Below are 57347 nucleotides of genomic sequence, written 5' to 3' on the forward strand. Positions count from 1 at the left end.
GCATTTTCCCGGCGTTGATCCCGGTGTAATACGCCGCCGTGGCGTTGCCGCCTGCGGTGTAGAGTGCGCGCCCTGTCCGGCTGTAGCGCAGGAAGTAACCCACCACAAACAGCGCGGCGATGGCGCACCAGCTCAGTAACGGCAACCCGAGCAGCGACGAGCGCGGCAGACCGAGGAAATCGGCGCTCATCTGGTGGGAGTTAATCCAGCCGCCGTCAGAGAGCAAAAAGATGATGCCGCGATAGATGCTCATTGTGCCGAGCGTTACCACAATCGCCGGAATCCCCATCTTCCAGACCAGCAGGCCGTTGATGATGCCCATCACCAGACCGAGCGCGGTGGCCAGAATTAGCAGCGCCCAGACCGGAATATCCGGATGGTGGAAGTTGAGCAGCGCGACGATCATCCCGGTCAGCGCGAGGTTGGCTGCCATTGACAAATCAATGCCTTTGGTCAGCAGAACCATCATCTGCCCAAGCGCAAGGATGATAAGAATGGAGGTGTCGTTAAACATCTCCACCAGGTTGCCGGGGCCGATAAACGACGGCACGCGGCTGCCGATGGCGAGCACCATCAGCACGATAACCCCGCCCAGCAGGGCCTCGCGGTGTTTCAGGAGTTGTTGCCACATTATGCTGCCTCCTTACCGGCGCCGCTGGCAGCGCTGACGATGGTTTCCGCCGTGGCTTCCCCGGCCTGATATTCAGCGACCATGAGCCCTTCGTGCATCACGATGATTCGGTCGGCCATGCCCATCACTTCCGGCAGTTCCGAGGAGACCATAATCACCGCCAGCCCGTGGGAGACCAGTTCGGACATAAACTGGTGCACCGCCGCTTTCGAGCCGATGTCGATGCCTTTGGTCGGTTCGTCGAGGATGATCACGTCCGGGTGGGTGGCGAGCCATTTGCCGATCACCACCTTCTGTTGGTTACCGCCAGAGAGGGTTTCGACCGCCTGTTTCCAGCTAAAGGCTTTCACCTGCAGTCGTTTGGCGTATTCGTCCGCCAGCGCCCACTCTTTGGCGTCGTTGAGCACGCCATTGGGGTTGAGTTTGCCAAGCTGCGGCAGGCTGATGTTCTGGGCGATAGGCAATTCAATAATCGCCCCCTGCTTTTGCCGCTCTTCCGGCACACAGACAATCCCGGCCTGAATGGCATCGGCGGGCTGCTTGAAATGGACCGCTTTGCCGTTCAGGACTATCTCGCCCGAAGACGGGCGCGAGACGCCGGAAAGCGCCTGCATCAGTTCGGTACGACCGGCGCCCACCAGACCGTAGAAGCCGAGGATCTCCCCTTTACGCAAAGAGAAATCAATATGGGCAAATTCGGTCGGGTGGCAGAGGTCTTTGACTTCCAGCACCGTTTCGCCCATCTCGCAGGACACTTTCGGGTAGGTCTGGGTAATGGAACGCCCTACCATCATCGCCACCATCCGTTCTTCGGTGATCTCCTGCATGGCGCCGGAGCCGATCCATACGCCGTCGCGCAGAATGGTGTAGTGATCCGCCAGTTCGAAGATTTCATCAAACTTGTGCGAGATAAACAGAATGGCTTTGCCCTCTTGTTTTAAGCGCTCAACGATTTGATAAAACTCCAGAATCTCGTGCTGTGAGAGGGCGGCGGTCGGTTCGTCGAGGATGACCACCTGCGCTTCAAACGACAGCGCACGGGCAATCGCCACCATATGGCGCTGGGCGATACTCAGCGTCTTGAGCGTGGCGCGCGGATCAATCTGCACTTCCAGGCGGGTCAGAATATCCCGCGCTTTCTGGTGCATGGCAGGCCAGTCGAGTTTTTTCAGCAGGCCTTTATAGATGTACTGACCAACGAAAATATTCTCCGTGACGGACAGTTCGTCGAACAGCACGGTTTCCTGGTGTATGGCGGTAATCCCCACCTTATGCGCTGATTCCGGGGTCGGAAGCTGGATGGGAATAGCTTTGTAGAGAATTTCGCCCTCTTCAGGCTGGTAAATACCGGTCATGACTTTGACCAGCGTGGACTTGCCCGCGCCATTTTCACCGATAAGCGCGGTGACTTTGCCGGGCCAGAGGTCGAGCTGTACGTTCTCAAGGGCACGCACACCAGGGAAAACCTTGGTGATGCCTTTGAGCGACAGCAGGGGTGTGGATGCCGTCATGATGTTCTCCATAAAATTCCCCCTCACCCTAACCCTCTCCCCAAAGGGGCGAGGGGACAAACACCCCCTCTCCCTTCCAGGGAGAAGGCCGGGGTGAGGGTATTGGGATTAGAAAATTTTCGAGAACTTATCAATGTTGCTGGCGTCGTAGACGAACGGCTCTGCCATTGCGCCGTTGCCGTCAGCATCCAGCTTCACTTTGCCGAGCTTGCCCATATTGGCCTCGGTTTTCGTCGCTGTCCCTTTCACCAGATCGTCTGCCAGATAAGTTGCGGCATAGCCCAGATCGATCGGGTTCCAGATAGCGAAGCTTTTCGTTGCCCCGGATTTGACTGCACCCGCCATTTCAGACGGCAGGCCCAGACCCGTTACGTACACTTTGCCGATTTTGCCCTGGTCTTTCACCGCCTGCGCGGCGGCCACGATGCCCACCGATGACGGGGAGACAATCACTTTCAGATCCGGATACGATTTCAGCAGACCTACCGCTTCGCGGTAGCTCTTATCAGACAGATCGTCGCCATAGGCAACGGTTACCAGATTGACGGACGGGTACTTCGGCAGCACCTTTTTCATCTCTTCAATCCAGATATTCTGGTTGGTAGAGGTCGGGGTGGCGCTCAGAATAGCCACATCCCCTTTCTCCACATTTAGCGCTTTTAACGCATCAACGGCCAGTTTGACGTTGGTTTCACCAATCAGGGCGTTATTGGACGGGTTCAGGTGGATCTGACGACCCGCTTTTGCCACGCCGGAATCCCAGGAGACTACTTTGATGCCACGCTGCATGGCTTTTTTCAGTACCGGCACCACGGCATCGGGATCGTTGGCGGAAATCGCGATCGCATCCACGCCCTGAGCGATCAGGCCGTTAAGCACTTCGATCTGTGCTTCTGCGGTGGTGGTGGTTGGGCCGGTATAGATGACTTTTACATCGCCTAACTCTTTGGCGGCTTCCTGCGCGCCTGTGTTTGCTGCTTCAAAAAAACCATTTCCCAATGATTTCGCCACGAGAGCGATTTTGACTTCTGCTAATGCGGAACCGGACAACGCCAGGGCGGCAACGGTGAGGATCAAGCTTGCTTTAATTTTCATTGCTTTTACTCCACTGAGTTAGATTCCCGTCGTCTTTCACATTGCAGGTGCGTTGGCGTTCTCACGAACCCCAGCCACTTACTCTTGTAAGCTCCTGGGGATTCGCTGCGACGCCGCCTTCCTGCACTGCGAAATCCATAGGGAATAGATTGTTTGCAGGTAACAGAGTTTCCCCTTCGGATCGTTGCCCGAAGGGGTTATAGGACGTTCTTATTGGTACAGCTCTAACGCACTGGCCAGCGGGGTGACGCCAAAGCGTTTACCCAGCGCGATCAACTCTTCCCGGGTGATGGTCTGTTTCATGCCCCCCATGGAATAGACTTTTACCAGCACTTCTGCGGATTTCTCCGCGGTATCGATGAGACCAAAGGTTTCATCAAGATTGGGGCCGCTGCCGAAGACGCCGTGGAACGGCCACAGCACCAGCGAATGCTTGCTCATCTCTTTTGCGGTAGCCTGGCCGATTTCATCAGTACCCGGCACCATCCACGGCAGAATGCCGACGCCATCCGGGAAGACCACCAGACACTCGGTACTGCCTTCCCACAGCTTGCGGGTAATAAGATCGGTTGTGTTTTCCAGTACATAGGTCAGCGCGATCAGGTTCGTGGCATGGCAATGCATGATGACACGATCTTTGCCGTTGGTAGCTTTGATGCGTTCACAGTGTGACAGGAAGTGCGCCGGCAGCTCAGAGGTTGGCACCGCGTCGTTCGTCAGCCCCCACAGGATGTGGTAGCCCGCGCCGTCGCTGTCCACTTTGACCACGCCGAGGTTAGCGGCCGGGTCGAGCTGGACGTTACGGAAGAATTTGCCGGAACCGGTGACGATAAACGCGGTGTTCGCCAGTAACGGCATTGGCTGACTGAGCGCGATATAGCGCGGTTCGGCGTGGAAATCGGCTTCGTACGGGGCAATATCAGCCGCGTCCAGACGCAGCGTCAGGTTGCCGCCGTTGCGTTCGTCCCAGCCTTTCAGCCAGGCATCGCTGGTGGCTTTGATCATGCCCTGAGTGAACCAGGCGTTAATAATGTTCTGCATAGTCTTATGGTTCCTTTAATTCGGTGCGGGGTTCTCCCCTCACCCTAACCCTCTCCCCAAAGGGGCGAGGGAACTGTTTGGTTTTCTCCCTCTCTGCCCAAAGGGGTGAGGGAACTGTTCGGTTTTCTCCCTCTCCCTTTTAGGGAGAGGGTCGGGGTGAGGGTTTACCCGCGTAGACTCAATACATCTTTCTCATACGCCCGCACGCTCTCCAGCCACTGGCTACCGGCCGGGGTGTCGTGACGCTGACAATACATTTCCCACACGGCCTGCCACGGTAAGCATTTCTGCTCTTCCAGCAGCGCCAGACGGGCGGTGTAATCGCCATCGGCTTCCAGTTGACGCAACTGTTCGGTTGGCTCCAGCAGGGCGCGCAGCAGGGCTTTTTTCATGTTGCGGGTGCCAATTACCCATGCGGCGATACGGTTGATAGAAGCGTCGAAGAAATCCAGGCCGATGTGCACGCGGTCAAACAGGTTGTGGCGAATGATCTCGCTGGCGATGGCCTGCGTTTCATCATCCAGCAGCACCACATGGTCGCTGTCCCAGCGCACCGGGCGGCTGACGTGCAGCAGTAGACGTGGCACATACAGCATGGCGGCGGAAATCTTGTCGGAAATGACTTCGGTCGGGTGGAAGTGCCCCGCATCCAGACACAGAGCAGTCTGGCGGCTGGTGGCGTAACCCATATAGAACTCGTTTGAGCCCACGGTGTAGCTTTCAGCGCCGATGCCGAACAGTTTGCTTTCAACGGCGTCGATGTGATGCGCCAGATCGAACTTCTCGCTCAGCGCTTCATCCAGCGCGTCCATCAGACGTTTGCGCGGCGCCAGGCGATCAACGGTGACATCTTTCATGCCGTCCGGTACCCAGATATTCATTACCGATGGCGTGCCCAGTTGCTCGCCAAAGTACGCCGAGATGCGGCGGCTGGCTTTCACGTGGTCAATCCAGAACTGACGAATGTCATCGTTCGCGTGAGAGAGGGTGAAACCGTCTGCGCTCATCGGGTGTGAAAAACAGGACGGGTTGAAATCCAGCCCCAGTTTGTTGGCTTTTGCCCACTCGACCCAGTTTTTGAAGTGCTCAGGCTTGATCGCGTCGCGACTGACCGATGGACCCGCTTCGTGGTACATCGCGTGCAAGTTAAGGCGCTTCGGACCGGGGATCAGGCTCAGGGCCTGCTCCAGATCGGCACGCAACTCCTGAGGGTTGCGTGCTTTGCCCGGATAGTTGCCGGTCGCCTGGATACCGCCGGTGAGCGCGCCTTCCGGGTTTTCAAAACCGGCGACATCGTCGCCCTGCCAGCAGTGCATGGAAACCGGCAGCCTGTCGAGCTGGCGCAGGGCCTCTTCGACATCAATGCCTACAGCGGCAAAGCGCTGTTTAGCGAGTTCCCAGGCGTGTTCAAGTTGAGTGGTCATGCGCAAAGCTCCTTTGTCTGTCGTTTCTGCTGAAACCGCACGACGTTGCGGGCAATTTCATTGTCAGGATTGGGTGTAAAGGTGGTCAGCGCGTAACTCGCGGCAACCACGTCACGGAAAGTGTCGACACTGCTCAGTTCGTTCAGCGTCATGAGTTGTACGCCGATATTGCCCAGCGTGGAGGCTTCAATCGGGCCTGCGATGACGGGCAGGCCGCAGGCATCGGCACAGAGCTGGTTTAAGAGCTGGTTCTGGCAGCCGCCGCCAACGATATGCAACTGGGTAAAGGGCTGACCACGCAGGTCCGCCAGTTCACCGAGAATGTCTGCATACAGCAGCGCCAGGCTGTCGAAAATGCAGCGGGCCAGTTCGGCGTCGCTCTGCGGTACCGGCTGGTTGCTTTCCCGACAGGCGGCCTGGATCTCTTCGCACATGTTCTGCGGATTGATAAAACGCGCGTCGTTTGGGTTAATCACGAAACGACAGGAGGGCAGCGCGCGAGCGCCGGCGATCAGGGCGGGCAAATCGGTAATGTCGCGCTCTTTCAGAACGCGTTGCAGCAGCCACAGCCCCATGATGTTTTTCAGCACGCGATAGCGCCCTTCCGCCCCGCCTTCGTTGGTGATATTGGCGGCCAGTGCCTCGTCGCTGGTGTAGGGCGTGGTACTTTCAAAGCCCATCAGCGACCAGGTGCCGGAAGAGAGATAGGCGGCACTGGCATTTTTCAGCGGTGAAGCGATGACCGCGCTGGCGGTATCGTGGCTGGCGACTGCAACCACCGGAATATTGGTACCCTGCGGGCTTTGCCAGTGGCCAATCACATTGCCCGGGTGGGTCGGTGTACCGAACCAGCAGGCGGGCACGCCCGCCCAGTTGAGCAGCGTGGTATCCCAGTTATCGCTGTCGATGTTCACCAGTTGCGTGGTGGTGGCGTTGGTGTATTCCCAGTTCAGATTGCCGGTCAGACGAAAACTGAAATAGTCGGGTATCAGCAGCGCATGGTCGGCAGCGGCCACGATTTCCGGCTGTTGCTGGGCCAGCGCGCGCAACTGATAAAGCGTGTTAAAGGGTAAAAACTGAATGCCGCTGCGACGGTAAATATCGGCTTTGCCAGGCTGCTCAAAGGCAGTGGCCATGATGCCATCCGTGCGAAGGTCGCGGTAAGAGACCGGTAAGCCAACACGCTTACCCTGTTTGTCGATCAAAACATAATCCACACCCCAGGTGTCGATACCGATACTGTCGATGGTGACACCCTGCGCACAGGCTTTTTCCAGACCCAGGCGAATTTCATCTTCCAGGGTATCGATATCCCAGCAGTCGAAACCGTTATTTTTTTCCAGGTAGTTGGCGAAGCGATGAACTTCACGCAGCGTGAGCGTTCGCTGTTCTGTCGCGTAGCAGGCCAGCATTACACGCCCGCTGGAGGCGCCTAAATCAACGGCGACACAATGGCGAAATGTCATGATGGGGTCCTTGTGAGAGTTATTGCCCCCAGTCTAAAAAAAGGACCTCGCGGTAACCTTCTTGTTAATGACATCCCCAGGAAGTGGCTGGCAAGAAAGCAAAGATGAAAGTGAGGCAGTTCACAGTTTCTGATAAACCCGTGTGGTTTGCGGGGTGTGACCAGGGCGACAATTCCTGAACTTTCCGACCCTTTCTTGAAAATCTGACAGGCTTTACCTGTTTTACGGTCAAAAATTCAAGGTGCGAATTGCCGTGCTTAATTACTATTTTGAGAACACTTCTCATTGGTATGTGAGGCAATCATGACCGTATTACACAGCGTGGATTTCTTTCCTTCTGGCACAACGCCTGTCGCTATTGAGCCGCGTCTGCCGCAGGCTGCGTTTCCGGAACATCATCATGATTTTCACGAAATTGTGATTGTTGAACACGGTACCGGCATCCATGTTTTTAATGGGCAGTCCTATACCATCAGTGGGGGAACCGTCTGCTTTGTCCGCGACCACGACAGACACCTATATGAACATACTGACAATCTGTGCCTGACCAATGTGCTCTATCGTTCGCCGGATGCGTTTACGTTTCTGGCGGGGTTGAACGCGCTGCTGCCGCAGGAGCAAGACGGTCACTATCCGTCGCACTGGCGCGTCAATCAGTGCGTACTGCAACAGGTACGTGAGATCATCGGCCAGATGGAAGCAGTGGGTGAGGAGATGGACATGGCGACCACAGCCAACCGTGAAATCCTGTTTATGCAGTTGCTGGTTCTGCTGCGTAAAAGCAGCCTGGCGGAAGGGGCGATGAGTAATGATGCACGCCTCAACCAACTGATCTCCTGGCTTGAAGATCACTTTGCCGAAGAGGTCTGCTGGGAGTCGCTGGCGGATCAGTTCACCCTGTCGCTGCGCACATTGCACCGTCAACTAAAGCAATATACCGGCCTGACGCCGCAGCGTTATCTCAACCGGCTGCGTCTGATTAAGGCGCGCCATATGCTGCGCCACAGCGATGATAGCGTTACAGATATCGCCTTTCGCTGCGGTTTCGGCGACAGTAACCACTTTTCTACCCTGTTTCGCCGGGAATTCGACTGGTCCCCGCGCGATATTCGCCAGGGGCGCGATGTGCAACTGCAATAGCGGTAACGAGAAGGCTATCACCGATTTTTCGCCGAAAATTAGCTAATAGTTATCGGTTGTCTTCGGCCGAGGTGATGTTGTGGGAAGCCAGTTAATTCTTCGTAAAGCGGATTTTTTTCCCCGGGCGGGGCAGGCGGTGGCGGTAGCGGACCGCTATCCGCAAAATGTATTTGCCGAACATACTCACGAGTTTTGCGAACTGGTGCTGGTCTGGCGCGGCAACGGTTTGCATATCCTCAATGACCGTCCCTACCGCATTACCCGTGGCGATCTGTTTTATATCCGCGCGGAAGACAAACACTCCTACGCCTCCGTCAACGATTTGGTGCTGCAAAATATCATCTACTGTCCGGACCGTCTGACCCTTAATCTCGACTGGGCGGGACATATTCCGGGGCTGAGCGGCGAAGAGTGGACGCCGCACTGGCGTCTGGGGAGCACCGGCATGGCCCAGGCAAGACAGGTCATTACCCAACTGGAGCAAGAGAGTAGCAAAGCCGATGCGCTGGCAAACAATATGGCCGAGGTGCTCTTCGCTCAACTGGTGATGACGCTCACACGTCATCGTTTTGCGGTCGACAACCTGGCCGCCACCCATAGCGAAGCCCTGCTCGATAAGTTGATTACCGCGCTTACGGGCAGCCTTAATCGCACTTTCATGCTGGAGCGCTTCTGCGATCAGGAGCAGTGCAGTGAGCGTGCCCTGCGCCAACAATTTCGCGCGCAAACCGGGATGACCATCAATAATTACCTGCGTCAGTTGCGTATTTGCCATGCACAGTATCTATTGCAGCACACGGAATTGCTGATTGGTGAAGTGTCTACGCGCTGTGGCTTTGAAGACAGTAACTATTTCTCGGTCGTTTTTACCCGCGAAACCGGCATGACGCCCAGCCAGTGGCGACAGCGTCATAACGAAGCGGCTTAGGAAGGGCCTGTTCTGCGATAACACAGGACGTTCTCATGATTGTTGCTCAGCTTACTGATATTCACGCCGCGCCGGATAACGACAATCTGGCCCGGCTTGCCCGCGTGCTGGAATGGCTGGAATTTATTCAACCTGACGCGCTGGTGGTCACGGGCGATCTTGTTGATGATGACTGGTTTGCCGGATATGCCGCCATCGCCTCGTTGCTAAAAGGCCAGCCCTGGTCGGTATTTCTGCTGCCGGGGAATGCCGATAACCCTGCCATGATGCGGGCCTGCTGGGAAAGTGACGTCTGGACGCCGGAAGCCCTGCATTTTTCCGTCGGAGTGAAAGGGTTACGCCTTATCGGCATTGATACCACCCTGAAAGGGCAGGCAGAGGGCAGCGTGGTGGAACATCTGCCGTGGCTCGAACGCCAACTGGCGGGTGACGAGGCGATGCCGGCTCTGCTTTTTCTCCATCACCACCTGTTTCTGAGCGGTATTCCCACCATGGATCAGATTATGTGCCGTGGTTCGCACGAATTGGCCACGTTGCTCACCCGCTATCCTGGCCGCACGCTGGCCATTGCGACAGGGCACGTACATCGGCCTATCGGCAGCCAACTGGCGGGCGTACCCGCTTACATTTGCGGTTCCATCTGCCCGGCGAATCCTGCGTGGTTTGGCGGAGAAACGGTGCCGCCGGTGAATGATCCCCCCGCTTTGATGCTCCACCGTTTTTATGATGGCCAGTTAACCAGCCACTTCATTTGTGTGTAGCGTTGGGCGATCTTTTTTCGTCAGTCGCTGCGCTATGCCTCTTGTCGCCACGGGTTCATAACAGAATGTTATAACCATATTAAAACTACGGCATTGATAAACATTTTCAATATCATTTAACTAACTATAATGAACCAACTGATTACGCGGCGTTAACATACCTGCCGCCCGACAATAATGGAGATTAGTATGAGCTATACACTGCCATCCCTGCCTTACGCGTACGATGCACTTGAACCTCATTTCGACAAGCAGACGATGGAAATCCATCACACTAAACACCACCAGACTTATGTAAACAATGCGAACGCAGCGCTGGAAAGCCTGCCAGAATTCGCCAGTCTGTCTGCTGAAGAGCTGATCACCAAACTGGACCAACTGCCGGCTGACAAAAAAACCGTACTGCGTAACAACGCGGGCGGCCATGCTAACCACAGCTTCTTCTGGAAAGGCCTGAAAAAAGGCACCACCCTGCAGGGCGACCTGAAAGCGGCTATCGAACGTGACTTCGGTTCCGTTGACAACTTCAAAGCTGAATTCGAAAAAGCAGCGGCTACCCGCTTTGGTTCTGGTTGGGCGTGGCTGGTGCTGAAAGGCGACAAACTGGCTGTGGTGTCTACTGCTAACCAGGACTCCCCGCTGATGGGTGAAGCGATTTCCGGCGCATCCGGCTTCCCGATCGTGGGCCTGGACGTGTGGGAACACGCTTACTACCTGAAATTCCAGAACCGCCGCCCGGACTACATCAAAGAGTTCTGGAACGTGGTGAACTGGGATGAAGCGGCGGCACGTTTCGCTGCGAAGGAATAATTTTATTTAGCCCGTTCTTACGGGCAAACCAGGCCCCTGCTGGCATCGTCAGCGGGGGTTTTTTTATGCCTGCTGGTCAGGTTTTGAAATAAAAAGAAACATATATCCAATAAAAATGAAATATTGTTTTGATTTTGTATGGGGGATCACTTTTCTGAGTGTGACGACGCTCTAACATTTTGCCATCAGCGCTGGAAACGCCCGATCAGAGGGGGTGATGGCGCACAAAACTCACTGTTTTTACAGGTGGCGATATGCAAATCAAACGTGCAATAGAAAAAATCCCGGGTGGGATGATGCTGGTTCCTCTGTTCCTTGGGGCGCTGTGCCATACGTTTTCACCGGGGGCCGGGAAGTACTTTGGCTCCTTCACGAATGGCATGATCACCGGTACTGTACCGATTCTGGCGGTGTGGTTTTTCTGCATGGGCGCGTCGATTAAGCTCAGCGCGACCGGGACGGTGCTGCGTAAGTCGGGCACACTGGTGGTGACCAAAATCGCGGTGGCCTGGGTGGTTGCGGCGGTAACCTCGCATTTGATTCCTGCTCACGGTGTAGAAGCGGGCTTCTTTGCCGGGTTGTCGACGCTGGCGCTGGTGGCCTCGATGGATATGACCAATGGCGGTCTGTACGCCTCCATCATGCAACAGTACGGCACCAAGGAAGAGGCCGGGGCGTTTGTGTTGATGTCCCTTGAGTCTGGCCCGCTGATGACGATGGTGATTCTGGGAACGGCGGGTATCGCTTCTTTTGAACCGCACGTATTTGTCGGCGCGGTGCTGCCCTTCCTGATTGGCTTCGGGCTGGGTAACCTCGACCCCGAATTACGGGAATTTTTTACCCGCGCGGTGCAGACGCTGATCCCCTTCTTTGCCTTTGCGCTTGGCAACACCATTGATTTAAGCGTTATCGCCCAGACCGGCCTGCTCGGTATTCTGCTTGGGCTGGCGGTGATTGTGATTACCGGCATCCCGTTGATTATTGCCGATAAAGTTCTGGGTGGTGGGGACGGTACCGCTGGGCTTGCTGCCTCCAGCTCCGCCGGTGCGGCGGTGGCCACACCGGTATTGATTGCCGAGATGGTGCCCGATTTTAAAGCAATGGCGCCTGCCGCGACCGCGCTGGTGGCGACATCGGTAATTGTGACCTCTATTCTGGTGCCGATTCTGACTTCTCTCTGGTCACGAAAAGTAAAAGGGCATGCTGCGGTAGCGGATTTGCGCGGTGCGGTAAAATAGCGCTGCGGTTTAAAAGAGAAACCGGCCTTTTCAGGCCGGTTTTTTAATGGCCGATACCGAAAACCTCATCAACCTTCGCACACTGCGCTGGCGTGAGTTCGCCGCCAAAATTGCGGGACGTTGCGCCGCAATAGCCAAATTTCCGTGCCACTACGGTTTTGATAGTGGTAACGAAATCCTCGCCAATCGTGTAAATCGACATGAATTTGCCTGTCTCGCGCTGGGCTTCATGTAGCGTAGCCAAATCGTTTTGCTTCCACGCATCCCGAGCCCTGACAAACAGTTCCGGCATTACGTTATTGAGGCCAGAGATAACCCCCGCGCCGCCTGCGAGAAGATTGGGGATGAAGTATTCGTCATACCCCGACAGCACGGCGAAATCATCACGGATTTTCTCGGTTGCCAGAATGATGTTGCGCGTATGCGACTGGCAATCGACCGTGTCTTTTATGCCAGCGAAGTGTGGGAATTCCGCTGCCAGGGTGGCGACGATTTCCGGCGTCAGATCGCAGCCGGTCCTGGCCGGGAAATTATAGGCAAACCATTTGCCGCTCAGCCGTTGCCCCAGGTGGCGGAAGTAGCTCAGCAGTTGTGCAGACGTTTGTCCATAGTAATAAGGGGGCAGCACCATAACGGCATCGTAGCCCGTGCGGAAGGCTTCATCCGCCATCCACTCCACATCATTCAGGCACGTTGAGGAAACGTTAGCGACCAGGGTGCCGGGAGTCATACCGCGTACTTCGCGGATAAGCATGAGCCGTTCATCAAGGGTGAAAGAGGCAAATTCGCCGATACTGCCCATCAGCAACACCACGTCAATTCTGGCGTCGGTCAGGCGTGAAATATGCTGTTCCAATCCGTTCAGGTCGATTTTACCGGCAGGTGTCATGGGCGTAATGGACGGGCACCAGACGCCATAAAATTCATTTTTCTTCTTCACGTCACTGTCTCCTTGAATATGAAATTGCGTTTCACTTCTCTTAATTCATAGCACGTTCATATAAAACGCAGGCGTATCGGTGTCGCATTTCTGCACGATTTATTGCTAAAAAGTGTGGTCTAATACGCCGATGATGGGTGAGCCCGGGAGAGAGGAAATGCAGCATCCGGTGAATGTTTTTACAGGAAAAATAAAGGATTATAAGAACAGCAGACCCAGTGCAATTGCCAAGTTGCAGGTGGAAGGCGAGATGATCTTAACGGAGCTGGGGTTAGTCGGTGATGAGCAGGCGGAGACGTCCTACCACGGCGGCCCGGACCGGGCGCTTTGTCATTATCCCCGCGAACACTACGCTCACTGGAAGACGATGTTTCCCGAACAGGCGGCGCTTTTCTTCGCCCCGGCGTTTGGCGAGAACCTCTCGACCGAAGGGCTGACGGAAAGAAATGTCTTTATTGGTGATATTTTTCGTTGGGGAAATGCGCTCATTCAGGTGACGCAGCCGCGCTCGCCCTGTTTCAAACTTAACTTTCACTTCTCCATTAGCGACATGTCTTCGCAGATGCAGGCGAGTGGGCGTGTAGGCTGGCTTTATCGGGTCATTACTGGCGGTAAAGTGAGCGCCGATGCGCCGCTGGAACTGGTATCACGTAACAGCGATGTGAGCGTCCTCGATGCCGCCGCAATCGCCTGGCATATGCCGTTTGATGATGAGCAATATCGGCGGTTGATGTCTGCCGCCGGGCTTTCGGCCAGTTGGACAAGAACGATGCAAAATCGGCGAAGTAGCGGGAAAATCGAAGACAACGCCCGGCGTTTGCGGGGTAAGTAGCCGTTTCCCCCCGCCCGGTAGGGCGAGGGGAAATGCTCAGGCACGTTTATACAGCGGGATCCATAACGTCAGGCGTAAACCGCCGAGTGGGCTGTCGTCGGCTTTCACCCAACCGCGATGCTGCTGCATAGCGGTTTCAACAATTGCCAGCCCTAAACCTGTCCCGCCGGACGCGCGATCGCGCGCTTCATCGGTACGGTAGAACGGGCGGAAGATTTGCTCGCGGTCTTCCGGGCTGACGCCCGGGCCGTCATCGTCCACGTTAATGGTGATGCCGTCTTTATCGACCGAGAAATTCACTTCAATTTTGGTGTGCGAATAACGCAGGGCGTTACGGACGATATTTTCCAGCGCGCTTTCCAGTGCGTTCGGGTTGCCGTACAGCGGCCACGGGCCAGGCGGGAAATTCACCGTCAGGGATTTACCCATCTGTTCCGCTTCGAATGCGGCGTTATCGAGCACCTCATTCCACAACTGATTGGCTTTGACCGTTTCGCTGACCAGCGCGTTTTTCTGCTGATTACGCGACATGACTAACAGGTCGTTGATCATACTGTCCAGCCGCTGTGCTTCCGTTTCGATACGTTCCAGCTCTTTGCTCTCGCCGCTGCGACGACGCAACAGCGCGGTGCCGAGCTGTAGCCGCGTTAACGGTGTCCGTAGTTCGTGGGAAATATCGGACAGGAGCCGTTGCTGGGCGGTCATCATGCGCTCCAGCGCCATGACCATCTGGTTAAAACTGGTGCCCGCAGCGAGGAATTCTTGCGGCCCGGCTTCCAGCTCAGGATGCTGTCGCAAATTGCCCTGTGCCACTTCATCTGCCGCGTTTTTCAGCTTACGCGCGGGTTTTGCCAGGCTCCACGCCAGCCACAGCAGCAGCGGCGAGCTGATAAGCATTGTGACAATCAGCAACAGAAGAGGGCGGTCAAACAACAGGTTGATAAAGTCAGACTGAGAACTACTGGCAGGTCGAATAAGATAGAGCTGGTAATTGTCCTCACCGTCGCGAACGGAAAAAGGCCCTACCAGCTCTACCCGACCATATTTTTTCTTTTGCGGGTGATCTGAATTATCCGCCTGACCAATAAAGTTGCGGATAATTTGCATTTCATTGCGTTCGGCGCCAATCACGCGCCCTTCGCTGGTCACCAGCAACAAACGTTGCCCCGGAGGGGCCCATTTGTCGATTGCGCGAAACAACCTGCGCCACCACATCAAATCGTTGGGTGGATCATTGGCCAGTTCCGCTTCAACGTGCTGTTCAATCATCACGCCCTGACGTTGTTCGCTATCAAGCAACTCCGTCATCTGGCGGGAATCAAGCTTTGGAACCATCAGGACCAGCATCAGCACCAGTGCCAGCGTTAACCAGAAAATGGCGAAGATGCGGGCGGTCAAACTTCCTATCATGAAGCGGATACCATCAAGTAGCCCCGGCCTCGTAAGGTTTTAAACCACGGATGACCATCTTTGCGGTCCGGTAACTTACGGCGCAGGTTAGAGATGTGCATATCAATCGCGCGGTCAAACGGCGTTAAGCGTTTACCCAGCACTTCCTGGCTTAAATGTTCACGGGAAACCACCTGGCCCAAATGCTGTGCCAGCAGATAGAGCAGGGTGAATTCGGTACCGGTCAGCTCCAGCGATTGACCATCGAAACTGGCTTCCTGACGACCTGGGTTGAGGCTCAGGCCGTCGACTTCCAGCGTCGGCGAACCGTTGTCCGTATTCTGCTGCTGTTCGCTCCAGTGGGAACGGCGCAAAATCGCACGGATACGCGCGACCAGTTCGCGGTCGTTAAACGGTTTTGGCAGATAGTCGTCCGCGCCCAGCTCAAGGCCGAGTACGCGATCCAGTTCGCTGCCGCGTGCAGTCAACATAATGACGGGAGTCTGGTGTGTCTGGCGTAGCTCTTTAAGGGTATCAATACCGTTTTTCTTCGGCATCATGACGTCGAGCAAAAGCAAATCGATGCTGTCATCAAGGAGGTTGAGCGCCTGTTCCCCGTCGTGGGCAACCAGCACATTAAAACCTTCCATGTCGAGCAGCTCTTTTAACAGGGATGTAAGCTCTCGGTCATCATCTACTAAAAGAATTTTATTCATTGTTTAAATACCTCCGAGGCAGAAATTACGTCATCAAGGCTCGCTAATCCATGACTTTACGTTGTTTTACACCCCCTGACGCATGTTTGCAGCCTGAATCGTAGACTCATTATCGTTGATTCGCGACATAGAAAGTTCTTGGGAGCAAATGATGCGCAAAGTTACCGCTGCCGTCATGGCCTCAACACTGGCGCTAAGTGCTTTTAGCCAGGCTGCTGAAGTCGTAACAGGCGATAACTGGCACCCGACTGAGGGATTCGCGCAGCGTTCCAGTCAGAGCCATATGTTCGACGGCATACATTTAACCGAACATCAGCGTCAACAGATGCGAGATCTGATGCAGCAGGCAAGGCACGACAAGCCCCCTGTTAATGTTAGCGAAATGGAGACAATGCATCGCCTTGTCACCGCAGAAAATTTTGATGAAAACGCTGTGCGCGTTCAGGCCGAGAAAATGGCGCAGGAGCAGATAAGTCGTCAGGTTGAAATGGCGAAAGTCCGCAACCAGATGTATCACCTGCTCACTCCTGATCAGCAAGCGGTTTTGAACCAGAAACATCAGCAACGGATGATTCAACTGCGTGAAATGACGCAGATGCAGCAAAGTTCACCGTTGAGAGTATTGAGTAGTAGCACCCAGCGTTCCCAGTAGTCAGTAGTAATGAACCCTGTTTTCCTTGCCATAGACACCATCCCTGTCTTCCCCCTCATGATGAGGGGGTTTTTTTTGCTCCGAATTCAGCCACCTGATTTTCCTCCGATTAAGTTGCCTTTCGTTATACTACGCACAGAACAGCGTGGGAGCATTTATGATTGAATCTTATGGGCGCCTGGTCAGTCGCGCAGCTATCGCTGCGACGATCATGGCGTCGTCATTATTGGTCATTAAAATTTTTGCATGGTGGTACACCGGGTCGGTTAGTATCCTGGCCGCACTGGTGGACTCGCTGGTGGATATTGCCGCATCGCTGACTAATTTGCTGGTGGTGCGCTACTCACTGCAACCTGCGGACGACGAGCATACTTTTGGACACGGGAAAGCGGAATCGCTGGCGGCGCTGGCACAAAGCATGTTTATTTCAGGTTCAGCATTATTCCTGTTTTTAACCGGCATTCAGCATCTGGCGAACCCTGAACCGATGCGTGCGCCCGGTATTGGGGTTGTGGTGACGGTGATCGCGTTGGTCTGTACTGTGATACTCGTCACTTTTCAGCGTTGGGTTGTGCGAAAAACTCAAAGCCAGGCGGTGCGGGCAGATATGCTTCATTATCAGTCTGATGTTATGATGAACGGTGCAATTCTCATCGCCCTGGGGCTGTCATGGTACGGCTGGCATCGGGCGGATGCCCTCTTCGCACTGGGGATTGGTGGATATATTTTGTACAGCGCGCTGCATATGGGTTATGACGCGGTTCAGTCTTTACTGGATCGGGCATTACCCGATGCCGAACGGCAGGAAATTTTCGATATTGTCACTTCCTGGCCAGGCGTAAGCGGCGCGCACGATCTTCGCACGCGGCAGTCAGGGCCGACCCGCTTTATTCAAATACATTTGGAAATGGACGATAACCTTCCACTGGTTCAGGCGCATATTGTGGCTGAACATGTAGAGCAGGCCATTCTCCAGCGTTTTCCGGGATCGGATGTGATTATTCACCAGGATCCCTGCTCAGTAGTACCTCAAGGACGATAAGCGGATTAAGGCTGTCGTATTTCGTTGTAAAAGAAGTGAGTCAGACCCGATTTTTGTGTATAAATTACCGCCATATGGTCTGACCTGAATCAATTCAGCAAGCGGCAGTTGATATAATATTGCAGCATAGATGTTTACTCCCTCGCGGAGTTTTTTGGCCAACAGAACATTATTTTTGCATTCCTAAGTTCAGAGGTAGTCATGATTAAGAAAATCGGTGTGTTGACAAGTGGCGGTGATGCGCCGGGCATGAACGCAGCAATTCGTGGCGTGGTCCGTGCAGCATTGACTGAAGGTCTGGAAGTAGCGGGTATTTACGATGGTTATCTCGGCCTGTACGAAGACCGCATGATTCAACTCGACCGCTATAGCGTGTCTGACATGATTAACCGTGGCGGTACATTCCTTGGTTCTGCCCGTTTCCCGGAGTTCCGTGAAGAACATGTCCGCGCCGTGGCTATTGAGAACATGAAAAAGCGCGGCATTGATGCGCTGGTCGTTATCGGCGGTGACGGTTCCTATATGGGGGCGAAACGTCTGACAGAAATGGGCTTTCCATGCATCGGCCTGCCAGGCACTATCGACAACGATGTTGCCGGTACTGACTACACCATCGGTTACTTCACCGCGCTGCATACCGTGGTAGAAGCTATCGACCGTCTGCGTGACACCTCTTCTTCTCACCAGCGTATTTCCATCGTTGAAGTGATGGGCCGCTACTGTGGCGACCTGACGCTGGCGGCGGCTATTGCTGGTGGTTGCGAATTTATCGTTCTGCCGGAAGTTGAATTCAGCCGTGAAGATCTGGTCGCTGAAATCAAAGCGGGCATCGCGAAAGGTAAAAAACACGCGATCGTGGCTATCACCGAGCACATCTGTGATATCGATGAACTGGCAAAATATATCGAAGCCGAAACGCAGCGCGAAACCCGTGCGACCGTTCTGGGTCATATTCAACGCGGCGGTTCCCCGGTTCCTTACGACCGTATTCTCGCTTCCCGCATGGGCGCTTACGCAATTGAACTGCTGCTGCAGGGCCACGGTGGCCGTTGTGTCGGTATCCAGAACGAGAAGATGGTTCATCATGACATCATCGACGCTATCGAGAATATGAAGCGTCCGTTCAAAGGCGACTGGCTGGACTGCGCTAAGAAACTGTACTGATTACCTTAAACGCCCTCCCGTGAGAGGGCGTTTCTTTGCCTTCTGTTATTTCCTAAAGTTATAGCCAATCTTTTTTTATTCTTTAATCATTGGTCTGCTTTCTGGCAGGCTGAGCACATCAAAATAGATAACCTGAGAGAGTGGGCGATGAATAAATGGGGCGTGGGGTTAACTTTGCTGCTGGCATCCGGCAGCGTTCTGGCAAAGGATATTCAGTTATTAAACGTTTCGTATGATCCAACGCGTGAATTGTACGAGCAATACAACAAAGCGTTCAGCGCCCACTGGAAACAGGAAACGGGCGATAACGTCACGATTCGTCAGTCACACGGCGGCTCAGGCAAACAGGCAACCTCGGTTATCAACGGTCTTGATGCCGATGTCGTGACCCTGGCGCTGGCGTATGATGTCGATGCGATTGCCGAGCGTGGCAGCATCGACAAAAACTGGATCAAACGCCTGCCGGATAACTCCGCACCTTACACCTCCACCATCGTTTTCCTGGTGCGTAAAGGCAACCCAAAACAGATTCATGACTGGAATGATTTAATCAAACCGGGCGTGTCGGTCATTACCCCGAACCCGAAAAGCTCTGGCGGCGCACGCTGGAACTATCTGGCTGCGTGGGGTTATGCCCTGCATCAGAACGGTGGCGATCAGGCTAAAGCGCAGGAGTTCGTGAAAGCGCTGTATAAAAACGTCGAAGTGCTGGACTCCGGTGCGCGCGGCGCGACCAATACCTTCGTAGAACGTGGTATCGGCGATGTGCTGATTGCCTGGGAAAACGAAGCGCTGCTGGCAACGAACGAGCTGGGTAAAGACAAGTTTGAAATCGTGACGCCAAGTGAATCCATTCTTGCAGAGCCAACCGTGTCTGTTGTCGATAAAGTTGTCGAGAAGAAAGGCACGCAGAAAGTGGCAGAAGCTTACCTGAAATATCTCTACTCCCCGGAAGGGCAGGAGATAGCGGCGAAGAACTTCTACCGTCCTCGTGACAAAGACGTGGCGGCAAAATACGCAAACGAATTCCCGAAACTGAAATTGTTCACCATTGACGATGTCTTTGGCGGCTGGACGAAAGCGCAGAAAGAGCACTTCTCCAACGGCGGCAAGTTCGACGAAATCAGCAAACGCTAACCTTAATCCTCCAGCGGCCCTTAACAGGGCCGTTTTCGTTTTATCCCAACCGATCTCTGCGCTATGCTTCCTGTTCCTCCCTGTAAGGAGAGATCGATGAAAACAGTGCGCCTGTTTGGCATAGCGTTGTTGATTGCGGTGGTTGCGGCCTTGGTGGGTGGCGAATACTGGTGGAACAGCAGTAAACGGGACGTATTGCGCCATATCGTGCTTGAGCAATGTGTGCCGAATCAGCGGAACAACCATCTACCCGCGCCCTGTGCGCAGGTCAATCTCGACAGTGGTTATGTGTTGCTTAAAGACCGCAACGGGCCATTACAGTATCTGCTGATGCCAACGTACCGTATCAACGGTATTGAAAGCCCGCTGTTATTAAAATCCCACACACCCAATTTTCTCTGGCAGGCCTGGCAATCACGCGGCGTGCTCGGTAAAACGCGGGGAACCCCACTCCCGGATAATGCCCTGTCGCTGACAATTAACTCTCGCGTCGGCCGTACCCAGAACCATTTCCATATCCATATTTCTTGCCTGCGCGAAGACGTGCGTGTGAAGCTTGATCAGCAAGCCTCGCGTATCAGTAGTCAGTGGCTGGCCTTTCCGGGCGGCATTCTTGGGCATCCTTATCTGGCGCGCCGCGTAACGGAAGCTGAACTGGTACAGCGAAGCCCGTTTTTAATGCTGGCGGAAGAGGTGCCGACAGCGCGTGAACATATGGGGCGCTACGGCATGGCGATGATACAGCAGGCTGATGGCTCCTTTGTGCTGCTGGCGACGGAGCGTAATCTGCTCGCCTTTAACCGTGGTTCCGCCGAGGAAATTCAGGATCATCAATGTAATATCCTGAAATAGCCCCACCAGTTTTGGCGTTTACCAGGCAAGCCTGTCGCCGTAGACTTGCCGATAAATTCTACAGGAGACAGGTATGTCGCTCTGGTTTACTCACCCTCTGTTTCTGCCTTCCATTATTATTGGTCTCACTATCGTGCTGTGGGCTACCTCGCTGCTACCGGAATTCATCACGGCGCTGCTGTTTTTTGCCGCTGCGATGGTGGCGAAGATTGCGCCGCCGGATGTCATTTTCGGCGGTTTTGCCTCCTCCGCTTTCTGGCTGGTATTTAGCGGTTTTGTCCTGGGGGTCGCCATTCGGAAAACGGGGCTGGCCGACCGGGCCGCGCGGGCGCTATCGGCCAGGCTAACCGATTCGTGGTTGCAAATGGTCGCAAGCGTTGTATTGCTGAGCTATGCGCTGGCGTTTGTTATGCCGTCGAACATGGGACGTATTGCTCTACTGATGCCGATTGTGGCGGCGATGGCGGCGCGTGCGGGCATCAACGAAGGAACGCGCTCCTGGTATGGCCTTGCGCTGGCGGTGGGGTTTGGCACCTTCCAGTTGTCGGCGACGATTTTACCCGCCAATGTGCCCAATCTGGTGATGAGCGGGGCGGCGGAAGGATCCTACGGTATTCATCTCAATTATCTGCCGTATCTGCTGCTGCATACGCCGGTGCTGGGCATTCTGAAAGGCCTCATCCTGATTGGTCTTATCTGCTGGCTTTTCCCCGGGCAGCCGCATGCGCCAAAAGACCTTACGCCGTCGGAACCCATGAGCCGGGAGGAGAAGCGCCTTGCCTGGCTGCTGGCGGTGGTCTTAACGATGTGGGTCACGGAGAGCTGGCACGGCATTGGCCCGGCCTGGACGGGGCTGGCTGCCGCCTGTATTACTCTGCTGCCGCGCGTTGGGTTTATTAATGGTGATGAGTTTTCCAGTGGGGTAAATATCCGCACTTGTATTTATGTCGCCGGGATCCTTGGGCTGGCCATTACGGTCACGCAAACAGGGATTGGGGCGGCGGTAGGGAATGCGCTGCTGCACATCATGCCGCTGGATCCGGCGCATCCTTTTACCAGCTTCCTGGCGCTCACCGGCACCACGACCGCGCTCAACTTCATTATGACGGCGAATGGTGTACCTGCGCTTTTCACCACGCTGGCGCAGAGTTTTTCCGATGCAACGGGCTTCCCGCTACTGTCGGTGATTATGATTCAGGTGCTGGGCTATTCCACTCCACTGCTGCCGTATCAGGCGTCACCGATCGTAGTGGCCATGGCATTAGGCAAAGTGCCGGCGCGGGCAGGGATGTTGTTGTGTATTGCCCTGGCGGTGGCAACGTATCTGGTGCTGCTGCCGCTGGATTATGCGTGGTTTAGTGTGCTGGGGAAATTGTAGTTCTGGCGCGATCTGCCCCTCACACTGGCCTTTGTGGGGGCAATCAAGTCAGTACAAAGACGAGGTGAATTACGGCAGTGCGTTTATGACCTTGTGTAATACCGTTCTTAGCCAGTTCAGCGGCATATCGTTATCACAGCATTTATGCCACAGCAGCGAGAGGGCAATTTCCGGCGTCTCAACCGGAACGGGGCTACAGCGTAAACCGTAATGGGAAATCCAGTCGGCAGCCAGCCCGGAAGGGACGGTCGCTAAAGCGGGTATGCGTTTCAGCAGCGGCGGCAGAGAAGAAAAATGCGGCGTAACGTAACGCACCCTTCGTGATTTCCCCTGCAATGCTAACTGTTCGTCGACGGCGCTCCATGCCGCACCGCGATAGGAAACCAGTACGTGGTCATGCTCCACGTAATCACTTACCGTCAGCGGTGCTTCCAGCGAAAGCTGATCGGGGTGCCAGAACGTACAAAAGTTGAGTGAACGGAGATGTTCACGCCTCAACGTGGCGGCGGTGCTCTGACCAACCGAAATCGCCAGGTCTATCTCCCTTTGGATCACTTGCTCACCATCCCGGAACGGATCGCTGGCCGTCACCTGCAAGGTGATTCCCGGCGCTTCGCGTGTCATGTATGCCTGTAATTCCGGCATCAGCCAGCGCTCCACCCAGTCGCTCATCCCCAGACGAAACACATGGCTTGCCTTCGCCGGGGTAAATGACGGTGGTTGAAAAAGAACATACTGCATCTGTTCCATCAGGGGGCCGAGTGAGGCAATAAGCGCTTCGGCACGCGGCGTCGGTACCATGCCTCCTGCGGTACGCACAAACAGGGGATCGTCGAACATGTCACGCAACCTGGCCAGCGCATTACTGACCGCCGGTTGCCCCAGATGCAGTTTTTCAGCGGTACGTGACACGCTGCCTTCCCGCTGCAGGACTAACAGTACCGTCAACAAATTCAGATCGATACGATGAAAATCATTTTCTCTGATAGTGAACATTATATTAATCAATTTGAGTGATACTGGGTTGCTGAGGATACTGCTGAGCACGGTTAAATGACACTGTGATGAGGCAATTTTATGAAAATGATACTGGCGCTGGTGGCGACACTTCTCTTTTCCAGCCAGCTTCTGGCTGCCGGGCAGACGAGTGCGCTGGATGAACAGGCTCCCGGTTACTATCGCATGAAACTGGGCAAGCTGCGGGTTACCGCCGTATCCGACGGCACGGTGACGGTCCCCCTGAATAAACTGCTGACGAACATCTCACCGGAAAAATTACGCCAGGCGATGGCTGGCGAAGCAATGACGCCGCAGGCAGAAACCTCGATTAACGCCTATGTCATCGACGATGGCAAAAAACGTATTTTAGTGGATACCGGCGCCGGTGAGCTATTCGGTAGTCAGGGCGGGCATCTGCTGGAAAACCTTGCCGCAGCAGGGTATCCGGCTGAATCCATTGATGATGTATTGCTGACCCATATTCATGCCGATCACTCTGGCGGTGTGTCACGTGCCGGCAAACCTGCCTTTGCGAATGCTGACGTGTATGTGGACAAACGCGATGTCGACTTCTGGCTTAACCCGTCAAACGTCAATAAGGTGGAGCCAGGTGAAGCACACACTTTTGCTGAAAGTGAAAAGACGCTTCGTCCGGTCATCAATGCCGGGCGGCTAAAAACATTCCAGGCGCCTGCAGCTCTCATGGAGGGGATCCGTGCGGAATCTACCGCGGGTCATACGCCGGGCAGCGTACTGTATCGTGTGGAAAGTGAAGGTCAGACACTGGTTTTATGGGGCGATATTATCCACGCCAAGGCGGTACAAATGCCCGATCCGCACGTGGCCATACACTTTGACGTCAATCGCCAGCAGGCCATTAAAACGCGGGAGCGTGTGCTCAAACAGGCTGCGGAGCAGGGGTATTGGGTCGCCGCCGCACATATTTCTTTTCCGGGGTTTGGCCATGTAAAGCGTGAGGGGAACGGGTATCGCTGGGTGGAAAGTAATTATACGACCCAGTTAGGACAATAACCTGCATAGATTCTGGATGCCCGCATCGATAAAGCCGGGGCGGTAACCAAATTAAGAGTGTATCTCTCCCCCTGAGGGGAGAGATAACGTGAACACTCCCCGCCTTAACAGGAAGTGAGTGCTCACAGGGGCAAGCGAATTACGCTTTTGCTGCTTCTGCCGCTTTAACGATCACCGCGAAAGCGTCAGCTTTCAGGGATGCACCGCCAACCAGCGCGCCGTCGATATCCGGCTGGGTGAACAGCTCAGCAGCGTTAGCCGCGTTAACGGAACCGCCGTACTGGATGATAACCTGCTCAGCCACTTTCGCGTCTGCTTTAGCAATGTGGTCACGGATGAATTTGTGAACCGCCTGAGCCTGAGCCGGCGTCGCGGATTTGCCGGTGCCGATTGCCCATACGGGTTCGTAAGCGATGACCGCGCCTTCGAATGCCGCTGCGCCCTGAGTTTTCAGAACTGCGTCGATCTGACGTGCACACACTTCTTCGGTTTTGCCCGCTTCGTTTTCTGCTTCGGTTTCACCGATGCACAGAACCGGAATCAGACCTTGTTCTTTCAGAACGGCGAATTTTTTAGCAATGAGTTCGTCAGATTCTGCGTGGTAAGTACGACGCTCGGAGTGGCCGATAATGATGTACTGCGCGCCGATATCTTTGAGCATTTCAGCGGAGGTTTCGCCGGTGAATGCGCCAGACAGGTTAACGTCGACGTTCTGAGCGCCCAGAATGATGTGGCTGCCTGCAGCGGCTTGCTTAGCCAGATCCAGGTACATAGTCGGCGGAGCGATAGCAACGCCACAACCTGTCACACCAGCCAGCTCTTTACGCAGGTTAGCTACCAGTTCGTTTACCATGTGGCGGCTGCCGTTCAGTTTCCAGTTACCCATCACTAAAGGATGTCGCATTTGAATTCTCCACGCTATAAGAGCGAATTTAAGTAAGATGTCTGCCCGTCAGGGCAGTTTGGTCTGTGAAACAGTATAGAGATTCGTCATGGGAAAGGCTTTGCTTTTTGTCATTTATTGTCGCCTTCCAGGCTTTCAGATAGCGCCAGCTTAATCGGTTCAACAGCGAAGGTCAGCCCCTTTTCGCCGTCATCTGCAACAACATAACGGATAGCCCCTTCCGTTTCGGCATACCAGAGCTTGTTTTTGCCGTTGTTCAGTAATTTTTGCAGCTTTTGCAGACTTTGCGCTTTGGTCAGCGTCGGTGAGAACGCGCGAATCAGCGCCGCCATATACTCCTGGGCTTTCGCTTTGGCCGCCTTTTGCTCTGGCCCCCGGACCGGTAGCCAGGTCATCTGCATGGATTTAATTTTCAACGTGCCGCGTTCCAGCGCCGTGGAGGCATACAAGTTGTCGTTAATTTTGGTCGCGGCGCGGGTCAGGCGTTCAGTATCACCTCGCGAATCGACAGCGCGAAATTCATTGAGCTGCAGGTCGGGATTATCTTCGTTGAATTTTTCCCTGAACTGGCTGATGGATTGTTCGAAGGTGGGAGCACCCGGCAGCAGATACGGGGCCGCCGCCGCAGGTGGCGTATCCTCTGCGATGGCATAGTGATTGATGAAGAGCGCCGTAAACAGGAGCCACCAGGTTTTCATTAACATCGTCCTCACTTCTCTTTGCTCACGATTAAAACGATAACAGTCTGGCTTGTCAAAAACTCACGCGACCAGGGTAAACTACGCAGCACTACAATTAAAGGAACCTTACATGGGTATTCAGCAGTGGTTGTTCTCATTTAAAGGCCGCATTGGTCGTCGTGATTTCTGGATCTGGACCGTTATCTGGGTGCTGGCGATGGCGGCGTTGTTTTACGCGGTCAGTTTTGAACTCCTGGCCAGCCAAAATGCCGCGTTTATGCTGGTTTGCCTGCTCTGGCCAACCGCGTGTGTGATTGTGAAACGACTGCATGACCGTAATAAGTCTGGCAGTTGGTCGTTGTTATTTATTCTTGCCTGGATGCTGCTGGCAGGGCACTGGGAGATACTGGGCGGTACATGGCAATGGGTTGTTGGCCGTTTCGTGCCGGTGCTGATTATGGTGACAATGCTCATCGACCTGGGCGCGTTTATTGGCACCCAGGGCGAGAACAAGTTCGGCAAAGATACGCTTGAAGTACAGTTCCGCTGATCACCAGTAGTGTTCGGCGGTAATGTGGCCCGGGCGGCGGCGCAGGTGTTTCGCCATCTGCCGGGTCTCTTTCAGTAACTGCTGGGTGTCGCGCACCATCTGCGGGTTGCCGCAGAGCATGACGTGGCTGGTGTCGCTGTTCATCGGCAATCCCACCGCCGCTTCCAGTGCGCCGTTCTCAATCAGCGCAGGGACACGTCCTGTGAGCGATCCGGGCACGGTTTCCCGGCTGACCACCGTTTGAATCCGCAATTTGCCTTCATAGCGTTTCTGCAGTTCAAGCATCAGCGGCAGATAGCTTAAATCCGCGGCATAACGCACCGCATGCACCAGCACCAGATTTTTGAAGCGATCCAGGTCCTTTCCTTCCTGCAGGATAGACAAATAAGGCCCAATCGCGGTCCCGGTCGCCAACATCCACAGCGTGTCACAGTCCGGCACCTCTTCAAGAACAAAGAAGCCTGCCGCCTCGCTGACGATCAATACCTCATCGTCGGGCTGTAAGGCAGCCAGGCGCGGGCTGAGTTTACCCTCAGGGACGGTGACCAGATAAAATTCCAGGTCGGGGCTGCCTGGGGCGTTGACGTAGGAATAGGCACGCTGTACCCGTTCGCCATCGATTTCGAGGCCCAGTTTGGCAAATTGTCCGGCAGTGAAGGGATGAACGGGGGCATGAACGGTCAGGCTGAACAACGCGTCGGTCCAGAACTCGACTTTTACGACTTTTCCTGTAACCCAGTCGGCCATGATTTTCTCCTGTTCAGAATCATTGCCTTATCTTCGTCGTGAATGGGGAGGATTTCCAGCCCGGATGGGCCGGAAAGCTCTCCCTGATAAATAATCTTACAGAATGTGCGTCTGCACGTCCGGGTCTTTGCGATCCAGGTAGTGAATGGACTGGATACGGCGAATGGTACGCGATTTCCCGCGAATCAGCAGGGTTTCGGTGATGGCGATGTTGCCTTTACGGCTAATGCCGTCCAGCAGGTCGCCTTTGGTAATTCCGGTTGCGGAGAAAATCACGTTGTCGCTGCGTGCCATTTCATCCAGACGCAGTACTTTATCGGCCTCAATGCCCATCGCCTGGCAGCGTGCCAGCTCGATTTCCCCGATACGACGGTTCTCTTCGTTGTCGCCTTTCACGTGATGACGTGCCAGCAAGCGGCCATTCATATCGCCATCAAGCGCGCGGATGACGGCGGCTGAGACGACACCTTCCGGCGCACCGCCAATACCGTAGAGGACATCGACTTCACTGTCCGGCATACAGGTCAGAATGGAGGCCGCAACATCGCCGTCCGGAATAGCGAAAACGCGGACACCAAGCTTCTGCATTTCAGCGATGGTGGCGTCGTGGCGAGGTTTGGCCAGAATCGTCACCGTCAGCTCACTGAGCGGTTTACCGAGCGCATGAGCAACATTACGCAGGTTATCGGCAAGTGGCAGGTTCAGGTCGATAGTGCCTTTCGCGCCTGGGCCGACAATCAGTTTTTCCATGTACATATCCGGCGCATTGAGGAAGCAGCCTTGATCACCCACAGCCAGTACTGCCAGAGCGTTGGCCTGGCCCATGGCGGTCATACGGGTGCCTTCAATCGGGTCAACGGCGATATCCACCGCGTCGCCTTTACCGGTACCGACTTTTTCACCGATATAGAGCATTGGGGCTTCGTCGATTTCCCCTTCGCCAATCACAATGGTCCCGGCGATATTGACCTGGTTAAGCATGATGCGCATGGCGTGAACGGCAGCACCGTCGGCGGTATTTTTGTCGCCGCGACCCAGCCACTTATAGCCAGCCAGCGCCGCTGCTTCGGTCACGCGGGAAAATTCAATGGCAAGTTCTCGTCTCATAGCAAACTCGTGAAGTGAAAGAAATTGCGCGAAGTTTAACACACAGAGCAGGTCCGGGCGCGGTCTGGTCCCCTCGCCCTGGCACTCTCTCCAAAGGAAAGAGGGGCGAACCAGTGTGATTTTTGGAGCAGAAGGTGAGCGAGCGTGCGGGGCAGGTTTTCACCCTCTCCCCCTAAAGGGCTGAGGAATCCCCAGTAATCTTACGTTTTACAGCGACAACGCCGCTTAATAAGAATAAAACAGTGACAGCGATGACAGGGTCCGGCTGAAAATCGATGAGGCGTTGCGGCTGACCGGGGCCGCCCGCAGGGAAGCGGGCGGAGGGGATAGCCTGCAAGGACGCAGGCTGGTCCCCGACCCGAAAGTCAGACGACATAAGCATCATGGACCGCGCCAGCGGCGATTTTCCTGGCCGGGAGCCCGGGTCGCCAGGGTGGTGGCGGTGAGCCACCCTGGCACGTTCACGGGTTCTGTCGCGACAGAAAAGCAAGGAACATAAGGTGAACGAAATGACCATCAGAGCCGCATTTTCCCCCTCACCCTAACCCTCTCCCCAAAGAGGAGAGGGGACCGATCGTGCTCGCATTTTTGTGGGGATTCCTCAGCCCTAAAGGGAGAGGGTTGGGGGAGATTACTCGTCGCGCTCTTCCCATGCCAGCGCGCGTTTCACCGCTTTTTTCCAGCCCTCGTAACGGTAGTTACGTTCGGTGGTTTCGATGCCCGGACGGAATTCGCGCTCAATGACCGCTTTTTCCTGCAGTTCGTCCAGGTTTTGCCAGAAGCCAACTGCCAGACCCGCCAGGTAAGCTGCGCCCAGCGCCGTAACTTCACGCACTTCCGGACGCTCCACGCGGGTGCCCAGAATGTCCGACTGGAACTGCATCAGGAAGTTGTTGGCTACCGCACCGCCATCCACACGCAGGGCGTGCAGACGAATGCCGGAGTCAGCCTGCATGGCTTCCAGTACATCACGCGTCTGGTAGGCAATAGATTCCAGCGTGGCGCGAATGATGTGGTTTGAGTTTACGCCACGGGTCAGACCGAAAATCGCGCCACGTGCATACGGGTCCCAGTACGGTGCGCCCAGGCCGGTAAAGGCAGGCACTACGTAGACGCCGTTGGTGTCTTTCACTTTGGTCGCGAAATATTCCGAGTCAAACGCATCGCTGATCAGTTTCATCTCGTCGCGCAGCCACTGGATGGACGCACCTGCCATGAATACCGCACCTTCCAGCGCGTAATTCACTTCGCCACTCGGTCCGCATGCGATGGTCGTCAGCAGACCATTTTCTGATTTCACCGCTTTTTCGCCAGTGTTCATCAGCATAAAGCAGCCAGTACCGTAGGTGTTCTTCGCCATCCCTTCTTTGACGCACAACTGACCGAACAGCGCTGCCTGCTGGTCACCGGCGATCCCGGCGATAGGAATACGTGTACCGCCTTTACCTCCGATGTTGGTCTGGCCATAGACTTCGGACGATTTACGCACTTCCGGCAGCATGGCGCGCGGGATATCCAGCGCATCCAGCATCTTGTCGTCCCACTCCAGGGTATTGATGTTGAACAGCATGGTACGGGAGGCGTTGGTGTAGTCAGTAACGTGTACGCGGCCCTGGGTCATTTTCCAGATAAGCCAGGTATCGACGGTACCGAACAGCAGCTCGCCACGCTTCGCACGTTCGCGAGAGCCTTCAACATGATCGAGAATCCACTTCACTTTGGTGCCGGAGAAATACGGGTCAACCACCAGACCTGTTGCGTTACGCACGTATTCTTCCATGCCATCACGTTTGAGCTGCTCACAGATTTCTGATGTACGGCGGCACTGCCAGACAATGGCGTTATAAATAGGTTTACCGGTTTCGCGCTCCCAGACGATGGTCGTTTCACGTTGGTTGGTGATACCAATCGCGGCGATTTCATCTGAGTTGATATCCGCTTTAGCCAGCACTTCTACCAGCGTGGAGCTTTGCGTTGCCCAGATTTCCATTGGGTCATGCTCAACCCAGCCTGGCTTAGGATAAATTTGTTCGAATTCGCGCTGCGAAACGCTGATGATGTTGGCGTCATGATCCATTACGACGGCGCGGGAGCTGGTGGTACCCTGGTCCAGCGCAACGATATATTTCTTTTCAGTCATGATTTATGTCCCGTAGTCACATTACAGCGGAGCTTTTTGTTGTGAAGTCGTGGTGGCGTCTTTGTCATCTTCCACAGCACAAACGTCACACGGTAAATTACGGCCAATCAGTTTACGATAACCGAAGGCACCCAGTGATGCGCCGACAATAGGCCCAAACAGCGGTACGAGGAAGTAAGGAATATCTTTCCCACCGGTAAAGGCGACATTGCCCCAGCCTGCCAGCCAGGCGAACGCTTTCGGTCCGATATCACGAGCAGGGTTCATCGCAAACCCGGTCAGCGGACCCATAGAGGCACCAATAACCGCAATCAGCAGGCCAATCAGCAGCGGAGCCAGCGGGCCACGCGGGATCCCGTTGCCATCGTCGCCCAGCGCCATGATGACGCCCATCAGAACGGCGGTAATCACCATCTCAACAGCAAAGGCCTGGAAGAAATTGATGTGCGGGTTAGGGTAGGTTGAAAAGATGCCTGCCAGATCGAGACTTTCGACGCTGCCACGCACCATATGGTGAGTTTGTTCGAAATCGAAGAAAAGATTGTAATAAAGCCCGTAAACAAGTGCGGCCGCGCAGAATGCGCCGGCAAATTGAGAAGCAATAAAGGGTACAACTTTGCGCCCGTCGAAGCAGGCAAACAGCCACAATGCAATGGTCACAGCCGGGTTAAGGTGTGCGCCGGAAACCCCTGCGGTCAGGTAGATGGCCATCGCCACGCCCAGACCCCAAATGATACTGATTTCCCACTGTCCGAAGCTGGCACCTGCTACTTTAAGTGCCGCAACGCAGCCCACACCGAAGAAAATCAACAACCCGGTGCCGAGAAACTCGGCGATGCACTGACCTTTTAAGGTTGAGGTTTGACTCATAATCGGATCCTGCAAAGAGTTTAATGGTTATAGTTTGCATGGAGGGAGAAGACTCCAAGATGCCGTGTAGACATACTGTTAATTTATCGTTAACGAGCAAAAACGAGAAATATCGAAATCAAAATGTGTGTACTGCGTCAATAAAATGAGCGTTTTCGCGCGATGAGGCGCGTTTGCGAAGGAGGGAGAAGTGTGAGCTGAATCATTTTTGTAACCCTCAATTTAACAATTTATTGAAGCGGACCGCAAATGCACCAGGTTTAGGCTGAAAAGTGTTGCAAAGCGCGATCTGCGCGGGTTGTCGCTGGACAGGGGCTAAAGGGCTTCATACAATCGGGTACTAAGACCGTGCGCTAAATACATTAAGGCGTCGCCGTTCACGGAACGCGGATTTACCCGAGTGGTATATACCCATCAACGCCTTGCAATTCAGGAGAGGTATGACGATGTCATTAGAAGTATTCGAGAAGCTGGAAGCGAAAGTACAGCAGGCGATTGATACCATCACGCTGCTGCAGATGGAAATCGAAGAGCTGAAAGAGAAGAACAACAGTCTGTCCCAGGAAGTACAGTCCGCGCAGCATGATCGCGAAGAACTGGCCCGTGAAAACAACCAGTTGAAAGAACAGCAGCATGGCTGGCAGGAACGTCTGCAGGCACTGCTGGGCCGTATGGAAGAAGTCTGATTACGCGTCATCTTTCGTGCCGTAGCGGCGTTGGCTGCGCTCACTTTCCCCTGGCACGTCGTTGTCTGTGTTCCCGGGGATTCGCTCAGTTGCCGGCTTGTTACAACATGAAATCTTTCGCGTAGCTGCTCTGGCTTTCTTTTCCAGAGCGGTACAGCGCATAAAAAAGGCACCTTGCGGTGCCTTTTTTGATCACTCGATATCCAGTGGATCTTCGGAAAGGATTATCCCGGTGTTGTCGGCATAGAGATGGTCGCCGGAAAAGAAAGTCACGCCGCCGAAATTGACGCGAATGTCGCTTTCGCCGATGCCTTCTCCAGCGGCACCCACCGGAATCGCGGCAATGGCCTGAATGCCAATGTCCAGTTCTTCCAGATCATCCACCTGGCGCACCGCGCCGTAGACCACAATCCCTTCCCACTCGTTTTGCAGAGCGATGCGCGCCAGGTCCGCATCAATTAACGCACGACGCACAGAACCACCGCCATCAACCAGCAGTACACGACCACGGCCATTTTCTTCGAGCAGATCGTACAGCAACCCGTTATCCTCGAAACATTTCACCGTGATGATTTGACCGCCGAACGACGACCGTCCACCAAAATTGGAGAACAGCGGTTCCACGACGTTGACATCTTCCTGGTAGATGTCACAGAGCTCAGACGTATCGTATTTCATAGGCTTAACGTTCAGTTGCTGCGAGAGTTGTCAGTATATCGCGCATCACGCATTGTTGGCAAAATCATCAATTGTTAATTGACTTTTGTCAGTTAAAAATGCGTCTGACTCAGCATAATCCCAATCACAAACAAAAGGTTAGTCAGTAAAGCCCCTTTTACAGTACGTTCGAGCATCGGCGGCATGGCTTTCGGATCCCGCTCACGCATCACAAAACGCGCCTGTTTTAACAGCAACGGCGCGGCAAGGATGAACAGCCAACCCCATACGCTATGCAGTGACAGCAGGTTAAACAGCGCCAGACAGAGAAGGGCGCCGGCCAGCAGACCTGCATGGTAGCGGCGCGCGTTCACCGGCCCTAAGCGCACCACGAGCGTGATTTTGCCATTGGCGCGATCGCTGTCGATATCACGCAGGTTGTTGATATTCAGCACTGCAGTCGCCAGCAGGCCACACGCCGTAGCGGGTAAGATAATCGCAGGGATCAGCATATGCGTTTGCAGATACCAGCTTCCCATTACGCTCAGCCAGCCAAAGAAAATCAGTACCGAAACATCGCCAAGGCCGATATAGCCGTAAGGTCGTTTGCCGATGGTGTAGGTGATAGCGGCGATGATAGACAGCGCGCCAAGCACCACAAAGCCGATGAAATCCGTCAGGGTTTGTGAGGCGGCCAGCAGCAACAGCAGGCCGGAAATGCAGCTCAGGCCAATGACAATGATCAGCGCACGCTTCATCTGCTCAAGCGAAATCGCCCCTTTTTGCATACCGCGCAACGGACCAATACGGTCGGGTTTATCGCTGCCTTTGACCGCATCGCCATAGTCGTTGGCGAGATTGGAAAGGATTTGCAGCAATCCGGCGGTGCTTAATGCCAGTATGGCAACCAGCGGATCGAAGAAACCCTGCCACCAGGCCAGCGTCGTCCCTACCACGATAGCGGCAAACGCCAGCGGCAGTGTTTTTGGGCGCAGGCTTTCCAGCCAGGCCTGGGTGCGGCTCAAAGGTTGTGCGTCAGTCATAGTCACCAGCCAGTAATAAAAAATGGGGGCATAAGCCCCCATCGGAAATGATGAAAACGTTGTGGCTGCGATTATAAGATAAAACGGCTCAGATCTTCATCTGCCACTAAAGCATCAAGGTGCTTACTCACATAGTCGGCGTCGATGATGATAGTTTCGCCATTCAGGTCGCTGGCATCATAGGAAATATCTTCCATGAGACGTTCCAGAACGGTGTGCAGACGGCGCGCACCGATGTTTTCGGTGGTCTCGTTCACCTGCCAGGCCGCTTGCGCGATGCGTTTAATCCCGTCGTCAGTGAAATCGATATTGACGCCTTCTGTTGCCATCAATGCTTTGTACTGCACGGTAACCGATGCGTTTGGCTCGGTCAGAATGCGTTCAAAGTCTTGCGTGGTCAGCGCTTTCAGTTCAACGCGAATAGGCAGACGACCCTGCAGTTCTGGGATCAGGTCAGACGGGCTGGCCACCTGGAATGCGCCGGAGGCGATAAACAGGATGTGGTCAGTTTTCACCATGCCGTGCTTGGTAGAAACGGTACACCCCTCTACCAGCGGCAGCAGGTCGCGCTGAACACCTTCGCGGGAAACATCCGGGCCGGATGTGTTACCGCCGCGCTTACAGATTTTGTCGATTTCGTCGATGAAGACGATACCGTGCTGCTCAACCGCGTCGATTGCATCTTGTTTCAGCTCTTCCGGATTCACCAGTTTTGCCGCTTCTTCTTCAATCAGCAGTTTCATTGCATCTTTGATTTTCAGCTTACGCGGCTTCTGTTTTTGCCCGCCCAGATTCTGAAACATGGACTGGAGCTGGCTGGTCATCTCTTCCATTCCCGGAGGCGCCATGATCTCTACGCCCATCGGTGACGCGGCCAGATTGATTTCAATTTCTTTGTCGTCGAGCTGGCCTTCACGCAGTTTTTTGCGGAAAGACTGACGTGCAGCAGACGGCTCAGCGACGGTTTCCGGCTGGCCCCAGTTGTTTTTTGCCGGGGGGATCAGTACGTCCAGAATACGCTCTTCCGCCATCTCTTCGGCGCGATAGCGGTTTTTCTCGATGGACTGCATGCGGACCATTTTCACGGCGGCATCGGTAAGATCGCGGATAATGGAATCCACTTCTTTACCGACATAACCCACTTCGGTGAATTTGGTTGCTTCAACTTTGATAAACGGCGCGTTTGCCAGTTTCGCCAGACGGCGGGCAATTTCGGTTTTACCGACACCGGTCGGCCCGATCATCAGAATGTTTTTCGGGGTCACTTCATGGCGCAGCTCTTCATCAAGCTGCATACGACGCCAGCGGTTACGCAGGGCAATCGCCACGGAACGCTTCGCCGCATCCTGACCGATAATGTGTTTGTCCAGTTCGCTGACAATTTCGCGTGGGGTCATTTCAGACATGAGGAATCCTTACGCCTTGGTGGTCAATTCTTCGATGGTGTGGAAGTGGTTAGTGTAGATGCAGATATCACCGGCGATATTCAGCGCTTTCTCGGCGATATCGCGCGCGCTGAGGTCGGTGTTTTCCAGCAGCGCACGGGCAGCAGCCTGGGCATATGGGCCGCCAGAGCCAATGGCAATCAGGTCATTTTCTGGCTGCACAACGTCACCGTTACCGGTGATGATCAGTGAGGCCGTTTCATCGGCCACCGCCAGTAACGCTTCCAGCTTGCGCAGCATGCGATCGGTACGCCAGTCTTTGGCCAGTTCCACCGCCGCTTTCACCAGATGGCCCTGGTGCATTTCCAGCTTACGTTCAAAGAGTTCAAACAAGGTGAAGGCGTCAGCCGTGCCCCCGGCAAAGCCTGCGATGACTTTGTCGTTGTACAGACGGCGAACTTTCTTCACGTTGCCTTTCATAACGGTGTTGCCCAGTGTCGCCTGGCCATCACCAGCGATAACGACATGGCCGTTACGGCGTACGCTTACTATTGTTGTCACGAGCAGACCCCCTGGTTACGAATGCAGAATACAAGCCCCGTAGTGATACGGGGCAGAATGCAAGTATAGATGGGGGAGATTTTGGGGGTTTCAACCCCCGGCGGCGAGACGGATGCAGTTTGTGTGACCGGCCAGTTTCAGACGGCTAATGGTGCCATCTGCGTTATCTTTGCCTTTAACCGGGCCGATAACCACGCGATTCCAGCCGTTATTGCTGGTGATGCGCGAGTCAAACCCTTCAAAGGCGAGCTGGGCACGAACGGTCTCTGCCTGGTCAGCACCTTTGAACGAACCACACTGTACCATCCAGCGGCGTTCGTCTTTTTTCTCGGCCGTTTGCTTCGGTGCTTCTTCATGCGTCACCGGAGCGGCCTGCTGCGTTTTCGGCGCGGCCGCCGTGGTATGTGCTGGCGTTTGCAGCAGATCCTGGTATGGCTGCTGGCTGGCGGCAGATGGCTTTTGCTGAGGCGTTTGCTTCGGTGCCTGCACCGGCGCGGTTTGCGCCGTGCGTGGTTGCTCCGTTACCCGTGGCGGCGTCCGTGTCGGTTGCTCAACCTGCACGTTGCTCCACTGCTGTTGTTGCATCTGCTGCTGTACCTGTTGCTGCGCCTGACGCTGGCGTTGCAGCGTTTGCTGGCGCTGCTCCTGCGTCTGCTCGTTCCACGGCACTTCGTTTAACTGCGTAGGCTGCTGGCGCATATCCGCCTGCATTTGCGCCAGTAACTGACGTTGCTCATTGGTCAGTTGCTCCGGTTTTTCCACTTCGCCACCCGCAGATGGCTCGGTAGGCGCACGTACGCCTGGCTGACGACTTTCCAGCTCTTTAATATAACGCCAGCGCTCTTCCGGTTTTGGCGGCAGACCATTGCCTGCAACCTTCTGGCTTTGCAGCGTTTCAGATTCTTCTTTCTTGTGGTGGGTAATAAAGTAAAGGCCACCGATAAAAGCTACCAGTACTGCGGCGGCAATCGCGACCATTGCGGGCGAGACAGCGGATACGCTACGTTGCTTCTTCCTTGAGCTACTCTTTTTTTGCCGCGAAGGAGCCGACTGGCTGCGGCGTACATAATCTCGTTGTGCCACTATCGTTTCGCTGTATTTATTTCGTTTGTCAGCCCGTCATGTTACTTAAGCGACGGGCTTTTGACCAGAAGAGGGATTCCGATAACGCATTTACGTTAAGTCAACGCCTTAGTTGACCCACGAATGACCAATTCGCAATCCAGTAATCGGGAGCCGCTGCTTACCGTATGCCCTTGTAACTGTTCAAGTAATAACAGCATTGCTTCGCGACCGATATCGAAACGCGGCTGGGCGACGGTGGTGAGCGGAGGATCGCAGAATTCCGCCAGCGAGATGTTATCGAAACCAATAATAGACAAATCATTCGGCACTTTCAGACCACGGCGCTTCGCATAAGACAATGCGCCGAGCGCCATGACGTCGCTATGACAGAATACCGCAGTGGGCGGCTTCGGCAGCGAGAGTAACCGTTCCAGCGCCTCGCTACCGGCGGCAAAGGTAAAGTCGCCACGGGCAATATAGTGCGGGTCAACGGTAATGCCGGAGCGACGCAGCGCCTGTACATAGCCCTGCAGGCGATAGTGGCACAGCGGCATCTCTTCCGGACCGGCGATGCAACCAATGTATTGATGCCCCTGTTCGCGCAGGTAATTCACGGCATTAAAGGCGGCGGTGAGGTTGTCGATATGTACTGTGGGCAGTTCCAGTTCCGGGGCAAATTCATTCGCCATCACCATTGGCGGCAGGTTACGTTGTTCTTCGATGCTGGCATCAAAAGGCAAGCGCGAACCGAGCAGCAACATGCCATCTATCTGCTTAGTGATGATTAAATCGATAAAGGTTTTTTCTTGCTGATTCTGATGAGCACAATCGCCGATCAATACCAGATAGCCATTTTCTGCGGCAGTGACTTCGATGCCACGGATAATTTCACTAAAAAACGGATCGCAAATATCCGGCACGATCACCAGGATCGTCCGGGATTCATTACGTTTAACGTTACGTCCCATCGACTGCGGCAAATAACCCACTTCCATTGCCGCCTGCTCAACCCGATTGCGGGTAGCCTGCGACACTTTATCCGGGTTCATTAACGCACGGGACACCGTTGCCGTGGATACCTTCGCTTTAACGGCAACATCTTTCATGGTCGCGGCTGCAACCTGATTCCTGGTCTTCACCTTCTTCTCCTCGCATGCGCGGCGCAGGCGCAGACACATTTTTATCAGATAGTTAATCTAATCGGTTACAGAATTTTCATTAAAAATGTGATGAAAGTTGAATTTTTCGAGGTGCCTCGCAACCTTAGCCCTCAATAGGGTCCACATCCAGCATCCACTTCACTTTGCGGGCTTCTGGTAAGGTGTTGATAAGCGTAAGCGTGCCGCTGACAATTTCTTGCAGGCGCACGCGGGAAGGATGTTGTAGCAGGAGCTGCCAGCGCCAGCGCCCAGCGCGTTTGGGAGACAGTGCCGGAACCGGGCCAAGCACCCAGAGGTGCTGGTCTGCCAGCGGGCTGGATTGCAGCAGATTTTTTAGCTGTTGCAGGAACAGCGGCGCCTGTTGGTTGTTATGATCTTCCGCACGGATGAGCACATGGCTGGTCCAGGGGGGAAGCTGGAGCGTCTGACGTTCCGCCAGTGCCTGCTCCGCGAAGGTGTCGTAGCCTTTATGCAGAAGTGTCTGCAATAAAGGGTGTTCCGGATGGTGAGTTTGCAGTACCACTTCACCCTGTTTCCCCGCGCGCCCGGCACGCCCGGAGACCTGGGTATAAAGCTGCGCAAAGCGCTCAGCGGCGCGGAAGTCAGCGGAGAAGAGCGCACCGTCGACATCCAACAGGGCAACCAGCGTGACATCCGGGAAATGGTGCCCTTTCGCCAGCATCTGCGTGCCGATAAGAATACGCGCGCCGCCGCGATGTACTTCCGCCAGGTGTTGCTCGAGCGCACCTTTACGGCTGGTGGTGTCCCGGTCGATACGCGACAGCGGCACCCCCGGAAAAAGCGGGGCAAGCGCCTGCTCCAGTTGTTCTGTGCCCAGTCCAACGGGCATCAGATGGGTTGAACCGCAGGAAGGGCATTGCCGTGGCACCTGGCGCTGGCTGTCGCAATGGTGGCAGCGTAGATGCTGCTGGGCCTGGTGCAACGTGTAATAATGATCGCAGCGTGGACACTCGGCAATCCAGCCACAATCATGGCACAGCAGTGCCGGCGCGAAGCCTCGACGGTTCAGGAACAAGATGACCTGATTGCCTGCCTGCAAATGCTGGCGCATGCGATTCACAAGAGCAGGGGAGAGTCCTGCCTGTAGCGCCTGGCCTTTCAGGTCCAGAACATGCTGCATGGCGGGGCGGGCGTTGCCGGCGCGGCGCGTCAGGCGCAGCATCTTATATTTCCGCGCCCGCACGTTGTGGAGCGTCTCCAGGGCGGGTGTCGCCGAGCCGAGTATGATCGGAATCTGCTCGCTGTGGGCGCGATAGACGGCCAGGTCGCGCGCATGGTAGCGCCAGCCTTCCTGTTGTTTATAAGAGCTGTCGTGTTCTTCATCGATCACGATAACGCCCAAATTTTTAAACGGGGTAAACAGTGACGAACGTGTGCCAATGACAATCGCCGCTTCGCCGTTTTTGGCTTTTAACCAGGCCGACAGGCGTTCACTGTCATTGAGTCCGGAATGCAATACTTCGACCGGGGCAGAAAAGCGTTCGCGAAAACGGGCGATGGTCTGCGGCGTCAGGCCGATTTCCGGCACCATCACCAGCGCCTGTTTCCCTTGTGCCAGCACATTTTCCAGCACGCTGAGATAAACTTCTGTTTTGCCAGAACCGGTTACTCCCGCCAGCAGCCAGGCCGAGAACTGGTCCGCCGCGCTGTGAATGGCCCCCACCGCGGTTGCCTGTTCAGTGTTAAGACGCAGACGCTCGCCGCAGACGGAAAAGCCATGCCGCCAGTCATGATGCGCGGGCTCCTCACTGTTGAGCTCTGCCAGCCCTTTGGTACGCAGTGACTGTAGCGCGGCGTCATTGAACTCAAGCTCAGCAACCTGATGACGCCAGATGCGCCCCTGGCGCAGGGCTGCCAGCGCCTGTTGCTGCTTTGGCGAACGTTTAAGGCTATTAAGATCGACCGCCTGCCCTTGCTCGGTGGCAAACCAGAACCACTGTACTGCGGCACTGGCGGGTTTACCCTGGCGTAGCGGTACAGGAATAGCGTTGAAAAGCACATCGCCAATGGCGTGGTGATAATAATCCGCCGCCCAGAGCAGAAGCCGCCAAACCGGGATGGAAAAGACAGGAGCACTGTCCAGCACTTCAAGCACGCTTTTCAGCTCATTGAGGGGCAATTCGCTGGTCTCACCGACGGAGACCACAATCCCCACCCGTTGCTGGGTGCCAAAGGGCACGCGTACCCGGCAGCCCGCGCTGGCGACCATGCTATCGGGAAGCAGGTAGTCAAAGGTGCGGGGCAACGGTACGGGTAGCGCTACATGGGCGACGGGCATCTCAGGATCCTGGCTTGAAAACTGGCGGGATAGTATACACATTGTTATAGGTGGAGCGCGGATCAGTTTGCATACGTTGGTTAATTTCTGTATGATTCGCCGCCTTTGGTGCGTATTCACGTGCCAGAGATCCACTAATACATTAACTCGCGTGGTGTCTGGCGTTAGGGCTGGAAGAGCGACGCGGCCTTAAACTGAGGTTTCCCATGAAAAAAGGTATTCACCCGAATTATGTAGCTATTACTGCAACCTGTTCTTGCGGTAATGTGATCAAAACCCACTCTACCGTGGGTCACGACCTGAACCTGGACGTGTGCGGCAACTGCCACCCGTTCTTTACTGGTAAACAACGTGTTGTTGATACCGGTGGTCGTGTTGAGCGTTTCAACAAACGCTTCAGCATCCCGGGCAGCAAATAAGTTGCCAGATGAAAAAAGCGCCGCAAGGCGCTTTTTTTGTCCCTGAATTCCGGCCCTTCTGTGTAACACCCTCTTGCTTTTCACTCCTTACTGCAATTTTTCGCAACGCCAGTTCTTTTGATTTGGCACGGCGTTTCTTTTTTAAAAATTCAATGTTTCAGTTGGTGACATCAAGCCGACATATCTTTGCTTTTTTGCCACTTAAACGGAATGCTGGCAAAAACTCAAAGGTTTGTACATTTACACTAAAATACAATTCCTCACGTTATTAGGACATTTTTAATTTGTAGCTGTCTTTCACTCGTTACGCTGGCCTGCGAATCCATAGCTACACGCTTTTCTTTTATTGAAATTTACGTCAAAGAGGAATTTCCATGAAGTTGAAATATGCGTTGTTATTACTGCCGGTACTGGCAGGAACAGCCCATGCGGGTTACGTAGACTATCGTCATGAATATTACGATGACGGGCGTAACTATGATCGTGTATATATGTCACAACGTTTTGCCAGCGGCTTTGGGGTGGCCTTAGAAGGTATTTCCCGTTCTGATGATGCGGATGCGAAAAAGCCGCTAAATAATATGGAAACGAACGGGATAGAATATACAGCCAACTACCAGTTTACCTGGAGCAACCTGGTCTGGTTGCCTGGTATTGCCATCGAAACGGACGAGAACCAAACCATTTATAAGCCGTTTGTGCGTGTTCAGTACAATATCAACGACAACTGGTGGACCGCCTTCCGTTACCGTTTCGAATACACTCGTCGTAACGCAGAAGGTCGCGATGATCGTCGCGTTAACCGCCCGGAAGCGTGGATTGGTTATAATACCGGGAACTGGATGTTTGAGCTAAACGGTATTTATAAATTTGCTGAGTCTGAAAATCTCTATAACAATACCAAGCGTGATTACGAATATAACGGCCGTATTGCCTATAAATTTGGTTCCTGGGTGCCATTTGTTGAAGTAGGTAATGTGTCTTCTGGTTATAAAACGGCAACGACAGATGATCGCCAGACGCGTTATCGTGTCGGTATCGGTTATAACTTCTAATTACCTTTCTTTCTGTGTCTGAATAATGCGGCGGCAATATATATTGCCGCCGTATCCGCTCGCAATTTTTAAGTCGGAATTTTATATTTCGCTAAGGATTGGGTTAAACAATGTCTACACGCAAAATTGGTTTAGTGAATTATCTGGCGTACGGCTCCGGAGATTTTTTGGGCGCAGGTACAACAGCACTGACCGCCGCATGGTTACTTTATTTTTATACAACGTTTTGTGGCTTAACGCCGATTGAGGCGACCTTCATTTTCGCCATGGCCAGGGTGCTGGATGCCGTTGTCAGCCCGCTGATGGGTTATTTGACCGATAACTTTGGCAATACCTGGTTCGGTAAACGCTTTGGCCGTCGTAAGTTCTTTATTCTGCTCGGTATTCCCTGCGTATTTTCCTATACGCTGATGTGGGTTGGCCACATGAACTACTGGTACTATTTATTCACATACCTGCTGTTTGATGTGGTGTACACCATGATTCTGGTGCCTTACGAAACGCTGGTACCGGAGATGACTGATGACTTCAAACAGAAAACCAAGTTTTCCGGGGCGCGTATCGCGCTGGCGCAGCTTTCCGCCATTCTTGCCGCATTCCTGCCGGGCATTCTGTTAAGCCATTTCGGCAAAGACAATGCCGTCTCCTTCTTCTATGCCAGTATCGTGTTCGCGGTGATTTGCGCGATCGTCCTGACGCTGGTGTGGACCTTCACCTGGGAGCGCCCGCGTGATGAAGAAGCGGAAGCGGCGAAACCGAAACTGACGCTTGGGCAAAGCCTGAGTCGTCTGATCATTGAGCTGAGTTCCACCTTCCGTATCCGTATTTTTCGTCAGCATCTGGGCATGTATCTTGGCGGGTATATTGCCCAGGACGTCTTCAACGCGGTCTTCACCTACTATGTGGTGTTTGTGTTGATGCAGAGCCCGACACTGGCCTCCAGCCTGATGGGAACCATGGCGATTCTGCAATTTATCGCGGTCATGGGGATGATCCCGCTCTGTATTCGTTTCGGCGCTGCGCCGTCTTACCGTATTGTTGTGGTGCTGTTTGGTCTGGCTGCGGTTTCGTTTGCCCTGCTGTCGTTGGCTGGACAGAGCGATAACATGTCGCTGCTGTTGTTTATTTCTGGTGTTGCCGGGTTAGGGCGTGGCGGCATCAACTATATTCCGTGGAACATCTATACCTATATCGCCGATGTGGACGAGGTGGTGACAGGTCAGCGTCGTGAGGGCATCTTTGCCGGGATCATGACGTTAACGCGTAAAGCCTCTCAGGCTGGCGCCGTGATGCTGGTGGGTATTGTGATGCAGATGTCCGGTTTTGTTTCCGGGCAGAGTACGCAGGTGCCGGGAGTGAGCCATACCATCCTGATGATTCTGAGTATCGGTACCGTGCTGGTGCTGTCGATCGGTTTCCTGGTGTCGTTGCGCTTCCGCCTGAACTTGTCCACGCACAGCGTTCTGCGCGAAGAGACGGCAAAAATGCGTAGTGCGGGCCGCCTGACGCCGGAATCCATCACCCCACAAGCGCGTAAGACTGTGGAAATGCTGGCGGGTATGCCTTATGACCAGCTATGGGGCAACAACGATATTGGCTATATCAATCGCCAGAAGGCACGTGAAGCGCAATCTCACGCCTCAGTCATATAGGTGATCATTTGAGCAATATTTTTGTGATGTGTGTCACAAAAATATTGCCGATGAGGGTAAACAGGCATATGCTTTTCACTGCGAAAGAGGTTATCAACAACGCGTGAAAGGACAATCAATATGCTGAATGCACTCAAAAATGTCGTTGTGTCTTACTTCACTTCTCTGGCAGAGGTTCACCCGGAAGTGACCCGCTTCTGATTCAGCCAGCGCAACAGACAGACAAACAAAAAGGCAGAAGATTTCTTCTGCCTTTTTGTTTGTCTCTGCTCCATTACTGGGGATAGCAGTGCTCATTCAGGCATGCTCTGTGGTTCTCCACTGCGCGTATAACGCTTCCCGCCGTTAACGTAAGCGACGTATCCAGCGTCATTCCTGCGCTTTCCAGCCCCCTGGCTGTCCATTTATTGCAGGTATTGAGTATGCTGTAGCGCCCATTTGCGGCATAAAACTGGCTATCGCCGTATATGCCTTTTTTTAATGGAATGAGTTTACCGGTTTCATCACGGGCAAAGCTGCGGCCAAGGTAACGCATCAGGCTGTCACGTTGACCTGCGGTGAGGCTTAATGCTTTTATCACGCTCCCGGAAAAATAGCGTTCTGGCGTATCAGAAAAGGCTACGACGTGCATAACCGCGCCAGATGACCAGAACATAGCCTGCAGCGTAAGCTTCGTGGTTATCTGCTCTGACTGGTAAAAACCTTTGTCACCCCAGCCGATTTCATACCACTTCGCCTGTGCAAACCGCGTTTTAAGCTGTGGCAGAACGACATTGACCTCATGGGCTGGGGTGATAATCCCTGTATGCCAACCGTGGCTGACGATATAGATTTCCGTGCCGGAGGGCGATGCGTTCGCCTCAGGCCTGACGGCCTGTGGAAAAGTGGTGCAACCGTAGAGCAAAAAGCACATCCATGCGATGAACAGGTTTTTCATGATTTGTTACCCGGAAAACAGTGGCCATTTTTTTGCGACGGTTTCCAGTTGCGGGGCGTCAAATAACGCTTGTGGCGAGATCACTGTTTCGTTCAGCGGAATGTTACGCCCGTAACGCTCGTTGAGTTTGGCGCGCACGACCGGGGAGTTCAGATCGAACTCTTTAAGTTTCTGCAGCTTACCCGGCTGTATCCCCAGAGCACGGTTATACACCTTCCACACCACTTCGGAGCAATACTGGCGCTCATCGGTCCATGAAAATGCCAGGTCATAGGGTTTACCGAGGTAGCGCGTTGCCGTCTGCGCCAGTTTTTGCTGCTGTGCAATGGAAAGCCCACCTTTCACGCGACGGATGATGTAGTGCCCTTTTTCCCCACGGTTGATGAATTTTTGCAGTGGCGTATAGACCACCGGGCCGATGGCTTCAAAAACATAGGGGACATTGTTACGCAGCACGATCATGCCAGTGTGGCTAAAGCGCGAATGAGTGGCTTGCTGGATAGCTTTACTTTGCGACGAGCGAGACATCTGAAAGATGATATCGCCCGTCTGCGGTTCATAAGCCAGAACCGGGAAAACCATCACCGCGAGCAGCAAGAGGACAAACTTCTTTGTCATGACTTACATCCTTGTTCGAGACAAAAAAGGCGATTCAATCCATGAGCCGCCTTTTTAAATCAGTACTCCCACGTATCGGGGTCGATACCCAATTCGCGCATAATTACTTTTGCCTCCTCCGGGATTTCATCGCTGCGCTCTTTACGCAGGTCTTCATCGTTGGGCAAAGGTTGGCCGGTAAACGCATGCAGGAATGCCTCACACAGCAGTTCGCTGTTGGTGGCATGACGCAGGTTGTTAACCTGACGACGGGTGCGCTCATCGGTGAGGATTTTTAACACCTTCAGAGGAATGGAAACCGTAATTTTTTTTACCTGTTCACTCTTCTTACCGTGCTCAGCGTACGGGCTGATATATTCGCCGCTCCATTCAGCCATGAGATACCTTTAATCCTCTCAGTCATTAATAAAAGGTCAGAACCTGATCAACGCAGCGCCCGGACCATAATCTCGCGTAGTTTACCGTAGAGTCAGTACCGTGACACGGTGTATCGCTCTGCGTCACTTCACTAAAGCATATAATTTTAACGGCTATTGCGATTTTGCTCAATCTATACGCAAAGAAGTTTAGATGTCCAGATGTATTGACGTCTATTATTCTTATGTTTACTCTGGTGCCTGACTTTTCATCCATTAAGCCAGGAAGCCTTCACCATGACGCGTAAACAGGCCACCATCGCAGTGCGTAGCGGATTGAACGATGACGAGCAGTACGGTTGCGTTGTTCCACCCATCCACCTCTCCAGCACCTATAATTTCACCGGATTTAATGAGCCTCGAGCCCATGACTATTCACGCCGCGGTAACCCGACGCGCGATGTCGTGCAGCGTGCCCTGGCAGAGCTGGAAGGCGGTGCGGGTGCCGTGATGACCAACACCGGTATGTCGGCGATTCATCTGGTGACCACGGTTTTCCTGAAACCGGGCGACCTGCTGGTTGCGCCGCATGACTGTTATGGTGGCAGCTACCGCCTCTTCGACAGTCTGGCAAAACGCGGCTGCTATAAGGTTTTGTTTGTCGATCAGAATGATGAGCAGGCATTAAAATCGGCGCTGGCGCAAAAACCAAAGCTGGTGCTGGTGGAAAGTCCGAGCAACCCATTGTTGCGCGTCGTGGATATTGCGAAAATCTGTCAGCTCGCGCGTGAGGCAGGTGCGGTCAGCGTGGTGGATAACACTTTCCTGAGTCCGGCGTTGCAAAACCCGCTGGCGTTGGGCGCTGATTTGGTATTGCATTCATGTACTAAATACTTGAATGGCCACTCAGATGTTGTCGCGGGCGTGGTGATTGCCAAAGACCCGGAAACTGTCACAGAACTGGCATGGTGGGCGAATAATATCGGCGTCACCGGTAGTGCCTTCGACAGCTACCTGCTGTTGCGTGGCCTGCGAACACTGTCTCCACGTATGGAAGTGGCGCAGCGTAACGCCCAGGCGATCGTTGAGTTTCTGAAAAAGCAGCCGCTGGTGAAAAAACTTTATCACCCGTCGCTGCCGGAAAATCAGGGGCACGAGATTGCTGCGCGCCAGCAGAAAGGCTTTGGCGCAATGTTGAGTTTCGAACTGGATGGCGATGAGCAAACACTGCGTCGCTTCTTAAGCGGTTTGTCATTATTTACGCTGGCGGAATCTTTAGGTGGGGTTGAAAGCTTAATTTCCCACGCTGCCACCATGACACACGCGGGCATGGCGCCGGAAGCACGTGCTGCCGCCGGGATTTCAGAGACGTTACTGCGTATCTCAACCGGCATTGAAGATGGTGAAGATTTGATTGCCGACCTGGAAAATGGCTTCCGGGTCGCAGCTGAGGGATAAACATGAGTGTGAATGCGCAGGCAGGGGCGAAGGTTCGTCAACTGCATAAGTTTGGTGGGAGCAGTCTGGCTGATGTGAAATGTTACCTGCGCGTCGCGGGGATCATGGCGGAATATTCGCAACCGGGCGATTTGATGGTCGTTTCGGCAGCAGGCAGTACCACTAACCAGTTGATTAGCTGGCTTAAATTGAGCCAGACCGATCGTCTCTCTGCGCATCAGGTTCAACAGTCGTTACGTCGTTACCAGAGCGAGCTGATTGCCGGGTTGTTGTCACCGGAGGTGGCTGATGGCCTGATTAGCGAGTTTATTCGTGACCTCGAGCGCCTGGCCGGGCTGCTGGACGGTGGCATTACCGATGCGGTCTACGCCGAAGTAGTGGGGCATGGGGAAGTGTGGTCTGCGCGTCTGATGTCTGCCGTACTGAATCAGCAAGGGCAAGCGTCGGCATGGCTTGATGCGCGCGAGTTTCTGCGCGCGGAGCGTGCGGCACAGCCGCAGGTCAACGAAGGCGCCTCCTGGCCGCTGTTCCAGCAACTGCTGGCGCAGCACCCGGATAAACGTATCGTTGTGACGGGCTTTATCAGCCGTAACGAGGCGGGCGAAACCGTGCTGTTGGGGCGTAATGGTTCTGACTATTCGGCAACGCAAATTGGCGCATTAGCCGGTGTTACCCGCGTGACGATCTGGAGCGATGTGGCCGGGGTGTACAGCGCCGACCCGCGTAAAGTGAAAGATGCCTGCCTGCTGCCTCTGCTGCGTCTGGATGAAGCCAGCGAGCTGGCCCGTCTGGCAGCACCTGTACTCCACGCCCGAACCTTACAGCCGGTATCCGGCAGTAATATCGATTTGCAGTTGCGTTGTAGCTATAACCCGGAGCAGGGTTCCACGCGTATTGAGCGCGTGCTGGCATCGGGCACGGGTGCCCGCATCGTCACCAGTCATGATGATGTCTGCCTGATTGAGTTTCAGGTGCCTGCCGGGCAAGATTTCAAACTGGCGCAACGTGATATTGAGGTGATCCTCAAGCGTGCTCAGGTTCGTCCGCTGGCGACAGGCGCGCACGCTGACCGTAATTTGCTGCAACTCTGCTACACCTCGGAAGTGGTGGATAGCGTCTTTAAACTGCTCGACGAAGCCGGTCTGCCGGGCGAGTTGCGTTTACGTCAGGGGCTGGCGCTGGTGGCGTTGGTCGGGGCGGGCGTTTGCCGTAATCCGTTGCATAGCCACCGTTTCTGGCAGCAATTGAAAGGCCAGGCCGTGGAATTTGTCTGGCAGTCAGATGAGGGTATCAGCCTTGTTGCCGTGCTGCGTGTGGGGCCAACGGAAAGCCTGATTCAGGGGCTGCATCAGTCACTGTTCCGCGCGGAAAAACGCATTGGCCTGATGTTGTTTGGTAAAGGCAATATTGGTTCTCGCTGGCTGGAACTGTTTGCCCGCGAACAGAGTGCGCTGTCTGCCCGTACCGGGTTCGAATTTGTTCTCGCAGGGGTGGTGGATAGCCGCCGCAGCTTGTTGAATTACGATGGTCTCGACGCCAGCCGGGCGCTGGCCTTCTTCAATGATGAGGCGGTCGAGCAGGAGGAAGAGGCGTTATTTCTGTGGATGCGTGCGCACCCGTACGATGATCTGGTGGTGCTGGATGTCACCGCGAGCCCGCAGCTTGCCGATCAGTATCTGGATTTTGCCAGCCACGGTTTTCATGTGATCAGTGCCAATAAACTGGCAGGTGCCAGCAGCAGTAATAAATACCGCCAGATCCACGACGCATTTGAAAAAACCGGACGTCGCTGGTTGTATAACGCCACCGTCGGGGCCGGGTTGCCGGTAAACCATACGGTGCGCGATCTTATCGACAGCGGCGACAGTATTCTGGCCATCAGTGGTATCTTCTCCGGTACGCTCTCCTGGTTGTTCCTGCAATTTGATGGCACCGTGCCGTTTACCGACCTGGTCGATCAGGCCTGGCAGCAGGGATTGACCGAGCCCGACCCGCGCGTCGATCTCTCCGGTAAAGATGTGATGCGTAAGCTGGTCATTCTGGCGCGTGAGGCAGGCTATAACATCGAACCAGACCACGTGCGTGTGGAGTCCCTGGTGCCGACGAGCTGTGAAGAAGAGTCTATCGACCACTTCTTTGAGAATGGCGACGAGCTGAATGAGCAAATGACGCAGCGTCTGGAAGCCGCTCGCGAGATGGGACTGGTGCTGCGTTATGTGGCACGTTTTGATGCCAACGGCAAAGCGCGTGTGGGTGTGGAAGCGGTGCGTCCGGAACATCCGCTGGCGGCACTGCTGCCTTGCGACAATGTGTTTGCCATCGAAAGCCGCTGGTATCGCGATAACCCGCTGGTGATCCGTGGGCCGGGAGCCGGTCGTGATGTCACTGCCGGCGCAATTCAGTCGGATATCAACCGTCTGGCACAGTTGCTGTAGTCCGTAGGTTTTCTCCCTCTCGCTGTGTGAGAGGGTTGGGGTGAGGGCATCAGCGCGCACTCACCCCATACCGCCATGAACTTTTTTCATCTTCGCTGAACATTCCTCACGCATTATGATGATTTTCCTGTTGACGCCCGTCCGCTTTTCCGTCATTTTTACATCTGGACGTCTAAACGGATAGATGTTCGTAGCGCAATAAATAACAACACGCGATTGATGAGGTAAGGTATGAGCTTTTTTCACGCCAACCAGCGGGAAGCCCTGAATCAGAGCCTGGCTGAAGTGCACGGTCAGATTAATGTTTCATTTGAATTTTTTCCGCCGCGCACCAGTGAAATGGAACAGACCTTATGGAACTCCATTGATCGTCTGAGCAGCCTCAAGCCGAAATTTGTCTCCGTCACCTACGGCGCCAACTCCGGCGAGCGCGACCGCACCCATAGCATTATCAAAGGCATTAAAGATCGTACCGGCCTGGAAGCAGTACCGCACCTGACCTGTATCGATGCAACCCGTGATGAACTGCGTGCTATCGCAAAAGATTATTGGGATAACGGTATTCGCCATATCGTGGCGCTGCGTGGCGATCTGCCACCGGGTAGCGGTAAGCCGGATATGTATGCTGCCGACCTGGTGACCTTGCTTAAAGAGGTGGCGGATTTTGATATCTCCGTTGCTGCTTACCCGGAAGTGCATCCGGAAGCAAAAAGCGCACAGGCAGATTTACTTAATCTGCGACGCAAGGTTGAGGCGGGCGCTAACCGTGCCATCACCCAGTTCTTCTTTGACGTAGAAAGCTATCTGCGTTTCCGCGACCGCTGTGCGTCGACGGGCATTGACGTTGAAATTATTCCGGGGATCCTGCCAGTCACTAACTTTAAACAGGCGAAAAAGTTTGCCGATATGACCAACGTGCGTATTCCGGCGTGGATGTCACAAATGTTTGAAGGACTGGATGACGATGCCGAAACGCGTAAGCTGGTTGGCGCCAGCATCGCCATGGACATGGTAAAAATCCTCAGCCGCGAAGGGGTTAAAGACTTCCACTTTTATACCCTGAACCGCGCGGAAATGAGCTACGCCATCTGCCACACACTGGGCGTTCGCCCGGCGGTATAAGCCAGCGTAAATGCCGGGTGAGCGCATCATCCGGCGACGCTATATGCCACCTCGCCACAACAGAATGTGGTGTGCACATCATAGTTATCCTCCAGCACCACAATATCGGCGTCATAGCCGCGCTGCAGTTTTCCTTTGTGTCCGTCAAGCCCCAGCAGCCGCGCCGGGTTGATCGTGCAGGATTTCAGCGCTGCGCAAAACGGCACCATCGCGCCTTCGACCATATTGTATAAACCGCGATTCAGATGCAGCGTGCTGCCAACCAGCACGCCATTCTCACGTCGCGTGGCGCCATCTTCACCTAAAATCATCGATTCGCCGCCAAACATATAACGTCCTGGCGGGCATCCCTTCGATTTCATGGAGTCGCTGATCATAATAACGTCGTCGTCATTCTTCACCCGGTACAGATGGGAGGCAGACACAAGGCTCACGAAGATACCATCGGCGATCACTTCCCCGTACAGACCGTCCAGGCGAAAAGCAGCACCGAGCAGCCCCGGTTCGCGATTTACATATTTCGCCATGCCGTTATAGACGTGGGTAACGTTTTTCGCACCGTTGGCGACTGCTTCCAGCACCTGCTCAAACGAGGCATCGGAGTGACCCATGTTGACGGCGATCCCCCGTTGCGCGCAGTAACGGGTCAGGGCGAGGCCTTTATCGTTTTCTGGCGCCAGGGTAATGGCGACAATGCGATTACGCGCCGCCTTTTCGAAAGCCTGGAACTCTGCCACGCTGGCCGGGCGAATCTGTTTTTCTGGCTGTGCGCCGCGGTATTTCTGGCACAGAAAGGGACCCTCGAAATGAATACCGAGGATCTCCGCGCCCGCATAACCTTCGTCCATCACGCGGGAAATATTCTCCAACGCAGCGACCAGTGTGGCATCGTCGTCTGTCACCGTGGTGGGGCAAAAAGCCGTGACCCCTTCTGCCGGGAGGTTAGCCGCCCAGCGGCGCAAGCCTTCGGGATTATTCTCGTTGGTATCGTAATCCCATCCGCCGTGAGCGTGGCTGTCGATAAGGCCGGGGATAATACGGCGCTTAGCAAAATCGAAGTTGGCGTTGTCAGACAGGCCCATGACGACATTGCTGATACGGCCATTCTCTATGTGAATCGTTGCCGGATAAAAGCCGCCGGAAAGCCAGACACGCTCGCTTTGGATGATCATGGTGTCACCTCAGAGAAGGAATAAGTGAAGCGGCTTCCCGGTCACAGATAATGGTGACATCGGGATGCAATAACAAAAAAGATGCCGGGAAAAGCGGGTCAATTGCCGTGCATTCATAGAGCTGTTTCATGACGTGCGCTTTTGACTCGCCGTTGGCAATCAGCACAATCTCTTTGCTTTTGAGGATAGTCCCCATGCCAAGGGTAATGGCCTGGCGTGGCACATCTTCACGGCGTTCGAAGAAACGGGCGTTGGCTTCGATGGTCTCGTCATTCAGATCGATAACGTGGCACATCGGGCTATGTGTACTGTGGGGTTCGTTAAAACCGATATGTCCGTCATGGCCGATACCGAGGACTGCGAGATCGAAATTGCCGTGGTCCTGAATCACGCGTTCATAGCGGGCGCATTCAACCGCCAGATCGGCGGCCAGCACATCGGGCACAAAGCGGTTTTCAACAGGCAGGTTGGCATGCTGGTAAAAGTAATTTTCCAGGAACCAGTAATAGCTCTGTGGATCGTCTTTGGTCAGCGGGATGTATTCATCAATATTGAACGAATACGCCCGCGAAAAATCCGCTTCGTTGTCGCGAGCCATGCGGCTCATCTCTTGTAATAAGCCGATTGGCGTGCCGCCGGTGGGCAGCGCCATCACTAAATCCGGTTTACGCTCCAGCGCCTGCGCGACACGTTTTGCCGCCAGCGTGCTCATTTCAGCGTAGTTATCCGTCAGGGTAAAGTTCAGCATCTGTTTTCCTTAACCGCCGATGGTAGCCTTGAGGCCAATATCTTCGGCGTACTGTTTTATCTGAGCGATCATGTCCCGCTGGATGGGCGGGAGATCATGAAGAAGGTAAGGCATACCGAGCTTTTCATATTTGCCGATGCCATAAATGTGATACTCCAGAATATCCACCTGCTGTACGGCGCTGCCGAGGCTGTGGATAAAATCAAGCCGCTTGCGGATATCTTCCGGCTGATCGTTACGCGTCGGGACGATCACCATGCGCGCCAGAATGGGCTTTCCTGTGGCGGCGATCGCTTTTGCGTTTTCCAGGATCAACCGGTTATCCACCCCCGTACAGGCAAGGTGAATTTCCGGGTCGAACGCTTTAAAGTCGTAAGAAACCATATCCACCGTGTCCACCAGGGGCAGCAGCTTGTCACGGCGTATGTTACCGGCAGTGTCGAGACAAAGATGAACACCTGCTGCTTTTAGATGCTGTGCGGTCTGCGTGATAAATTCCGCCTGCAGTGCGGGTTCACCACCGGAGAAGGTCACGCCGCCGTGGCTTTCATCGTAAAAGGCTTTATCGCGTAACAGCAGATCTGCCAGTTCGCGGGAGGTCATCTCTTTACCGACTTTTTCGTAGGCGTCGTAAGGGCAAATATCGACCATCTCGAGCAGGTTGCTACACTGCTTACGATCAATATTCACCCCCTCGCCAGGTGCGGCAAAGGTAATGGCGTTATTCGCTGCCGCCTGCACACAGGAACCGCACTGACGGCAACGTTCTTTAAACCAGAACACGTTAAAGCCAGGCTTGATGGTTTCCGGATTCGCACACCACTGACAGCGCAAATTACACTGCTGCATGAATACGGTACTGCGTATCCCCGGACCATCTTTGGTCGAGTAGCGCTGAATGTGGGATATCAAACCTGTTTTCATGGTGCTCTCCGCCTTACCAGGCCAGTTCTGTACGGGCGATAATCGCATCCTGCGCTTCCGGCATCAGCGTTGAGAACAGCGCACAATAACCGGCCACGCGAACCATCAGGTTCGGATAATCTTCCGGGTGTGCTTTCGCCGCCCGCAAAATATTTGAATCGATAATATTGAACTGGTTATGGAAGATATTTTTCTCGCGGCTGGCCTCCATGAAGGCGGTGAATTTCTCCAGGTTTTCGTCGCCTTCCAGCGCGCTCGGGGTGAATTTCATATTCAGCAACTGACCGCCAGCGATTTTCTGGTTTGGCAGTTTCGAAACGGAGTTAATCACTGCGGTCGGGCCTTCTTTATCCGCACCGAGGCACGGAGACGCGCCTTCGTTTAGCGGCAGAGTTGCCAGACGACCATCCGGCGTTGCCCCTACATCAAAACCGTTCGGTACGTAAGAGGTAATATTGGACGTGGACATGGTATAGCCACAGCCCTTCGGTCCTTTACCGTAGCGATCGGTTTTGTATTTCGGCAGCAGTTTCAGGTAGGACTCGAATACGTCGGCGACAATATGGTCGACATAGTCGATATCGTTACCGAACTTCGGTGCGTTGCGGCACAGCTTACGCACGCGGGCGCCTTCAATGCCTTCGAAGTTACTGTCCATCGCGTCACGCAGTTGTTTGAGCGTCAGTACCTTGTCATCAAAGACCAGTTTTTTCACTGCGGCGAGGCTGTCGCCCACCACGGAAGGTCCGATGTTGGAGGAACTGACAAAGTCATATTCCGCACCGCCGTTTTTCAGGGTTTTACCACGCTCCAGCGAGCAGTTAATGGTCGCAGAGGCAAAGGCATCGGCATCGTGATATTTCAGAGCGCGATCGCATACCAGATCGCAGTCCACCGCCAGATCGGAGTAGAACTCCAGCAACTGGTTCCATGCGGCCCAGACTTCGTCATAAGACTCATAATTGATCTCGCGCCCCTCTTTGCCGTTTATTTTGACCAATTGGACGCCGGTCGCCGGATCGCAGCCGTTGTTCATGACCAGCTCAAGGATTTTGCCGAAGTTCACATAGGTCATGCCGGTGGCGCGATGCCCCCAGCGGCCCGGAATGGCGGTTTCCACACAGCCCATTGAGGCATATTCGCGCGCCACTTCTTCCGTCAGACCAAGGGTCATCATCGCCGGGATCACCACTTCGTCGCAGAAGATAGACGGCATGCCAAAGCCTTTACGGATCAATTTTGCAGCGTCCTGCATCAGTGAATGCGGGGTGTCCCTGGAGAAACGCACACTCAGGTTTGGCTCCGGCAGACCGGTCAGCGCCATGGCTTCCAGCGACAGATAAGAGAGATCGTTGGTGCCGTCAGTACCGTCCGGCTTCATGCCCCCCACCATCAGGTTGGAGTAGAGCGGGTAGCCGCCGCTGTACTGGGTGTGGCCCCACGGACGTACTTTGTTCAGGCTGTTGGTCATGATGAAGAAGTGGGTCAGGATCTCCAGCGCCTTCTCTTTGCTGATTTTGCCGGCGTTAATGTCTGCTTCGTAGTACGGCCAGACGTACTGGTCAAAACGGCCGAAGGAGAAGGAGTGACCGTTACTTTCGATCATCATCAGCAGGTGGGTCAGATAGACCGCTTCCACGGCTTCGTAGAAGCTCTGCGCTTTGCCCTCCATCAGATGGGCGAACATGTCGCTCATTGCCAGCAGCTCTTCGCGGCGTTTGGCGTCGGTGGTTTTCCCGGCTTCTTCTTTTGCCAGTACAGAGAAGCGCTTGCAGTAGTTCAGCGCCGCTTCCATGGTGATGATAACGGCGTGGTAGAAGTCGGTCTGTTCTTCGGTCAGGTCTTTATCTTCGGCCAGATGCTGTCTGGCGATATCGCGCATGCCGCCGTAGCCGACTTCCAGCACGAAATCATGATTGGGGATGATGTGACCGTCACCAGACATGCTGATGCCGCCACGGTGCAGAACGCCCTGTTTCTCCGCCAGTCGGTTAATTTGCGGCAGGTTTGCCAGCACCTCATCCTGGTGAGTTTTACCCTGCCAGTAATCTTGCAACACGCGCAGGCGCGCTTTGGTCTCTTCTGAAACCTGGAAGCTGTCACCGGAGCGTTTGTCGAATTCGTCCAGCTCGTCGATAACCCAGTTGAAGGAAAATTCCGGGAAGACTGGCGCGGCGAAGTTTGCACTGGCCTGGTTACCGACGATCAGCATGTCCGGCTCAATGTAGATCGTCATTTTTTCCAGAATGTCGGCCAGCGCGAGGGCGCGGCGAATAACGATCGATTTCCCTTCTGAGCGTTTGAAGGCGTCGGTAATGATTTCGGCACGTTCCGGGCAGAGGGTCGCCACGCGATGGAACATCTGATCCTGTTTTTTGGCGATACGCGCAAAGTCGCAATCATTGTTGGTGGGTTTGAAGCTGAGCAATCCGTTCATAAATTCCCTCACTGGTGAAATGGTTTTATTGCATTTCATGCCTGAGGTGTGCTTTTGTCAACCACAAAATGATCTATTATGTTCCTTTTGTCACAAAAGAATCCAAATAGAACATTTAAAGGCACAAAAAAGCACAAGCGCCCGTGAAGGGCGCGGAGGGTTATTCGACGCTATCGGCAAGGATGAGTTCAGCACAGTGGCCGTTAAGAAGGGTCAGGACGTCGGCAGAAATACCGCTTTGGCTGATGACGACATCAAAATCGCTCAGTTGGCCATGCCCGGCAAGGAAGGTCTGGCCGAATTTACTTTTATCGGCCAGCAGGAATTTTTGCCGTCCGGCACGCGCCAGCGCACGCTTCACATGGGCATCAGTGATTTTGGGGACCGTCAGTTCCCCTTGTTCGTTGATGCCCTGAGTGCTAAGAAACACTTTGTCGGCATGCAGCGTACTGAAGAACTCAGCCGTGCTAAAAGAGACCATTCCCTGGGTGTCATCTTCATACTCGCCGGGTGCGACAATCAATTTGATGTTGCTGCGGCCCTTGAGCAGGTTAACCACCGGCACGGAGTTGGTGATCACCATGATTTTTTTATCAAAAAGACATTGAGCAAACGCCAGCGCTGTGGTGCCGCAGTCGATAATGATCGTATCACCATCTTCCACCCGTTCAGCCGCTTTTTGTCCAATCAGGTGCTTATCATCAACCATCTGTACGGATTTGAGCTGAAAACTGGGTTCCACGCTGGCACCGCTTGTCAGATACGCGCCGCCGTAGCTGGTTTTCACAATGCCCTGCTTTTCGAAGAAGGAAAGGTCGCGGCGAATGGTCATTTTGGTGACGCCAAACTTCTCCGCCAGGTCATTGACCACGACCTTTTTGTCCTGCTGCAGAATGGCATAGATGCGCATTCTTCTGTCTGATGATTGCATGGTGCGGGTTCGCTAAGAGGAAAAACGCACTATAAAGCACATAAACTGCAGTGACAATATCACTAGAAAGGAACATAAAGAAACACTCCCGGACACTGCCGGGAGTGTTAATGGGTTATTCCCACTCTTGAAGGAAGCGCTGACCGTACTGGTCGGCGACCAGGAGCGCGGCGTACACCTGATCTGCTGTTGCCCCACCCGGCATGTTATGGATGGTTTCGCCTTCGGCACAGGCCGCTTCTGCCACGATGCGCATTTTTGCAGGAATGTCTTCGGTAATATCCAACTGTGCCAGCGTAACAGGCAACCCAACGGCGTGAGTAAGCGCGGCGACGGTTTCAATTTCTTCCGCTGGCGCGTTTTCCAGAACCAGTTGTGTCAGCGTACCAAAAGCGACTTTCTCGCCGTGGTAGTAATGGTGCGCGTCTGGAATCGCCGTCAGGCCGTTATGCACCGCGTGTGCCGCTGCCAGACCGCCGCTTTCAAAACCCACGCCGCTCAGATAGGTATTGGCTTCAATAACGCGCTCCAGCGCCGGGGTGACCACGTGCTGTTCTGCGGCCAGCATCGCTTTTTCGCCCTCTTCAAGCAGCGTGTTGTAGCAAAGCTCCGCCAGCGCTAATGCAGCCTGAGTGCACTGACCACCTGCCATGGTCGTGGCACCGCTGCGCGAACAGGCGCGAGCCTCAAACCACGTTGCCAGCGCATCACCGATACCCGCAGCCAGTAAACGAGCCGGTGCGCCAGCCACAATTTTGGTGTCGACAATGACGCGGTCCGGGTTATTGGGCAGCAGGAGATAACGGTCAAATTCACCGGCGTCGGTATAGATGACGGAAAGCGCGCTGCACGGCGCGTCGGTGGAGGCGATAGTCGGCGCGATGGCAACAGGTACGCCCATAAAGTGCGCCAGCGCTTTCGCGGTATCCAGCGTTTTACCGCCGCCAATACCGAGCACGGCACCGCAATGTGCGCTTTCCGCGATAGCATGCAGACGGTCTATCTCATTTTGTGAACATTCGCCGCCGAAAGGCACTACTTCGCAGGCCAG

The 57347-nt window shown here is 54.3% G+C and carries 53 protein-coding genes (2 of these 53 cut by a window edge); 21 read left to right on the forward strand and 32 right to left on the reverse strand.

The genetic code is table 11. The features are described from left to right. The 6 genes from ABU190_RS21155 to rhaB form a co-directional block, all read right to left on the reverse strand. Positions 1–631, reverse strand: the 5' portion of a protein-coding gene (locus ABU190_RS21155) for an ABC transporter permease (protein WP_039077328.1). Its footprint begins 374 nt before the window's first position; 631 of the gene's 1005 nt are visible here — the first part of the coding sequence; it begins with the start codon at positions 629–631; the stop codon falls past the left edge of the window. Beyond that, positions 631–2142 (reverse strand): sugar ABC transporter ATP-binding protein, encoded by a 1512-nt coding sequence (locus tag ABU190_RS21160; RefSeq protein ID WP_354692306.1) that lies wholly within the window; start codon positions 2140–2142, stop codon positions 631–633. The genes ABU190_RS21155 and ABU190_RS21160 overlap by 1 nt, the downstream gene beginning before the upstream one ends. Before the next feature lie 108 nt (positions 2143–2250). After that, positions 2251–3237: a rhamnose ABC transporter substrate-binding protein gene (rhaS, locus tag ABU190_RS21165; RefSeq protein WP_071194790.1), complete on the reverse strand. Its 987-nt coding sequence runs from the start codon at positions 3235–3237 to the stop codon at positions 2251–2253. Between the two features lie 210 nt (positions 3238–3447). Continuing rightward, positions 3448–4278 (reverse strand): rhamnulose-1-phosphate aldolase, encoded by an 831-nt coding sequence (gene rhaD, locus ABU190_RS21170; RefSeq protein WP_354692307.1) that lies wholly within the window; start codon positions 4276–4278, stop codon positions 3448–3450. A 164-nt stretch (positions 4279–4442) separates the two neighbouring features. After that, positions 4443–5702, reverse strand: coding sequence for an L-rhamnose isomerase (rhaA, locus tag ABU190_RS21175; RefSeq protein WP_039077325.1), 1260 nt, complete (start codon positions 5700–5702; stop codon positions 4443–4445). Further along, positions 5699–7168: a rhamnulokinase gene (gene rhaB / locus ABU190_RS21180; RefSeq protein WP_354692308.1), complete on the reverse strand. Its 1470-nt coding sequence runs from the start codon at positions 7166–7168 to the stop codon at positions 5699–5701. The genes rhaA and rhaB overlap by 4 nt, the downstream gene beginning before the upstream one ends. 303 nt (positions 7169–7471) lie before the next feature. On the opposite strand from rhaB, the gene rhaS (ABU190_RS21185) reads away from it, so the two are divergent. The 5 genes from rhaS (ABU190_RS21185) (at position 7472) to kdgT (ending at position 12045) form a co-directional block, all read left to right on the forward strand. After that, the gene (rhaS, locus tag ABU190_RS21185) at positions 7472–8308 is read left to right on the forward strand and encodes an HTH-type transcriptional activator RhaS (RefSeq protein WP_271850476.1); all 837 of its coding nucleotides are present in this window, start codon (positions 7472–7474) and stop codon (positions 8306–8308) included. 79 nt (positions 8309–8387) lie between these two features. Continuing rightward, positions 8388–9236, forward strand: a complete 849-nt coding sequence (gene rhaR, locus ABU190_RS21190; RefSeq protein WP_354692309.1) for an HTH-type transcriptional activator RhaR — start codon at positions 8388–8390, stop codon at positions 9234–9236. Positions 9237–9271: 35 nt separating this feature from the next. Continuing rightward, entirely contained in the window at positions 9272–9997 is a 726-nt protein-coding gene (locus tag ABU190_RS21195) for a metallophosphoesterase (protein ID WP_354692310.1), read from the forward strand. A 189-nt stretch (positions 9998–10186) separates the two neighbouring features. Beyond that, positions 10187–10807, forward strand: coding sequence for a superoxide dismutase [Mn] (sodA, locus tag ABU190_RS21200; RefSeq protein WP_354692311.1), 621 nt, complete (start codon positions 10187–10189; stop codon positions 10805–10807). A gap of 254 nt (positions 10808–11061) precedes the next feature. Continuing rightward, positions 11062–12045 (forward strand): 2-keto-3-deoxygluconate transporter, encoded by a 984-nt coding sequence (kdgT, locus tag ABU190_RS21205; RefSeq protein WP_271850474.1) that lies wholly within the window; start codon positions 11062–11064, stop codon positions 12043–12045. Between the two features lie 43 nt (positions 12046–12088). On the opposite strand, the gene ABU190_RS21210 is transcribed toward kdgT, so the two are convergent. Next, complete coding sequence (locus tag ABU190_RS21210; RefSeq protein ID WP_354692312.1) at positions 12089–12985, reverse strand: dihydrodipicolinate synthase family protein; 897 nt, start codon at positions 12983–12985, stop codon at positions 12089–12091. Between the two features lie 157 nt (positions 12986–13142). Here ABU190_RS21210 and yiiM point away from each other — a divergent pair, with 157 nt between their 5' ends. Further along, positions 13143–13817 carry a 6-hydroxyaminopurine reductase gene (gene yiiM / locus ABU190_RS21215; protein WP_354692313.1) on the forward strand — a complete coding sequence of 225 codons (675 nt, stop codon included), beginning with the start codon at positions 13143–13145 and terminating at the stop codon, positions 13815–13817. Positions 13818–13853: 36 nt separating this feature from the next. Here the strand turns inward: yiiM and cpxA are convergent, their stop codons facing one another. Then, positions 13854–15227 (reverse strand): envelope stress sensor histidine kinase CpxA, encoded by a 1374-nt coding sequence (cpxA, locus tag ABU190_RS21220; RefSeq protein WP_090087696.1) that lies wholly within the window; start codon positions 15225–15227, stop codon positions 13854–13856. Next, positions 15224–15922, reverse strand: a complete 699-nt coding sequence (gene cpxR, locus ABU190_RS21225; RefSeq protein ID WP_039077316.1) for an envelope stress response regulator transcription factor CpxR — start codon at positions 15920–15922, stop codon at positions 15224–15226. Before cpxR ends, cpxA begins: the two co-directional genes overlap by 4 nt. Positions 15923–16073: 151 nt before the next feature. On the opposite strand from cpxR, the gene cpxP reads away from it, so the two are divergent. From cpxP to ABU190_RS21255, 6 genes are all read left to right on the forward strand, one after another. After that, a complete protein-coding gene (gene cpxP / locus ABU190_RS21230; RefSeq protein WP_039077384.1) occupies positions 16074–16574 on the forward strand; it encodes a cell-envelope stress modulator CpxP in 501 nt (166 codons plus the stop codon). Positions 16575–16731: 157 nt separating this feature from the next. After that, positions 16732–17616, forward strand: a complete 885-nt coding sequence (fieF, locus tag ABU190_RS21235; RefSeq protein ID WP_039077315.1) for a CDF family cation-efflux transporter FieF — start codon at positions 16732–16734, stop codon at positions 17614–17616. A 201-nt stretch (positions 17617–17817) separates the two neighbouring features. Then, a complete protein-coding gene (gene pfkA, locus ABU190_RS21240; RefSeq protein ID WP_039077314.1) occupies positions 17818–18780 on the forward strand; it encodes a 6-phosphofructokinase in 963 nt (320 codons plus the stop codon). 147 nt (positions 18781–18927) lie between these two features. Next, the gene (locus ABU190_RS21245) at positions 18928–19917 is read left to right on the forward strand and encodes a sulfate ABC transporter substrate-binding protein (protein WP_039077313.1); all 990 of its coding nucleotides are present in this window, start codon (positions 18928–18930) and stop codon (positions 19915–19917) included. Between the two features lie 96 nt (positions 19918–20013). After that, positions 20014–20769 carry a CDP-diacylglycerol diphosphatase gene (cdh, locus tag ABU190_RS21250; RefSeq protein ID WP_354692314.1) on the forward strand — a complete coding sequence of 252 codons (756 nt, stop codon included), beginning with the start codon at positions 20014–20016 and terminating at the stop codon, positions 20767–20769. Positions 20770–20842: 73 nt separating this feature from the next. Next, positions 20843–22147: an SLC13 family permease gene (locus ABU190_RS21255; protein ID WP_354692315.1), complete on the forward strand. Its 1305-nt coding sequence runs from the start codon at positions 20843–20845 to the stop codon at positions 22145–22147. 69 nt (positions 22148–22216) lie between these two features. On the opposite strand, the gene ABU190_RS21260 is transcribed toward ABU190_RS21255, so the two are convergent. Beyond that, complete coding sequence (locus tag ABU190_RS21260) at positions 22217–23143, reverse strand: LysR family transcriptional regulator (RefSeq protein WP_354692316.1); 927 nt, start codon at positions 23141–23143, stop codon at positions 22217–22219. 81 nt (positions 23144–23224) lie between these two features. Between ABU190_RS21260 and ABU190_RS21265 the strand changes: the two genes are divergently transcribed. Further along, a complete protein-coding gene (locus tag ABU190_RS21265; RefSeq protein ID WP_354692317.1) occupies positions 23225–24178 on the forward strand; it encodes an MBL fold metallo-hydrolase in 954 nt (317 codons plus the stop codon). A 139-nt stretch (positions 24179–24317) separates the two neighbouring features. Here ABU190_RS21265 and tpiA read toward each other — a convergent pair whose 3' ends face one another. After that, entirely contained in the window at positions 24318–25082 is a 765-nt protein-coding gene (tpiA, locus tag ABU190_RS21270) for a triose-phosphate isomerase (protein ID WP_296425570.1), read from the reverse strand. Between the two features lie 110 nt (positions 25083–25192). Then, positions 25193–25780: a DUF1454 family protein gene (locus ABU190_RS21275; protein ID WP_039077307.1), complete on the reverse strand. Its 588-nt coding sequence runs from the start codon at positions 25778–25780 to the stop codon at positions 25193–25195. A gap of 112 nt (positions 25781–25892) precedes the next feature. Here ABU190_RS21275 and ABU190_RS21280 point away from each other — a divergent pair, with 112 nt between their 5' ends. Then, positions 25893–26312 (forward strand): DUF805 domain-containing protein, encoded by a 420-nt coding sequence (locus tag ABU190_RS21280; RefSeq protein ID WP_039077306.1) that lies wholly within the window; start codon positions 25893–25895, stop codon positions 26310–26312. On the opposite strand, the gene fpr is transcribed toward ABU190_RS21280, so the two are convergent. From fpr to ABU190_RS21300, 4 genes are all read right to left on the reverse strand, one after another. Continuing rightward, a complete protein-coding gene (gene fpr, locus ABU190_RS21285) occupies positions 26313–27059 on the reverse strand; it encodes a ferredoxin--NADP(+) reductase (protein ID WP_039077305.1) in 747 nt (248 codons plus the stop codon). It abuts the gene before it with no gap. 96 nt (positions 27060–27155) lie between these two features. Further along, the gene (gene glpX / locus ABU190_RS21290; RefSeq protein ID WP_354692318.1) at positions 27156–28166 is read right to left on the reverse strand and encodes a class II fructose-bisphosphatase; all 1011 of its coding nucleotides are present in this window, start codon (positions 28164–28166) and stop codon (positions 27156–27158) included. A gap of 631 nt (positions 28167–28797) precedes the next feature. Further along, positions 28798–30306: a glycerol kinase GlpK gene (glpK, locus tag ABU190_RS21295; RefSeq protein ID WP_039077303.1), complete on the reverse strand. Its 1509-nt coding sequence runs from the start codon at positions 30304–30306 to the stop codon at positions 28798–28800. Positions 30307–30327: 21 nt separating this feature from the next. Further along, positions 30328–31176 (reverse strand): MIP/aquaporin family protein, encoded by an 849-nt coding sequence (locus tag ABU190_RS21300; protein WP_039077302.1) that lies wholly within the window; start codon positions 31174–31176, stop codon positions 30328–30330. 440 nt (positions 31177–31616) lie between these two features. Here ABU190_RS21300 and zapB point away from each other — a divergent pair, with 440 nt between their 5' ends. Further along, positions 31617–31862: a septal ring assembly protein ZapB gene (zapB, locus tag ABU190_RS21305; RefSeq protein WP_103245119.1), complete on the forward strand. Its 246-nt coding sequence runs from the start codon at positions 31617–31619 to the stop codon at positions 31860–31862. A gap of 192 nt (positions 31863–32054) precedes the next feature. On the opposite strand, the gene rraA is transcribed toward zapB, so the two are convergent. The 7 genes from rraA to priA form a co-directional block, all read right to left on the reverse strand. Then, positions 32055–32540: a ribonuclease E activity regulator RraA gene (gene rraA, locus ABU190_RS21310; protein ID WP_039077301.1), complete on the reverse strand. Its 486-nt coding sequence runs from the start codon at positions 32538–32540 to the stop codon at positions 32055–32057. A 92-nt stretch (positions 32541–32632) separates the two neighbouring features. Further along, positions 32633–33562, reverse strand: coding sequence for a 1,4-dihydroxy-2-naphthoate polyprenyltransferase (menA, locus tag ABU190_RS21315; protein WP_071194823.1), 930 nt, complete (start codon positions 33560–33562; stop codon positions 32633–32635). A 71-nt stretch (positions 33563–33633) separates the two neighbouring features. Next, positions 33634–34968 (reverse strand): HslU--HslV peptidase ATPase subunit, encoded by a 1335-nt coding sequence (gene hslU / locus ABU190_RS21320; protein WP_039077300.1) that lies wholly within the window; start codon positions 34966–34968, stop codon positions 33634–33636. 9 nt (positions 34969–34977) lie between these two features. Further along, positions 34978–35508: an ATP-dependent protease subunit HslV gene (gene hslV / locus ABU190_RS21325; protein ID WP_039077299.1), complete on the reverse strand. Its 531-nt coding sequence runs from the start codon at positions 35506–35508 to the stop codon at positions 34978–34980. Positions 35509–35598: 90 nt separating this feature from the next. Next, complete coding sequence (ftsN, locus tag ABU190_RS21330) at positions 35599–36591, reverse strand: cell division protein FtsN (protein WP_296425514.1); 993 nt, start codon at positions 36589–36591, stop codon at positions 35599–35601. A gap of 95 nt (positions 36592–36686) precedes the next feature. Further along, the gene (cytR, locus tag ABU190_RS21335) at positions 36687–37712 is read right to left on the reverse strand and encodes a DNA-binding transcriptional regulator CytR (RefSeq protein WP_039077297.1); all 1026 of its coding nucleotides are present in this window, start codon (positions 37710–37712) and stop codon (positions 36687–36689) included. A 124-nt stretch (positions 37713–37836) separates the two neighbouring features. After that, on the reverse strand, positions 37837–40032 hold the full coding sequence (gene priA / locus ABU190_RS21340) for a primosomal protein N' (protein ID WP_354692319.1): 2196 nt from the start codon (positions 40030–40032) through the stop codon (positions 37837–37839). Positions 40033–40238: 206 nt separating this feature from the next. Between priA and rpmE the strand changes: the two genes are divergently transcribed. The 3 genes from rpmE to ABU190_RS21355 all read left to right on the forward strand — a co-directional run bounded on the left by rpmE (position 40239) and on the right by ABU190_RS21355 (position 43158). After that, positions 40239–40451, forward strand: a complete 213-nt coding sequence (rpmE, locus tag ABU190_RS21345; RefSeq protein ID WP_039055221.1) for a 50S ribosomal protein L31 — start codon at positions 40239–40241, stop codon at positions 40449–40451. A 374-nt stretch (positions 40452–40825) separates the two neighbouring features. Further along, positions 40826–41506, forward strand: a complete 681-nt coding sequence (locus ABU190_RS21350) for an oligogalacturonate-specific porin KdgM family protein (protein WP_271850458.1) — start codon at positions 40826–40828, stop codon at positions 41504–41506. A 110-nt stretch (positions 41507–41616) separates the two neighbouring features. Continuing rightward, positions 41617–43158, forward strand: coding sequence for an MFS transporter (locus tag ABU190_RS21355; protein ID WP_354692320.1), 1542 nt, complete (start codon positions 41617–41619; stop codon positions 43156–43158). A gap of 274 nt (positions 43159–43432) precedes the next feature. On the opposite strand, the gene ABU190_RS21360 is transcribed toward ABU190_RS21355, so the two are convergent. The 3 genes from ABU190_RS21360 to metJ are packed head-to-tail and all read right to left on the reverse strand — an operon-like array spanning position 43433 to position 45090. After that, the gene (locus ABU190_RS21360) at positions 43433–44095 is read right to left on the reverse strand and encodes a TIGR02117 family protein (protein WP_354692321.1); all 663 of its coding nucleotides are present in this window, start codon (positions 44093–44095) and stop codon (positions 43433–43435) included. Positions 44096–44101: 6 nt separating this feature from the next. Continuing rightward, a complete protein-coding gene (locus ABU190_RS21365; RefSeq protein ID WP_354692322.1) occupies positions 44102–44713 on the reverse strand; it encodes a YiiX family permuted papain-like enzyme in 612 nt (203 codons plus the stop codon). Positions 44714–44772: 59 nt separating this feature from the next. Further along, complete coding sequence (metJ, locus tag ABU190_RS21370) at positions 44773–45090, reverse strand: met regulon transcriptional regulator MetJ (RefSeq protein WP_007369220.1); 318 nt, start codon at positions 45088–45090, stop codon at positions 44773–44775. A 276-nt stretch (positions 45091–45366) separates the two neighbouring features. Here metJ and metB point away from each other — a divergent pair, with 276 nt between their 5' ends. The 3 genes from metB (at position 45367) to metF (ending at position 50084) form a co-directional block, all read left to right on the forward strand. Next, positions 45367–46527 (forward strand): cystathionine gamma-synthase, encoded by a 1161-nt coding sequence (metB, locus tag ABU190_RS21375; RefSeq protein ID WP_039077293.1) that lies wholly within the window; start codon positions 45367–45369, stop codon positions 46525–46527. 2 nt (positions 46528–46529) lie between these two features. Beyond that, entirely contained in the window at positions 46530–48962 is a 2433-nt protein-coding gene (locus ABU190_RS21380) for a bifunctional aspartate kinase/homoserine dehydrogenase II (RefSeq protein WP_354692323.1), read from the forward strand. 231 nt (positions 48963–49193) lie between these two features. After that, the gene (metF, locus tag ABU190_RS21385) at positions 49194–50084 is read left to right on the forward strand and encodes a methylenetetrahydrofolate reductase (RefSeq protein WP_039077291.1); all 891 of its coding nucleotides are present in this window, start codon (positions 49194–49196) and stop codon (positions 50082–50084) included. A 26-nt stretch (positions 50085–50110) separates the two neighbouring features. Here the strand turns inward: metF and nagA are convergent, their stop codons facing one another. The 6 genes from nagA to ABU190_RS21415 form a co-directional block, all read right to left on the reverse strand. Continuing rightward, entirely contained in the window at positions 50111–51256 is a 1146-nt protein-coding gene (nagA, locus tag ABU190_RS21390) for an N-acetylglucosamine-6-phosphate deacetylase (RefSeq protein WP_354692324.1), read from the reverse strand. A gap of 4 nt (positions 51257–51260) precedes the next feature. Further along, positions 51261–52004, reverse strand: a complete 744-nt coding sequence (gene nagB, locus ABU190_RS21395; RefSeq protein WP_354692325.1) for a glucosamine-6-phosphate deaminase — start codon at positions 52002–52004, stop codon at positions 51261–51263. A gap of 9 nt (positions 52005–52013) precedes the next feature. Beyond that, positions 52014–52928: a glycyl-radical enzyme activating protein gene (locus tag ABU190_RS21400; protein WP_354692326.1), complete on the reverse strand. Its 915-nt coding sequence runs from the start codon at positions 52926–52928 to the stop codon at positions 52014–52016. A gap of 13 nt (positions 52929–52941) precedes the next feature. Beyond that, positions 52942–55365 carry a formate C-acetyltransferase/glycerol dehydratase family glycyl radical enzyme gene (locus ABU190_RS21405; protein ID WP_354692327.1) on the reverse strand — a complete coding sequence of 808 codons (2424 nt, stop codon included), beginning with the start codon at positions 55363–55365 and terminating at the stop codon, positions 52942–52944. Positions 55366–55525: 160 nt separating this feature from the next. Then, entirely contained in the window at positions 55526–56275 is a 750-nt protein-coding gene (locus ABU190_RS21410) for a DeoR/GlpR family DNA-binding transcription regulator (protein ID WP_108702235.1), read from the reverse strand. Between the two features lie 136 nt (positions 56276–56411). Next, on the reverse strand, positions 56412–57347 hold the 3' portion of the coding sequence (locus tag ABU190_RS21415) for a glycerol dehydrogenase (protein WP_354692328.1). It continues 168 nt past the right edge of the window; only the last 936 of its 1104 coding nucleotides appear in the window; its start codon lies beyond the right edge, outside the window; the stop codon is at positions 56412–56414.

Source organism: Phytobacter sp. RSE-02 (assembly GCF_040578655.1).
GTDB lineage: Bacteria > Pseudomonadota > Gammaproteobacteria > Enterobacterales > Enterobacteriaceae > Phytobacter > Phytobacter diazotrophicus.

What these genes read in the sequence shown, in the direction of transcription:
- ABU190_RS21255 (WP_354692315.1), top strand. Translation starts at nt 20,843, where the DNA reads ATGTCGCTCTGGTTTACTCACCCTCTGTTTCTGCCTTCCATTATTATT.
- sodA (WP_354692311.1), top strand. Translation starts at nt 10,187, where the DNA reads ATGAGCTATACACTGCCATCCCTGCCTTACGCGTACGATGCACTTGAA.
- kdgT (WP_271850474.1), top strand. Translation starts at nt 11,062, where the DNA reads ATGCAAATCAAACGTGCAATAGAAAAAATCCCGGGTGGGATGATGCTG.
- fieF (WP_039077315.1), top strand. Translation starts at nt 16,732, where the DNA reads ATGATTGAATCTTATGGGCGCCTGGTCAGTCGCGCAGCTATCGCTGCG.
- ABU190_RS21265 (WP_354692317.1), top strand. Translation starts at nt 23,225, where the DNA reads ATGAAAATGATACTGGCGCTGGTGGCGACACTTCTCTTTTCCAGCCAG.
- ABU190_RS21380 (WP_354692323.1), top strand. Translation starts at nt 46,530, where the DNA reads ATGAGTGTGAATGCGCAGGCAGGGGCGAAGGTTCGTCAACTGCATAAG.
- ABU190_RS21195 (WP_354692310.1), top strand. Translation starts at nt 9,272, where the DNA reads ATGATTGTTGCTCAGCTTACTGATATTCACGCCGCGCCGGATAACGAC.
- rpmE (WP_039055221.1), top strand. Translation starts at nt 40,239, where the DNA reads ATGAAAAAAGGTATTCACCCGAATTATGTAGCTATTACTGCAACCTGT.
- rhaB (WP_354692308.1), bottom strand. Translation starts at nt 7,168, where the DNA reads ATGACATTTCGCCATTGTGTCGCCGTTGATTTAGGCGCCTCCAGCGGG.
- rhaS (WP_071194790.1), bottom strand. Translation starts at nt 3,237, where the DNA reads ATGAAAATTAAAGCAAGCTTGATCCTCACCGTTGCCGCCCTGGCGTTG.
- ABU190_RS21300 (WP_039077302.1), bottom strand. Translation starts at nt 31,176, where the DNA reads ATGAGTCAAACCTCAACCTTAAAAGGTCAGTGCATCGCCGAGTTTCTC.
- ABU190_RS21160 (WP_354692306.1), bottom strand. Translation starts at nt 2,142, where the DNA reads ATGACGGCATCCACACCCCTGCTGTCGCTCAAAGGCATCACCAAGGTT.
- rhaD (WP_354692307.1), bottom strand. Translation starts at nt 4,278, where the DNA reads ATGCAGAACATTATTAACGCCTGGTTCACTCAGGGCATGATCAAAGCC.
- metJ (WP_007369220.1), bottom strand. Translation starts at nt 45,090, where the DNA reads ATGGCTGAATGGAGCGGCGAATATATCAGCCCGTACGCTGAGCACGGT.
- glpK (WP_039077303.1), bottom strand. Translation starts at nt 30,306, where the DNA reads ATGACTGAAAAGAAATATATCGTTGCGCTGGACCAGGGTACCACCAGC.
- cpxP (WP_039077384.1), top strand. Translation starts at nt 16,074, where the DNA reads ATGCGCAAAGTTACCGCTGCCGTCATGGCCTCAACACTGGCGCTAAGT.
- ABU190_RS21260 (WP_354692316.1), bottom strand. Translation starts at nt 23,143, where the DNA reads ATGTTCACTATCAGAGAAAATGATTTTCATCGTATCGATCTGAATTTG.
- glpX (WP_354692318.1), bottom strand. Translation starts at nt 28,166, where the DNA reads ATGAGACGAGAACTTGCCATTGAATTTTCCCGCGTGACCGAAGCAGCG.
- rraA (WP_039077301.1), bottom strand. Translation starts at nt 32,540, where the DNA reads ATGAAATACGATACGTCTGAGCTCTGTGACATCTACCAGGAAGATGTC.
- ABU190_RS21350 (WP_271850458.1), top strand. Translation starts at nt 40,826, where the DNA reads ATGAAGTTGAAATATGCGTTGTTATTACTGCCGGTACTGGCAGGAACA.
- hslU (WP_039077300.1), bottom strand. Translation starts at nt 34,968, where the DNA reads ATGTCTGAAATGACCCCACGCGAAATTGTCAGCGAACTGGACAAACAC.
- rhaA (WP_039077325.1), bottom strand. Translation starts at nt 5,702, where the DNA reads ATGACCACTCAACTTGAACACGCCTGGGAACTCGCTAAACAGCGCTTT.
- metB (WP_039077293.1), top strand. Translation starts at nt 45,367, where the DNA reads ATGACGCGTAAACAGGCCACCATCGCAGTGCGTAGCGGATTGAACGAT.
- fpr (WP_039077305.1), bottom strand. Translation starts at nt 27,059, where the DNA reads ATGGCCGACTGGGTTACAGGAAAAGTCGTAAAAGTCGAGTTCTGGACC.
- zapB (WP_103245119.1), top strand. Translation starts at nt 31,617, where the DNA reads ATGACGATGTCATTAGAAGTATTCGAGAAGCTGGAAGCGAAAGTACAG.
- yiiM (WP_354692313.1), top strand. Translation starts at nt 13,143, where the DNA reads ATGCAGCATCCGGTGAATGTTTTTACAGGAAAAATAAAGGATTATAAG.
- priA (WP_354692319.1), bottom strand. Translation starts at nt 40,032, where the DNA reads ATGCCCGTCGCCCATGTAGCGCTACCCGTACCGTTGCCCCGCACCTTT.
- ABU190_RS21365 (WP_354692322.1), bottom strand. Translation starts at nt 44,713, where the DNA reads ATGACAAAGAAGTTTGTCCTCTTGCTGCTCGCGGTGATGGTTTTCCCG.
- ABU190_RS21280 (WP_039077306.1), top strand. Translation starts at nt 25,893, where the DNA reads ATGGGTATTCAGCAGTGGTTGTTCTCATTTAAAGGCCGCATTGGTCGT.
- ABU190_RS21405 (WP_354692327.1), bottom strand. Translation starts at nt 55,365, where the DNA reads ATGAACGGATTGCTCAGCTTCAAACCCACCAACAATGATTGCGACTTT.
- cpxR (WP_039077316.1), bottom strand. Translation starts at nt 15,922, where the DNA reads ATGAATAAAATTCTTTTAGTAGATGATGACCGAGAGCTTACATCCCTG.
- nagA (WP_354692324.1), bottom strand. Translation starts at nt 51,256, where the DNA reads ATGATCATCCAAAGCGAGCGTGTCTGGCTTTCCGGCGGCTTTTATCCG.
- pfkA (WP_039077314.1), top strand. Translation starts at nt 17,818, where the DNA reads ATGATTAAGAAAATCGGTGTGTTGACAAGTGGCGGTGATGCGCCGGGC.
- nagB (WP_354692325.1), bottom strand. Translation starts at nt 52,004, where the DNA reads ATGCTGAACTTTACCCTGACGGATAACTACGCTGAAATGAGCACGCTG.
- cdh (WP_354692314.1), top strand. Translation starts at nt 20,014, where the DNA reads ATGAAAACAGTGCGCCTGTTTGGCATAGCGTTGTTGATTGCGGTGGTT.
- ABU190_RS21245 (WP_039077313.1), top strand. Translation starts at nt 18,928, where the DNA reads ATGAATAAATGGGGCGTGGGGTTAACTTTGCTGCTGGCATCCGGCAGC.
- ABU190_RS21275 (WP_039077307.1), bottom strand. Translation starts at nt 25,780, where the DNA reads ATGAAAACCTGGTGGCTCCTGTTTACGGCGCTCTTCATCAATCACTAT.
- ABU190_RS21410 (WP_108702235.1), bottom strand. Translation starts at nt 56,275, where the DNA reads ATGCGCATCTATGCCATTCTGCAGCAGGACAAAAAGGTCGTGGTCAAT.
- ABU190_RS21360 (WP_354692321.1), bottom strand. Translation starts at nt 44,095, where the DNA reads ATGAAAAACCTGTTCATCGCATGGATGTGCTTTTTGCTCTACGGTTGC.
- menA (WP_071194823.1), bottom strand. Translation starts at nt 33,562, where the DNA reads ATGACTGACGCACAACCTTTGAGCCGCACCCAGGCCTGGCTGGAAAGC.
- ABU190_RS21400 (WP_354692326.1), bottom strand. Translation starts at nt 52,928, where the DNA reads ATGAAAACAGGTTTGATATCCCACATTCAGCGCTACTCGACCAAAGAT.
- cpxA (WP_090087696.1), bottom strand. Translation starts at nt 15,227, where the DNA reads ATGATAGGAAGTTTGACCGCCCGCATCTTCGCCATTTTCTGGTTAACG.
- metF (WP_039077291.1), top strand. Translation starts at nt 49,194, where the DNA reads ATGAGCTTTTTTCACGCCAACCAGCGGGAAGCCCTGAATCAGAGCCTG.
- tpiA (WP_296425570.1), bottom strand. Translation starts at nt 25,082, where the DNA reads ATGCGACATCCTTTAGTGATGGGTAACTGGAAACTGAACGGCAGCCGC.
- ABU190_RS21355 (WP_354692320.1), top strand. Translation starts at nt 41,617, where the DNA reads ATGTCTACACGCAAAATTGGTTTAGTGAATTATCTGGCGTACGGCTCC.
- rhaS (WP_271850476.1), top strand. Translation starts at nt 7,472, where the DNA reads ATGACCGTATTACACAGCGTGGATTTCTTTCCTTCTGGCACAACGCCT.